General features: G+C 41.6%; 54 protein-coding genes (2 of these 54 running past the window's edge). 25 read left to right on the plus strand and 29 right to left on the minus strand.

Annotation, left to right across the window (positions count from 1 at the left end; translation table 11 throughout):
• From AAZR19_RS11625 to AAZR19_RS11640, 4 genes are all read right to left on the minus strand, one after another.
• A protein-coding gene (locus tag AAZR19_RS11625; protein ID WP_434703220.1) for an NRAMP family divalent metal transporter crosses the window boundary here: on the minus strand, positions 1-739 show its 5' portion. It extends 479 nt beyond the left edge of the window; 739 of the gene's 1,218 nt are visible here — the first part of the coding sequence; the start codon lies at positions 737-739; its stop codon lies beyond the left edge, outside the window.
• Between the two features lie 26 nt (positions 740-765).
• The gene (locus tag AAZR19_RS11630) at positions 766-1,524 is read right to left on the minus strand and encodes a LamB/YcsF family protein (RefSeq protein WP_087975260.1); all 759 of its coding nucleotides are present in this window, start codon (positions 1,522-1,524) and stop codon (positions 766-768) included.
• Between the two features lie 182 nt (positions 1,525-1,706).
• Complete coding sequence (locus tag AAZR19_RS11635; protein ID WP_041106513.1) at positions 1,707-2,462, minus strand: Cof-type HAD-IIB family hydrolase; 756 nt, start codon at positions 2,460-2,462, stop codon at positions 1,707-1,709.
• A gap of 127 nt (positions 2,463-2,589) precedes the next feature.
• Positions 2,590-2,859 carry an excalibur calcium-binding domain-containing protein gene (locus tag AAZR19_RS11640; protein WP_434703222.1) on the minus strand — a complete coding sequence of 90 codons (270 nt, stop codon included), beginning with the start codon at positions 2,857-2,859 and terminating at the stop codon, positions 2,590-2,592.
• A gap of 184 nt (positions 2,860-3,043) precedes the next feature.
• On the opposite strand from AAZR19_RS11640, the gene AAZR19_RS11645 reads away from it, so the two are divergent.
• Genes AAZR19_RS11645 through AAZR19_RS11655 form a run of 3 tightly spaced genes read left to right on the plus strand, consistent with a single transcriptional unit; the run spans position 3,044 to position 4,002 of the window.
• Entirely contained in the window at positions 3,044-3,421 is a 378-nt protein-coding gene (locus AAZR19_RS11645) for a VOC family protein (RefSeq protein ID WP_434703224.1), read from the plus strand.
• A gap of 25 nt (positions 3,422-3,446) precedes the next feature.
• Positions 3,447-3,740: a DUF5316 family protein gene (locus tag AAZR19_RS11650; RefSeq protein WP_434703226.1), complete on the plus strand. Its 294-nt coding sequence runs from the start codon at positions 3,447-3,449 to the stop codon at positions 3,738-3,740.
• Positions 3,741-3,765: 25 nt separating this feature from the next.
• Positions 3,766-4,002, plus strand: a complete 237-nt coding sequence (locus AAZR19_RS11655; protein ID WP_041106519.1) for a DUF2651 family protein — start codon at positions 3,766-3,768, stop codon at positions 4,000-4,002.
• A gap of 199 nt (positions 4,003-4,201) precedes the next feature.
• Here AAZR19_RS11655 and AAZR19_RS11660 read toward each other — a convergent pair whose 3' ends face one another.
• The 5 genes from AAZR19_RS11660 to AAZR19_RS11680 form a co-directional block, all read right to left on the minus strand.
• Positions 4,202-4,594: a RidA family protein gene (locus AAZR19_RS11660; protein WP_041106521.1), complete on the minus strand. Its 393-nt coding sequence runs from the start codon at positions 4,592-4,594 to the stop codon at positions 4,202-4,204.
• 226 nt (positions 4,595-4,820) lie between these two features.
• Positions 4,821-6,569, minus strand: a complete 1,749-nt coding sequence (locus AAZR19_RS11665; RefSeq protein ID WP_434703229.1) for a methyl-accepting chemotaxis protein — start codon at positions 6,567-6,569, stop codon at positions 4,821-4,823.
• 99 nt (positions 6,570-6,668) lie between these two features.
• Complete coding sequence (locus AAZR19_RS11670; RefSeq protein WP_434703231.1) at positions 6,669-7,790, minus strand: mannitol-1-phosphate 5-dehydrogenase; 1,122 nt, start codon at positions 7,788-7,790, stop codon at positions 6,669-6,671.
• A 1-nt stretch (position 7,791) separates the two neighbouring features.
• Positions 7,792-8,226 (minus strand): PTS sugar transporter subunit IIA, encoded by a 435-nt coding sequence (locus tag AAZR19_RS11675; RefSeq protein WP_041106527.1) that lies wholly within the window; start codon positions 8,224-8,226, stop codon positions 7,792-7,794.
• 95 nt (positions 8,227-8,321) lie between these two features.
• Positions 8,322-9,764 (minus strand): PTS mannitol transporter subunit IICB, encoded by a 1,443-nt coding sequence (locus AAZR19_RS11680; RefSeq protein WP_039176553.1) that lies wholly within the window; start codon positions 9,762-9,764, stop codon positions 8,322-8,324.
• Positions 9,765-10,271: 507 nt separating this feature from the next.
• Between AAZR19_RS11680 and AAZR19_RS11685 the strand changes: the two genes are divergently transcribed.
• The 3 genes from AAZR19_RS11685 (at position 10,272) to AAZR19_RS11695 (ending at position 13,291) form a co-directional block, all read left to right on the plus strand.
• The gene (locus AAZR19_RS11685; RefSeq protein ID WP_041106531.1) at positions 10,272-11,906 is read left to right on the plus strand and encodes a copper resistance CopC/CopD family protein; all 1,635 of its coding nucleotides are present in this window, start codon (positions 10,272-10,274) and stop codon (positions 11,904-11,906) included.
• 15 nt (positions 11,907-11,921) lie between these two features.
• Positions 11,922-12,536, plus strand: coding sequence for a YcnI family copper-binding membrane protein (locus tag AAZR19_RS11690; RefSeq protein ID WP_087975267.1), 615 nt, complete (start codon positions 11,922-11,924; stop codon positions 12,534-12,536).
• Positions 12,537-12,694: 158 nt separating this feature from the next.
• On the plus strand, positions 12,695-13,291 hold the full coding sequence (locus tag AAZR19_RS11695) for an NAD(P)H-dependent oxidoreductase (protein WP_041106534.1): 597 nt from the start codon (positions 12,695-12,697) through the stop codon (positions 13,289-13,291).
• 43 nt (positions 13,292-13,334) lie between these two features.
• Here the strand turns inward: AAZR19_RS11695 and AAZR19_RS11700 are convergent, their stop codons facing one another.
• From AAZR19_RS11700 to gabT, 3 genes are read right to left on the minus strand one after another with little or no spacing between them, the layout of a single operon-like run.
• Positions 13,335-14,729: an NAD-dependent succinate-semialdehyde dehydrogenase gene (locus tag AAZR19_RS11700; RefSeq protein WP_041106535.1), complete on the minus strand. Its 1,395-nt coding sequence runs from the start codon at positions 14,727-14,729 to the stop codon at positions 13,335-13,337.
• The gene (locus AAZR19_RS11705; RefSeq protein WP_041106537.1) at positions 14,704-16,092 is read right to left on the minus strand and encodes an APC family permease; all 1,389 of its coding nucleotides are present in this window, start codon (positions 16,090-16,092) and stop codon (positions 14,704-14,706) included. The genes AAZR19_RS11700 and AAZR19_RS11705 overlap by 26 nt, the downstream gene beginning before the upstream one ends.
• A 21-nt stretch (positions 16,093-16,113) precedes the next feature.
• On the minus strand, positions 16,114-17,430 hold the full coding sequence (gabT, locus tag AAZR19_RS11710) for a 4-aminobutyrate--2-oxoglutarate transaminase (RefSeq protein ID WP_434703236.1): 1,317 nt from the start codon (positions 17,428-17,430) through the stop codon (positions 16,114-16,116).
• Positions 17,431-17,539: 109 nt separating this feature from the next.
• On the opposite strand from gabT, the gene AAZR19_RS11715 reads away from it, so the two are divergent.
• A complete protein-coding gene (locus AAZR19_RS11715; protein WP_076840731.1) occupies positions 17,540-18,964 on the plus strand; it encodes a PLP-dependent aminotransferase family protein in 1,425 nt (474 codons plus the stop codon).
• A 31-nt stretch (positions 18,965-18,995) separates the two neighbouring features.
• Here the strand turns inward: AAZR19_RS11715 and AAZR19_RS11720 are convergent, their stop codons facing one another.
• Positions 18,996-19,307 carry an ArsR/SmtB family transcription factor gene (locus tag AAZR19_RS11720; RefSeq protein ID WP_041106543.1) on the minus strand — a complete coding sequence of 104 codons (312 nt, stop codon included), beginning with the start codon at positions 19,305-19,307 and terminating at the stop codon, positions 18,996-18,998.
• 322 nt (positions 19,308-19,629) lie between these two features.
• Between AAZR19_RS11720 and AAZR19_RS11725 the strand changes: the two genes are divergently transcribed.
• The 4 genes from AAZR19_RS11725 to AAZR19_RS11740 all read left to right on the plus strand — a co-directional run bounded on the left by AAZR19_RS11725 (position 19,630) and on the right by AAZR19_RS11740 (position 24,510).
• Entirely contained in the window at positions 19,630-20,496 is an 867-nt protein-coding gene (locus AAZR19_RS11725) for a TetR/AcrR family transcriptional regulator (protein ID WP_262090508.1), read from the plus strand.
• A gap of 16 nt (positions 20,497-20,512) precedes the next feature.
• A complete protein-coding gene (locus AAZR19_RS11730) occupies positions 20,513-21,949 on the plus strand; it encodes an MDR family MFS transporter (protein ID WP_087975272.1) in 1,437 nt (478 codons plus the stop codon).
• Between the two features lie 174 nt (positions 21,950-22,123).
• A complete protein-coding gene (locus AAZR19_RS11735) occupies positions 22,124-23,500 on the plus strand; it encodes an aspartate kinase (RefSeq protein WP_434703238.1) in 1,377 nt (458 codons plus the stop codon).
• Between the two features lie 164 nt (positions 23,501-23,664).
• The gene (locus tag AAZR19_RS11740) at positions 23,665-24,510 is read left to right on the plus strand and encodes a GAF domain-containing protein (protein ID WP_218676943.1); all 846 of its coding nucleotides are present in this window, start codon (positions 23,665-23,667) and stop codon (positions 24,508-24,510) included.
• Between the two features lie 38 nt (positions 24,511-24,548).
• Here the strand turns inward: AAZR19_RS11740 and AAZR19_RS11745 are convergent, their stop codons facing one another.
• The 10 genes from AAZR19_RS11745 to AAZR19_RS11790 all read right to left on the minus strand — a co-directional run bounded on the left by AAZR19_RS11745 (position 24,549) and on the right by AAZR19_RS11790 (position 35,633).
• The gene (locus tag AAZR19_RS11745) at positions 24,549-25,976 is read right to left on the minus strand and encodes a sensor histidine kinase (protein WP_218676944.1); all 1,428 of its coding nucleotides are present in this window, start codon (positions 25,974-25,976) and stop codon (positions 24,549-24,551) included.
• On the minus strand, positions 25,966-26,658 hold the full coding sequence (locus tag AAZR19_RS11750) for a winged helix-turn-helix domain-containing protein (protein WP_434703241.1): 693 nt from the start codon (positions 26,656-26,658) through the stop codon (positions 25,966-25,968). The genes AAZR19_RS11745 and AAZR19_RS11750 overlap by 11 nt, the downstream gene beginning before the upstream one ends.
• Positions 26,659-27,008: 350 nt before the next feature.
• A complete protein-coding gene (locus AAZR19_RS11755) occupies positions 27,009-28,343 on the minus strand; it encodes an MmgE/PrpD family protein (RefSeq protein ID WP_163114325.1) in 1,335 nt (444 codons plus the stop codon).
• Entirely contained in the window at positions 28,334-29,491 is a 1,158-nt protein-coding gene (locus AAZR19_RS11760) for an amidohydrolase (protein ID WP_041106557.1), read from the minus strand. The genes AAZR19_RS11755 and AAZR19_RS11760 overlap by 10 nt, the downstream gene beginning before the upstream one ends.
• A 34-nt stretch (positions 29,492-29,525) precedes the next feature.
• Positions 29,526-30,272, minus strand: coding sequence for an amino acid ABC transporter ATP-binding protein (locus AAZR19_RS11765; protein ID WP_025093644.1), 747 nt, complete (start codon positions 30,270-30,272; stop codon positions 29,526-29,528).
• A 12-nt stretch (positions 30,273-30,284) separates the two neighbouring features.
• Entirely contained in the window at positions 30,285-30,959 is a 675-nt protein-coding gene (locus AAZR19_RS11770) for an amino acid ABC transporter permease (RefSeq protein WP_034283777.1), read from the minus strand.
• 24 nt (positions 30,960-30,983) lie between these two features.
• Entirely contained in the window at positions 30,984-31,778 is a 795-nt protein-coding gene (locus AAZR19_RS11775; protein WP_024427304.1) for an amino acid ABC transporter substrate-binding protein, read from the minus strand.
• A 21-nt stretch (positions 31,779-31,799) separates the two neighbouring features.
• Positions 31,800-32,303 carry a GNAT family N-acetyltransferase gene (locus tag AAZR19_RS11780; protein ID WP_024425523.1) on the minus strand — a complete coding sequence of 168 codons (504 nt, stop codon included), beginning with the start codon at positions 32,301-32,303 and terminating at the stop codon, positions 31,800-31,802.
• 17 nt (positions 32,304-32,320) lie between these two features.
• On the minus strand, positions 32,321-33,646 hold the full coding sequence (locus tag AAZR19_RS11785; protein ID WP_041106559.1) for an LLM class flavin-dependent oxidoreductase: 1,326 nt from the start codon (positions 33,644-33,646) through the stop codon (positions 32,321-32,323).
• A gap of 199 nt (positions 33,647-33,845) precedes the next feature.
• A complete protein-coding gene (locus tag AAZR19_RS11790) occupies positions 33,846-35,633 on the minus strand; it encodes a right-handed parallel beta-helix repeat-containing protein (RefSeq protein WP_163114335.1) in 1,788 nt (595 codons plus the stop codon).
• 263 nt (positions 35,634-35,896) lie between these two features.
• Here AAZR19_RS11790 and AAZR19_RS11795 point away from each other — a divergent pair, with 263 nt between their 5' ends.
• Positions 35,897-37,390: a peptide MFS transporter gene (locus AAZR19_RS11795; protein WP_041106561.1), complete on the plus strand. Its 1,494-nt coding sequence runs from the start codon at positions 35,897-35,899 to the stop codon at positions 37,388-37,390.
• A gap of 86 nt (positions 37,391-37,476) precedes the next feature.
• On the opposite strand, the gene uxaC is transcribed toward AAZR19_RS11795, so the two are convergent.
• From uxaC to AAZR19_RS11810, 3 genes are all read right to left on the minus strand, one after another.
• On the minus strand, positions 37,477-38,913 hold the full coding sequence (uxaC, locus tag AAZR19_RS11800; RefSeq protein ID WP_041106563.1) for a glucuronate isomerase: 1,437 nt from the start codon (positions 38,911-38,913) through the stop codon (positions 37,477-37,479).
• A gap of 109 nt (positions 38,914-39,022) precedes the next feature.
• Positions 39,023-40,120, minus strand: coding sequence for a Gfo/Idh/MocA family protein (locus AAZR19_RS11805; protein ID WP_041106565.1), 1,098 nt, complete (start codon positions 40,118-40,120; stop codon positions 39,023-39,025).
• 63 nt (positions 40,121-40,183) lie between these two features.
• Positions 40,184-41,350, minus strand: a complete 1,167-nt coding sequence (locus AAZR19_RS11810; RefSeq protein WP_041106567.1) for a Gfo/Idh/MocA family protein — start codon at positions 41,348-41,350, stop codon at positions 40,184-40,186.
• A 349-nt stretch (positions 41,351-41,699) separates the two neighbouring features.
• Here AAZR19_RS11810 and AAZR19_RS11815 point away from each other — a divergent pair, with 349 nt between their 5' ends.
• The 4 genes from AAZR19_RS11815 to AAZR19_RS11830 all read left to right on the plus strand — a co-directional run bounded on the left by AAZR19_RS11815 (position 41,700) and on the right by AAZR19_RS11830 (position 45,977).
• Entirely contained in the window at positions 41,700-42,377 is a 678-nt protein-coding gene (locus AAZR19_RS11815; protein WP_163114343.1) for a GntR family transcriptional regulator, read from the plus strand.
• A gap of 18 nt (positions 42,378-42,395) precedes the next feature.
• Complete coding sequence (gene uxuA, locus AAZR19_RS11820) at positions 42,396-43,493, plus strand: mannonate dehydratase (RefSeq protein WP_248351466.1); 1,098 nt, start codon at positions 42,396-42,398, stop codon at positions 43,491-43,493.
• On the plus strand, positions 43,487-44,341 hold the full coding sequence (locus AAZR19_RS11825) for an SDR family oxidoreductase (protein ID WP_075622335.1): 855 nt from the start codon (positions 43,487-43,489) through the stop codon (positions 44,339-44,341). Before uxuA ends, AAZR19_RS11825 begins: the two co-directional genes overlap by 7 nt.
• Positions 44,342-44,423: 82 nt before the next feature.
• Positions 44,424-45,977, plus strand: coding sequence for an MFS transporter (locus tag AAZR19_RS11830; RefSeq protein ID WP_434703247.1), 1,554 nt, complete (start codon positions 44,424-44,426; stop codon positions 45,975-45,977).
• Positions 45,978-46,129: 152 nt separating this feature from the next.
• Here AAZR19_RS11830 and AAZR19_RS11835 read toward each other — a convergent pair whose 3' ends face one another.
• A complete protein-coding gene (locus AAZR19_RS11835) occupies positions 46,130-47,563 on the minus strand; it encodes an amino acid permease (protein ID WP_163114347.1) in 1,434 nt (477 codons plus the stop codon).
• Positions 47,564-47,877: 314 nt separating this feature from the next.
• Positions 47,878-48,492 (minus strand): dienelactone hydrolase family protein, encoded by a 615-nt coding sequence (locus AAZR19_RS11840; protein ID WP_041106580.1) that lies wholly within the window; start codon positions 48,490-48,492, stop codon positions 47,878-47,880.
• Positions 48,493-48,805: 313 nt separating this feature from the next.
• Between AAZR19_RS11840 and tcyA the strand changes: the two genes are divergently transcribed.
• The 5 genes from tcyA (at position 48,806) to AAZR19_RS11865 (ending at position 52,728) form a co-directional block, all read left to right on the plus strand.
• Complete coding sequence (tcyA, locus tag AAZR19_RS11845) at positions 48,806-49,621, plus strand: cystine ABC transporter substrate-binding lipoprotein TcyA (protein WP_046313883.1); 816 nt, start codon at positions 48,806-48,808, stop codon at positions 49,619-49,621.
• Complete coding sequence (locus AAZR19_RS11850) at positions 49,608-50,300, plus strand: amino acid ABC transporter permease (RefSeq protein WP_024424286.1); 693 nt, start codon at positions 49,608-49,610, stop codon at positions 50,298-50,300. The genes tcyA and AAZR19_RS11850 overlap by 14 nt, the downstream gene beginning before the upstream one ends.
• A 12-nt stretch (positions 50,301-50,312) precedes the next feature.
• Positions 50,313-51,056: an amino acid ABC transporter ATP-binding protein gene (locus AAZR19_RS11855; RefSeq protein WP_041106582.1), complete on the plus strand. Its 744-nt coding sequence runs from the start codon at positions 50,313-50,315 to the stop codon at positions 51,054-51,056.
• A gap of 144 nt (positions 51,057-51,200) precedes the next feature.
• Positions 51,201-51,845 (plus strand): YczE/YyaS/YitT family protein, encoded by a 645-nt coding sequence (locus tag AAZR19_RS11860; protein ID WP_039182975.1) that lies wholly within the window; start codon positions 51,201-51,203, stop codon positions 51,843-51,845.
• 190 nt (positions 51,846-52,035) lie between these two features.
• Entirely contained in the window at positions 52,036-52,728 is a 693-nt protein-coding gene (locus AAZR19_RS11865) for a 4'-phosphopantetheinyl transferase family protein (RefSeq protein ID WP_041106584.1), read from the plus strand.
• Here AAZR19_RS11865 and AAZR19_RS11870 read toward each other — a convergent pair.
• A complete protein-coding gene (locus AAZR19_RS11870) occupies positions 52,725-54,062 on the minus strand; it encodes a PLP-dependent aminotransferase family protein (protein ID WP_041106586.1) in 1,338 nt (445 codons plus the stop codon). The two genes, AAZR19_RS11865 and AAZR19_RS11870, sit on opposite strands and share 4 nt — an antisense overlap.
• A 130-nt stretch (positions 54,063-54,192) precedes the next feature.
• Here AAZR19_RS11870 and AAZR19_RS11875 point away from each other — a divergent pair, with 130 nt between their 5' ends.
• The 4 genes from AAZR19_RS11875 to AAZR19_RS11890 all read left to right on the plus strand — a co-directional run.
• Complete coding sequence (locus AAZR19_RS11875; RefSeq protein WP_087975286.1) at positions 54,193-55,107, plus strand: DMT family transporter; 915 nt, start codon at positions 54,193-54,195, stop codon at positions 55,105-55,107.
• Positions 55,108-55,433: 326 nt separating this feature from the next.
• Complete coding sequence (locus AAZR19_RS11880; RefSeq protein ID WP_024427284.1) at positions 55,434-55,733, plus strand: hypothetical protein; 300 nt, start codon at positions 55,434-55,436, stop codon at positions 55,731-55,733.
• Between the two features lie 64 nt (positions 55,734-55,797).
• Positions 55,798-57,222: a hypothetical protein gene (locus AAZR19_RS11885; protein WP_087975287.1), complete on the plus strand. Its 1,425-nt coding sequence runs from the start codon at positions 55,798-55,800 to the stop codon at positions 57,220-57,222.
• A gap of 8 nt (positions 57,223-57,230) precedes the next feature.
• Positions 57,231-57,671 carry the 5' portion of an ABC transporter ATP-binding protein gene (locus AAZR19_RS11890; RefSeq protein ID WP_087975288.1) on the plus strand. It continues 249 nt past the right edge of the window, so only the first 441 of its 690 coding nucleotides appear in the window; the start codon lies at positions 57,231-57,233; its stop codon lies off the right edge, out of view.

Raw genomic sequence — 57,671 nt, forward strand, 5'->3', positions numbered from 1 at the left:
GAAAGAGTGCTACACGCATGACAGATGTAATTAAAACACCGAAAATAGAGCTTTTCGTCACTTGCGGCAGTGCTTCCTTCCCCTTAATACCTGCATCCAGCAAGCGATGCCCGCCAGCAAAGACGATATAGCCGCCTACCGTTCCGCCCACAAGTGTCACAATGGATAAAATATCAATCGTCTCTGGGACAAATGTTCTCACGGCCGCTTCTCCAACTGGCGGCGCTGTTGAAATCGCCACATACAGCATCAGGCCAATCATGACAAAACCAGCTGCCTGTGTGAAACGGTCCATCGCTTTCCCAGCCTCTTTGATCACAAATATGAGAATGGCAATCACAGCACTGATCCCTGCGCCGATTCGCGGATCGACACCGAAGATCACCTGAAAACCGAGACCAGCTCCAGCAATATTTCCGATGTTAAAGGCAAGTCCTCCAATGACAATCAAAAAGGCCAGCACATAGCCGAGACCCGGGAGCACCATATTCGCTATATCCTGACCTCGTTTTTCTGACACAGCAATGATTCGCCATACATTTGTTTGTGCAAAAATATCTAATAAAATTGAGATCAAAATGACAAACCCAAAGCTAGCCGCAAGCTGCTGTGTGAAGACGGTTGTTTGTGTTAAAAATCCCGGTCCGATCGCGGACGTCGCCATTAAAAAGGCAGCGCCCATCAGCATAGACCGATTCCCCTTTGGTGCCTTCATTTGTTTGACTTTCTCTGTTTTCATGCTGTTTCCCCCTTTGATGACGATTTTTATTGAAAGGCCTTGAGATGGATGCCGGCTTCTTTTAGCTTCGCTGTAATGGTCTTCGCAAATTGAAGCGCATGGCTGCCGTCTCCATGAATGCAAACCGTATCTGCTTTGAGCTCGATATCTTCTCCTTGAACTGTACGAACCCTGCCTTCTCTCACCATACGAACAACCTGCTGGACGGCCCGTTCATCCTCTTTAATGAGTGCATGTGGTTCGCGGCGCGATGTCAGCGTCCCGTCTGTTTGATACGTCCGATCAGAAAAAACTTCATGTGCCACTTGTAGACCTATTCGTTCACCTGCTAACGCAAGTTCACTGCCTGACAGACCAAATAACACAAGGTTTGGGTCCACATCATATACAGCCTGCGCAATCGATTCAGATAATTCAGTATTTTTAGCTGCCATGTTGTAGAGGGCGCCGTGTGGTTTGACATGCTGCATCGTGCCGCCCTCGGCCTTGAGAAAGGCTGATAGAGCGCCAATTTGATAGATGACAAGATCATAGGCTTCCTCTGCGGAGATAGCCATTGGACGTCTGCCAAAGCCGGCCAAATCTTGCAAACCTGGATGTGCACCAATTTTAACCCCTTTATCCAGTGCCATTCTAACTGTCTTTCTCATGACCGTTGGATCTCCTGCATGAAAACCGCAAGCAATGTTGGCTGAGGTGACATATTCTAAGATTTGTTCATCTGCACCGATTGTGTATTGACCAAAGCTTTCTCCCAAATCACAGTTGATATCCACTTGATACATAGAATCCCTCCTTGTTGTTCCGAAATACGGAATATAAAGTCCGAATATTCGAATTTATATTGATTATACCAACTTTGGATAGACTGCACATGAAATTGGCAGAAAACATAACAATCGAACTAGGAGAAAACAAAAAAAGCGAGAGGCAAAATCCTCTCACTTTTTCTGTAATGATATGCACCTTATTTAGACAGCACCCAATGTTGGATGGCTTTTGCCACGCCGTGTTCTGTATTAGGCGCTGTAATCCAATCAGCGGCCTCTTTCACCACTTCCTGCGCATTTCCCATGGCAATGCCTAATCCGGCTTCTTGAATCATGGCTATATCATTGAGGCTGTCGCCAAGTGACATGACGTTGTCCATCGTACAGCCAATGCGTTCTGCTACTTTTGCAAGAGCTGCCGCTTTGTTAATGCCGGCTGCATTCACTTCGATATTCGTTGGACTTGAGTTTGTGATCTCTAGATGCTTATTTGTTTTCAATGTATTGAGGACTTCCTCACGAACGTCATCATCATGAATATCAAAGCCAAATTTCAGCCATTCATGGTCATGAATTCGTTCAGGGAATTCACCTCTCCACACCTTATCCACAGTCGAAGCCCAGTAATCGGTTTCGTACCTATTTTTTAAATCCCACATCATTTGGACGTGATCAGGATGCAGCAGATCTCGTTCGATCAGCTGGAAGTTTGAATCCCAGATTTCACTTCCGTTTGCTGTCACAAGGTAAGACGATAACTTGAGCGGCTCAACCAGCTCTCGGCATGTCATCAGTGTCCGCCCTGTGCTAATGACCACATGGACCCCTTTTGCTTCAGCCTCTTTAATGGCTTGTTTATTTTCCTCTGGAATGATGTGCTCACTGTTTAACAGCGTGCCATCCATATCAATGGCAATCAATCGGATGTCTTTCTTATGAGCTTGTGTTGACAAATTGAGTACCCCACTTTGTATCGATTTTTGAAACTATCTTTATTTTAATATAAAGATGAAGCTGGCACAAAGGGACGAGTTTGATCCCATAGAAAAAAGACCTTGTGACAGGTCTTTTCACATGTGCTTAGCGTTCACACGCAATGCCGTCTTTGTCGCGGTCAAGCCGCATATTTTTTTGATAAAGTGCTTTTGATACATATGGCTTGTACTTTGTTTTTCCGCCTTTGTTTTTCGTGTTTTTGCTTTTTGCTACGCCGCCTTTATATACCTTGTTCAGCGCTTTGCAGTTTTTGTAAGACTTGACCGTTTTTGCATCTGCTGTGTGGGTGTCGACTTGTGTAAAGCTTAGTAAAAGACCTAAAGACAAGACAGTCACCATGATTTTTTTCAACATGTAAGATCCCCCTATTTTTTCTATTTTTACATTTTTATCATATGTCACCACTTTTTGTTTTTCAAGACTATCGAGCTAATTATTTTGATTTTTTTGGCATGAAATACATCTTATATCCTATATGGTACAATGAGTGGGAAACCTTTCCGTTTTTTACACGTATATGAAGAGAGGAGCTTTTCACATGAAAATGAAATATACCATTCTATATGTAAACGATGTGGAGGCGAGTATTCATTTCTATCAACAAGTACTTGGTTTCCCAATAAAATTGAGGGTTGAATCCTATGTTGAGTTTGACACTGGAGACGTGACGTTATCGATTAATTCACGTGAGGATGTCAAAGAGGCACTCGGATTGCCTGTCCCTGAAGCAAATCAAGCGTCTCAAACGTTTGAGATTGGCTTTGTTGTGGATGATGTGGATCAAACGATTGCATCAATGAAGGAAAAAGGGGTTCCGATCATCAAAGAACCTGCCAAAAAACCATGGGGTCAAACGGTCGCTTATGTGTCTGATCCTGATGGTCATTTCATTGAAATATGTGATGCGGTCTCCTAATTGTCTTTGAAGGGAGTGAACCAGAATGAGAAAAAAACATGCCTTTGTCGCCGGTGTTTGCTCAATGATTGTGATTTGCAGTGCTGCTATCCTATTGCAGCACCTTGAATGGATTGCGTTTGTCAGCGGCGGGATTTCTATTATTGGGGTCGTGATGTCTGGGGTGCTAATGGGTGCTTGGACAAGTGGAGAAGAGACACGAGCAGCCTATCATTCTGAAACAAAAGAACACCGCATGTGGCGTCTTGATACGGCTTTTCTTGTGATGATTTTTGCACTTCCACACATGGCTGCTTCGGTCTTTTATGTTTTGATGTAAACACTTGTTAAAAGGAGTTCGCAATATGGCTGTTTTTATTCTATTCATTGTATTTGGCTTTCCTATTATCTCTGTGCTGATTGGCATTTTGGGCACGCTCTTTTTAAAGAATGTTTGGATGCCTACTTTGATTGTGCTGTTAGCGAGCATGATCTTCATGTTCACTTATATTGACGGGAATGAATCCTTTCTCATTTGGGTCATCGTCTATACCGTCTTTACGTTCCTTGCTGGATGGATTACAAAGCGGCTCAGCGTGTAGACAAACCCTCGCATTCTGTGTCAGGTCTGCGTGCCGGTGCTCACGAATGTCAAATTCGCTCCGCGCCGGTACTCGTCCTTCCTAGACTTCAAAGGTTTTCTATCACGCTGAAAAAAAGAAGACAAAGGGCTAAAATAAAGATCATTTTAGCCCTTTGTCAACAATTTGAAAGAACAGTTTTCACTGTTCTTTTTTTGAATCATATATCCGCACACCATAATTCAATTTCAATTTTCAGCTCCGGCCATCCTAAAGCTGATACATAAGCAACCGTCATTGATGGGTAAGCTGTTTTAAAGATCGTATCCCACTGAGGATATAGATGGTCCCAGTCGATTTCTTCTGTTGCCCATATATTGACCTTGATCACATGTTCTTCATTCAATCCTTCTGATTCAAGGATTTTTTTAATGTTTTCAAACGTATTCGTTACTTGGTCGTTTAAGCTTGATGGGATCTGCCCATCTATATCTGTCCCTACCTGACCCGATGTAACAAATAATCCCGCACCCTTTGGCACCCTTGTGATATGACTGTAGTGACCAACAGGTTTCGGCATACTTTCTGGGTTTTTTCTCGTGATTTTTTCCATGTTATATCCCTCACTCACGTTTATTTTTCTACTAGTTTCTTCATTTTGTAGACAGACTTCACCAATTTCTATCTATCCTAAAAGAAAACAGCAGTGGAGTATCCATAGCCACAAGGTAAGAACATCAATATCTTCTTTTTCATGACCGGAACACTCCTTTTGATTGCGTGAGCAAGGTTTTGATTAACTTCATCGTACCTGACAAGTGATACATCGTCAAAATGATTTATAGACGATAACGCGCAATGTCCTGATTCAATCGCATGCTAAGCTCATTAAGTCTTTCTGCTGCTTTTGCCACATTAGAAATGGCTGTCACTTGTTCGTCTGTGGATGCAGTGATTTCTTCGATCGCCGCAGCATTTTCTTGAGAAACATGTGCTGCGCCGTGCATGGCTTTTGTGATGAGGTCGTTTTGCTCCAGCAGTGTATTCAGCTCTTTTGCCATCGCGTTTGTTTCAACGATGGTTTGTGAAATCAACGTAGAGATGGCATTGAATTCATGTTCTGTTGCATGCACCGCTTCATCCAGCTCGGCAAAACGATCCATTGTGCTCGACATGATGCCCGCTGTTGCCGTCGTTTCTTCTTTAATGCCTTGAATCCTCTGCTGAATTTGGACGGCTGATTGTTTTGTCTGTTCAGCTAAATTCCGCACTTCACTCGCCACAACTGAGAAGCCTTTGCCATGCTCTCCCGCCCGTGCTGCCTCAATACTTGCATTCAGTGCCAGTAAATTCGTCTCATTTGAAATGCTTTCAATCGTATCTGTGATTTGAGAAATATCCTGTACTTTTGTACTTAACTGCTCGATTCCTGCTCTAATGCCTTGAGACGCCTGAATCGATTGTTCATTCGATTGTTTTAATTGCTGTACGATTTGCTGACCCTGCTGTGATGATTGACTCGATTGGTCAGAAATCCGTTTAATTTGATCACTCTGTTCTTTGACATTCTCAATAGATTGATTAAACTGGGTCATTTGTTGATTGGCTTCTTCAAGATCAGATGCTTGATGAAGTGTTCCAGTCGAAATGTCTCCGATGGCTCGTCCAATTTCTTCACTGCTGGCTGAGGTTTCTTCAGATATTGCCGATAAATCTGTCGCTGATTCAACAAGCTGACTGCTCGTTTCCTGTAAACCGCTCACCAGTGTTCTGAGCTCTCCTGACATATGGTTAAAGCCTTTTGCCAGCTGGCCGATTTCATCCGTTGTTTCCTTTAAGTTTGTGCGTTCAATATTCCCCGCCGCAATTTCCTTTGAAGCAGCAGTGACTTGCTTCAGCAGTCTGACTTTTCCTCGAGCAGCTAAATAAAAGACGCCTAGACTCAGAAGGGCGACACCTGCTGTAATGAGAATAATATAGAGCTTCATCTGCTCTAATTCTTTATAAAATTCGTCCTGGAAGACAGCGATACCTACACTCCAATTCCACGGCGTAAACTGGCTCATATAGGCGAGCTTTTCTTTTTCTTCGCCGGTTGCATCGTCCTTATCCATATAGGTCACATAGTGTGCATCCTCACCTTTTGCATTGGCGCCAGCGACCATTTTTTGACGATTGGTCGTGTTATCTGGAATGACGCCAATGTCGTTGACCGGATGGACCTGGGTTGAATAGTCAGTGCCATATGCGATCAGATAGCCTTTATTTTTATAGATAAAATCTGATTTTTGAGATTGGTATCCCTTCCCGTTGTCATTTTTGGGTCCACTCAAGTAAAGCCGGGCTTGTTCTTGCGCCTGCTCAAGCGTCAGTTCTTTTTTCTCCACACGGTCATTCAACTGTTCAAGTGTGGCCATTGCTCCGCTGACGATGTGCTTTAAATCTGCTTTCCCTGCATCAATTAATACGTGTTTCGCTAAAAAATAACCCGTTGTTCCAACAAGTCCGCCCGTTAAAATCGTGATCACGATAATGGCAGACATTAATTGAAAAAAGACACTTCTTGACGCAAACGCTTTCTTTTTCATGTACAAATTCCCCCTTACTTTATATATCGTCAAGCAGGAAAAAGTATTAAAAAAGTCATAGAAAAAATCCCTTTCGCACATTGGAAAGGGATTTTCTGATTAATGAGCTGCTTCTTTAAGAATGGCTTGATAAAGATCGTCTGCTGGCGAGAGTCCACATACCTCTTTCAGCACACCTTCAATGCCTTTTTCTTTTCGTAATGCCTGCAGACGAACAGCTTCTTCGTCTTCAGTAAAGTCGTAAGCTAAAGCTGCCACGATGCCTTTAATTAAATACTGTGGCTGTCTGATTTTTTTCGCTGGACCGATTAAACGGTCATTTGCTCCAAGCTTTCTAAGCGGGGAACGTGCGACGCGCGTGACTTCATCAGAGATAAAGGCATTTTCAAATCGTTTGATGATTTTTTGGATATACGCATCATGTTCTTCTTTTTGAAAACCATATGTGTCGATTAAATAACTGCCCGTTTCGTGAAGTGCACCTTCGACCACTTGACGAATCTCTGGTGTATCGACAGCTTCTTTAATCGTTTGCACGCCTTTCTCGTACCCGACATAAGCAGCTAGTGCATGTCCTGTGTTGACAGTAAAGAGCTTACGCTCAATATAAGGCGTTAAATCTTGTACAAAGGTCGCTCCATCGATCTGAGGAACGTCTCCAATAAAGCCTGTCTCATCAATGACCCACTCGAAAAATGGCTCGACTGATACTTTCAAAATGTCCTCATGGTGCTGAATGGGGACAATGCGGTCAACCGCAGCGTTTGGAAAACCAACTGTGTGTGACAGCGCTTCTTGTTCATCAGCTGTTAAATGAGAGAAAACGGCTTCCTTTAAATGAGAGCTGCCGCCAATCATATTTTCACACGCCACAATGTTGATGATATGATCAGATTTTTTCTGTTTTAAACCTTCAGCAATCGATGAAGCAATGATGTTCAAAACAGCTGGTCCAACAGCTGTTGTAATGAGGTCAGCTGTTGCAACTGCCTCAGTTAATGCGGCTGGATCTTTTGCGGAATTGATGGCTGACACAGGACCAACTACTTCTTGCTGCTGCCCTGGTGCTGCGAGTTCAACCGTGTATTCTCCTTTTTCATTCAGCTCGTTGATCACCGCTTCATTTACATCGGTAAAAACGAGCTCAAAGCCTGATGCTTTTAACAAAGATCCGATAAACCCTCTGCCAATATTTCCTGCTCCAAAATGAAGTGCCTTCATGTTAGTTCACCTCGTTAAAGATGGCAATCAGTTCATCCTGATCCTTTGCATGAATGATACGCTCTACGTTTTCTTCCTCTGAACAGACAATCGCAATTTGAGAAAGAATATCGAGATGTTCATTGTTTTTACCAGCGATACCAAATACAACTTTGACAATATTCCCCTCGCCATATTCAACGCCATCTGGAATTTGGATAATGGAAATTCCTGAATGAAGAACAGCCGCTTTCGCATCCTCTGTTCCATGAGGAATGGCAATTCCGTTGCCCATAAATGTAGAAGAAATGTTTTCTCTTTCAAACATTTTGTCCACATAATCACTCGTGACATAACCGTTTGCCACTAAGACTTCGCCCGCTTTTTTAATGGCTTCTTCTTTAGAGCCGGCTTGTTCGTTTAGAAAAATATTGTCTTTTGAAAGTACTTGTTTCATGAAAGATCACACACCTTTTTTAGAATGGAAAATCAGAAAACAACCAAAACGGGGAGTTCAATTAGGAAAAATTGGACTCAACCCGTTTCGTCATGTTATTTTTTCAATTTCTCAATCAGCTCATCGTATTTCGGGCTGTTTAAGAAATTATCAACTGAGATATGAACAGCTCCTGGCAGTTTTGCCTTGGCTCTATCTGTTAAATCTTTATGAGTAAAGACCACATCGGCATCATCTGGGATGTTGCTGATGGATGTATTTGTTACATCAATATCTAGCTCTGCCTTTTTGACTTTATTCTTTAAGACGGATGCGCCCATCGCACTTGAGCCCATTCCTGCATCACAGGCAAAGATGATTTTGTTCACGTCATCTGGATTGATTTCATCTGGAGATGCTGCTTGCTCGCTTGCTTCAGCACCTTCTTTTTGTGCTGTAAGAGCAGCTGCTGCTGCACTTTTCTTGCCTTTCATGTCTTGCATTTTTTCAGTTGCTGCTGTTAAGTCTTCGTCCACTGCTTTAGACGCTTTCAAAATGACAGAAGCGACAAGGAAAGATACGACCGCTGCCACGACAACACCTGCTAGAACGGCAAGGTGGCCGCCTTTTGGTGACATGAGCATAAGAGCGATGATACTTCCTGGTGACGGCACAGCCTTTAAGCCTGCATTTAACAGTGTAAAGGTCAGAACGCCGCTCGCTCCCCCTGCAATAACCGCCAAAATGAGCTTTGGCTTCATTAAAATGTATGGGAAGTAAATCTCATGGATTCCCCCTAAGAATTGAATGACAATCGCACCCGGTGCAGACTGCTTTGCCGTCCCTCTTCCAAAGAACATGTAAGCTAGAAGAACACCGAGACCTGGTCCAGGGTTTGTTTCAAGCAAGAACAGAACGGACTGGCCTGTCTTCGCCGCTTGCTCTACTCCTAATGGACCTAAAATCCCTTGGTTAATTGCATTGTTTAAGAACAATACTTTCGCTGGTTCAATGAAGATACTTGCCAGCGGAAGTAAATGTGCATTGACAATGATATCTACACCTGCCGCAAGGGCTTTATTCAGGCCTAGTACCACTGGACCGATGGCGTAGAAAGCAATGGCGACTAAAATGGCACCTAGTATACCTGCACTAAAATTATTAATCAGCATTTCAAAGCCTGATCTGATTCGGTCTTTAAACAGCTGGTCGATTTTCTTAATGAGATAACCGCCAAGCGGGCCCATGATCATTGCGCCTAGAAACATTGGGATGTCCGAACCGACAATAACCCCTATCGTAGCGGTTGCACCGAGTACCCCGCCTCGATGGTCATATACGAGCTTCCCGCCTGTGTAACCGATTAAGAGCGGCAGCAAGTAGTTGATCATTGGGCCAACTAGTGTATTTAATTGTTCATTTGGAAAATAACCACTTGGAATGAACAATGCTGTGATGAGTCCCCAAGCGATAAAAGCTCCAATATTCGGCATGATCATACCGCTTAAATAGCTTCCGAAGCGCTGTACCTTTACGCGAAATCCGCTTTTTTCCTGCATCTATGAAAACTCCTTTCTTCTCTCCCTTTATTTAGGGCTTTATAGGTCAAAAGATATAAGAACAAGATTCAATGAAGCCCTTATGCCTATCGTAAAACGCTTTCACGTTCTCTTCAATTGAAACTAAATGTCACTTTGTCACATAGTGTGTGACAAAATTGAAAAATGATGTGACATCACCTTCAGATCCTAATACAAAACGGGTGAAAAGGTTGATCTGCCGTTGTTTTGACGAAAAATTCATGGGAATTTCACAACTTTCAAATGGTCTCTTCTTGTTTCCTCTCCTTAAATCGAATAGGCTTATAATTGATCAAACCTATTCAATTAAGAAATGTCTGCGCAGACATGACACAGAAAAAGTGAACCATCTTGCTGTTTGTTTCGTTTACCTTTTAGAGTGGGCGGCACAATAGGAAGAGCGGTTTTTTCTGTGACTCACAGTTTACTGCCGCTTTCTTTCTGATACATGAGACATTTTCATAGGTAGAAAGGCGGTTATTCATCTTGTTTAAAAATAGTAAGTGGCTTCTGCTTCTTATGGTCATGTTCGCTTTTTTCATTCCAAAGGAAGCATTTGCTCACGCATACGTCGTGAGCTCGAACCCAGCGGCAAATGAAGAGCTGGATCAGCAGCCTCCTTCAGTCTCGATCACATTTAGTGAAGGGATTGAAAGCGGATTTCATGCCATTAAGGTGCTAAATGCAAAAGGTGATCGTGTGGATAAAGGAGATACAGTCATTAAAGATCAAAAGATCATGGAAGCGGCTTTAAAAAAGAATTTACCAAAAGGGATTTACACCATACAGTGGAATGCGGTATCAGCGGACGGACACTCTGTCTCTGGCATGATTCCGTTTAGTATTGGAAAAGCGGATGGCGGTTTTGACCAATTAGAGCAAGGTCAAACGGATGAATCCATTGATGTGGCCTCAACTATTGATAAAGCCTTTCTTTATACGTCATTCAGCTTATTCCTTGGGACCATTTTGTTTGGACTGCTTTGGTTTAAGACTGCGATTTCACCTGTATTGGCGAAACGAATGCAGCGGCTTTTGACATTGTCATTGATCATGATGGGCGGAGCACTTGTGTTCCAGCTGCCGATTCAGACAAAATCAGCGGCAGACGTGTCCTTTTGGGGGGCATTTCAGCCTTCGCTTTTACAAGAAACGATTGCGTCCACTTCTGGCGGTAGTCTGTGGATGATGCTTATGGCGTCATTTGTTCTTCTCACCATCTGGACGATTGTGGCGGTGAGAAAAGGGAACTTCTCTTCTTTTCGGGTTTGGCTGTTTCCACTGCTTCTATTCACAGTGCTCCTTTGGGTGAAAGCACAAATCGGACATCCAGCCGCAACAGACAATAAAATACTCACAACATCACTTGATTTCATCCATCTCGTCTCTGCTTCAATTTGGGTCGGTGGTTTAACAGCCATTGTCCTTCTATTGATGAAGAAACTGCCAAATGAAGATCAGCCGCTCATACGGAGTACGCTAGCAGCATTTCATCCTTGGGCACTGCTCTCTGTTGGACTCATTGTGTTTTCAGGATTTGTGAATGCCATCTTTATTTTGCAATCGTTTGACGCTCTTTTCCAATCAGCATACGGACGCACCTTTTTAATCAAGCTTGGTTTATTTATCATCATGGGCCTTCTTGGGCTGATGCATTACTTGATGCTGAGATGGGAAAAGAAGCAGAAACGCAGCGTTTCCTTACGAGCTGAATGGATGATCGGGATCGCCATTTTGTTATTAACGGCTGTCTTTACCAATATTCCGAGCCCTCCTCCGCCTGCACCTGAGCCCTTCTTTGGCGCAAATCAGGTCGAGCATCGTGACATTGTGTCCTTGAGCATTACCCCGAATGCCCCGGGGAAAAACTCATTCGAAGTGGCATTTACAAAGAAGAATGGCGAAACGATCACTGATATTCAATCTGTGACAGCCAAGATCCATAAGGTGGCATTATTCGGTGATGAGACACCGAGTGAATTTCAGCTGAAACGATTAAAAAATGGTCATTTCTCTGCTGAAAATCTCTTATTAAATGAAAAAGGCACATGGAAAATTGAAATCCATGCGTTAACTGGTTCTTTTAAGAATATCGATACCACATTTATTAGAAGAAACTAAAAGGAGTTATCACATATGAAAAAATACGTTAAAGCTTTACTACCAATGCTTCTCGCCTCATTTTTATTGGCAATTCCTGTGAGTGCGCACGTGACAGTCAAGCCTGATACATCTGCGACAAATGCTTGGGAGACCTATACATTAAAGGTTCCTTCTGAGAGTGACAGTCCGACGACTAAAGTTGTCGTCACAATGCCTAAAGGCGTAGAATTCCAGCAATATGAGCCAGTACCTGGCTGGAAAACATCAACTGAAGAGAAAGATGGCAAGGTAACAAGAGTGACTTGGGAAGCAACAGGTAAAGGTGTGCTTGCTGGACAATTCCAGCAATTTGTTTTTGTAGCGAAAAACCCTGAAAAAGCAGGTGAAGCTGCTTGGGATGCGTATCAATATTATAAGGATGGAACGGTCGTTGAATGGACTGGTGATAAAGATGCTGATAAACCTCATTCCATTACAAATATTGTGGCATCTAATACTGTAACGGATTCACATGGCCAGGAAAAACCAAAAGAAGAAAAGGCCTCTGAAACAGCCACTGCTTCTTCCTCACCACTTGTCCTTGGTCTGTCCATTGCTGCTCTAGTCGTGGCACTGATTGCACTTGGACTTGCTTTTAGAAAAAAATAAAGGCTGTATGAGCGATCGTTTTCTGAGAAACGATCGCTTTTTCTTTTATGCCGAATCAATTATTTTCCATTTTCCCAACTTGTTATTACCAATATAGGATTGAATAGGATAAAGCCGCGTGACATAATGAGACAGATGACCACATAGGAGGCTATGAGATGAACCATGTAATCATATTTGCTCATCCCCAGCAAAGCTTAAATCAAACCTTATTAGATCTTGTTGTGAGCACTCTATTGAACAATGGTCATAAAGTGACTGTTCGTGATGTCTATGCCCTAGGTTTTTCACCAGAGCTCACCATTGCAGAAAAGGCTGCCATCAAATGCGGGGATGTCCCGATTGCCATTCAAAGAGAGCAGACACTGATTCAGCAAGCGGATGTGTTGACGTTTATTTTTCCAATATGGTGGACCGGCTTGCCGGCCATGCTAAAAGGATATGTAGAGCGCGTCTTTTCTGAAGGTTTTGCTTATCAAACCAATGAGGATGGAGAAATTGAAAATCTGCTTCGGCACAAAAAAGGTGTCATTATCAACACACACGATGCCCCGAGGACTTTTCTTGATTCAAATTTGAGCTTCACCTCCTCTCATCACATGACCACAGATACTGAAGTCTTCAATTTTATTGGCGTTCAGCCTGTCGAACGGCTTTTGTTCAGCAGCATGGAGCAGGCATCTGCAGATTACATACATGAAATTTTGAAAGAAACGAAAGAAACGGTGGATCAGCTTTTCCCGCCGGCTGTTTAATAAAAAAAGACTGCCGAGATTCCTCTGACAGTCTTTTTCACGTTTATTCGTCTAAACCAATCGATACATATTTTGTTTCTAAATAAGGTTCGATCCCTTCGATGCCGCCTTCTCGGCCAATTCCGCTCTCTTTCATACCGCCAAAAGGTGCTTGAACAGCCGATGGACCGCCATCATTCCAGCCAATAATCCCATAGTCGAGATGTTCTGAAATGTAGAGTCCGTTCCGATAATTTTCTGTAAAGAAATAAGCTGCAAGGCCAAAAGGTGTAGCGTTGGCTAATTCAATTGCCTCGTCTAACGTTTTGAATGTCGTAATTGGTGCCACTGGACCAAAGGTCTCTTCATGCATGATGTTCATCGAAGGATCCACATGTGTAAGAACCGTTGGCTGGACAAAATAATACGACTTGTCATCGTCGAAATGCGTATCGCCGCCGACAAGAACTTTCGCCCCTTTATCCACTGCATCTTGAATTTGACCGACAATTTTATCAAAGCCGCGCTTGTTGATAATTGGTCCAATAGATGTGCCTTCTTCAAAGCCATTTCCTACTTTCAGCTTTTCTACTTCTTTACTGAAGCTTTGCGCAAATGCTTCATGAATGTCTTCATGCACAATTAAGCGGTTGGCACAGACACAGGTTTGTCCTGCATTCCGGAACTTAGATGCCACTGCCTGTTTGACAGCTAGTTCAAGATTCGCATCCTTGTCTACGATGAGCGGAGCATGACCGCCAAGCTCCATTGATACGTGTTTGACTGTGCTGGCACTGTTTTTGATCAAATGCTTTCCGACGGGCGTTGAGCCTGTAAACGTGATTTTTCGAATCAATGGACTACCTGTGAAGATTTCACCCACTTCTTTGCCGTCTCCCACAACCCATTGCAGTGCATCCTCTGGAATGCCAGCTTCATGACCTAATTTTACTAGTTCAATGGCTGTCAGCGGTGTGTCTTCAGCAGGTTTTACAATAAACGTACAGCCTGCTGCAAGCGCAGGAGCTGCCTTTCTCGTAATCATCGCCGCAGGGAAATTCCACGGAGTAATGGCAGCAACCGGACCAACTGGCTGTTTTGTGACGAAAAGGCGTTTGTTCGTCGTATGTGACGGGATGGTTCTGCCGTAGATTCGCTTTGCTTCTTCTGCGTACCATTCAATATAACCAGCCGCATAGACGATTTCCCCTAATGCTTCTTGATATGGCTTTCCGTTTTCTTCTGTGATGATTTTCGCAAGTCTTTCTTTATGTTCAATCATCAGATCAAACCACTTGCGAATGATATTGGCACGTTCATGCGCTGACGTTTTCGCCCATGATTTAAATGCTTTGTGTGAGCGGGAAATGGCGTCTTCGATCTGTTCTTTTGTATGCTGAGCAACTGAAGCAATTTCTTCTCCTGTTGCAGGATTATATACTTTGAGTTCGTTTGTCATGCTCTACCGTCTCCTTCGTTCTTGGATTCATTACATATAGTATATACCCAATGAGTACCCAACCTAAAAGCAATATCCATTCAGCTGGCCACGATAAGGAAGCCGGCATTCCTGGAAAGTAAAATGAAAGGAAAAGAAGACTCAGTCCGATGGCTAAAACACCTGTCGTCCGCCAATATTTAATGCTGTATGGACGCTCCAGCTCAGGTTCTGTTTTGCGAAGTCTCATAAAGGCAATGGACACGATTAAGTAACCGACGATGATTCCGACACCGCCCGCATTGACAATCCATACGAGGGCAGGACGCCCTAATAATGGAGCGAAAAAAGCTAAAGCTCCAAGAAATAAAATGGCATTTGTCGGTGTTTTATACTTTGGATGAATATACGCAAACCATTTGGAAATCATACCTCTTTCCGCCATAGCATATAGAATACGGCTTGCACCGATAATAAAAGCATTCCAGCTCGTCACAATCCCTGCTACACCGCCAATAACCAGCACTGTTCCAAACGCTTGATGACCGAGAAGCTGTACCATCGCATCTGCTGTCGCTAATGAAGAGGCTTCAAGCTGTCCTTTTGACAGCCCAGCTGCTACCCCAAAGACAATAAGCAGATAAAAAATGACCGCGCTCACGATGGAGATAATCAAGATTCTCCCAATGATTTTTTTTGGTGCGTTAATCTCCGCCGCTACTTGCGGAATGACATCAAACCCAACGAATAAAAAGGGAATCATGACTAACACCGCCATAAGACCGCCAACCCCGCCTTGAAACATCGGCTCAAGGTTTGCAAAATCTCCATTGAATGTTGCGCCGCCTAAAAGGAGAAAACCTGTCAGAATAATCGCCACTGTGAACACGGACTGAAAAATGGCAGCAGGCTTCGCTCCAATGTAATTCAGCGCTGTTAAAAACAATGCCCCGCCAGATCCAATCAATACCCATGTGAAATAAACGTCCCATCCTCCTATATTCCATAAAAAGCCAGCATGCTGTGTTGGAATCACATAATCAATGACGGTCGGCAAGGCGACAGCTTCAAACGTAATCACAGACACATAACCAAATAATACGCCCCATGCTGAGACGAACGCTGCTTTCATCCCAAATGCGCGCTGGACAAAGACGAGCCCTCCGCCTGTCTCTGGAATTGCAGATGAAAGCTCGGCATACGTAAGTCCAATAAAGATGACGAGAATACCGCCTATAACGAAAGCAATCACACTGCCTAAAAATCCAGCTGTTAAAATCCAATCTCCCGAAAGTACAACCCAGCCCCAGCCAAGCATTGCACCAATGGACAAAAACAGTACGTCAGACTGCGACATGGTTTTTGCCATTTGTTGATTTTGCATACAACCATCCCCCTTTGTTGTTTAGCGTGCTTTGAAGGCGTCCTCGATGATCCCTAGTCCTTCGTGAAGCAGCTCATCTGTGATGACAAGTGGTGTTAAGAAGCGAATGATATTCCCATTAATCCCTGCCGTTAATAAGAGCAGTCCGTGCTCGTTTGCATATGCTGCAATCGCTGCGGCTGTTTTTTTATCTGGTGTACGCGTTGTTTGATCTTCCACAATTTCAATCGCCGCCATTGCCCCTAACCGGCGGACTTCCCCAATGAATGGATACGCCTTTCTCCATTCATTTGCTTTGTCCTCAATGACTTGTCCAATGTGCTCAGATCGTTGATTCAGTTGTTCTGTTTCAATGATATCAAGAACAGCCAGTGCTGCCACACAGCCTAACGGACTTCCTGCATATGTACCCCCGAGCTCCCCTGGATCTGCCGCATCAAGCAGTTCTTTTCTGCCAACGACACCGCTGAGCGGTAAGCCAGCTGCAAGAGATTTTGACACAGTGATTAAGTCCGGCACCACATCAAAGTGTTCAATCGCAAAGTATTTCCCTGTTCTCGCAAAACCGGTTTGAATTTCATCTGCAACAAAGACAATCCCATGCTGCTGACAGAAGGAAGCGACATGCTGAACGAAACGCTTCGATGGCACAATGAACCCGCCCTCCCCTTGGACTGGTTCCATGACCACACAAGCAACGGTTTCTGGTGCAACGGCTGCGACGAAGAATTGATTGAATTGATCAATGATGTACTCGTCGTAAGCAGCATCGCTTAATCCTTCAGGTTTTTGATAGTAATAAGGGTACGGTGCTTGGTACACCTCAGATGCGAATGGCCCGAACCCAAATTTATATGGCTTGACCTTGCTTGTCATGCTCATTGTCATATTCGTTCTGCCGTGAAAACCTCTTGTAAACGACACAACGGCCTGTCTTTTCGTATATTTACGTGCAATTTTCACCGCATTTTCAACAGCTTCTGCACCTGAATTAAGAAAAATGGCTTTCTTATCATGATCCCCTGGTGTGAGATGGCACAGCTTCTCTGCCAATTCGATATACGATTCGTACATCATCACGTTGAATCCTGGGTGAATCAGGCTATCTGCCTGTGCTTTGACCGCTTCCACGACCTTTGGATGTGAATGTCCTACGTTTAATGTGCCAATGGCGCCTGCAAAATCGATAAATCGTTTCCCATCAATATCGAACAGCTCGGCTCCTTTCCCCTTCGCTGCAAGATGACGGTTGCCATTACTCACGCCTCTTGCGACGTATTGATTTCTTTTCCCCTGCCATTCTTCGGTTGAAAAACGGTTTGTTGTCGTTTGACTCATTGTCATCCATCCCCTTTATATCCTTTTTTATTATTCTGAATATTTTTTGGTATGATAGAAAGTACCAATATCATTTTTTTCATGGTACCAGAGAGGATGGAATGGTGAGATGCTGACAATTCAACTAGATCAAACAGGGCAAAACGGATATATTTATCATCAAATTTATATGAAAATTAAAGAAGAAATCTTAAATCGCAACCTGCAGCCGCATGATCAATTACCATCTAAACGAGAGTTAGCCGATACATTAAACGTCAGCGTTAATTCAGTGAATGGCGCCTATCAGCAGCTGCTTGCTGAGGGATATTTATATTCGGTTGAACGCAAAGGATTTTTCGTGGAATCACTAGAAACATTTCATGAATCTGGTCAGCTGAAACCCTCTTCTCTTCCTGTAGATTTAAAGGAAGAACCGATTGCACGAGACGACTGGTATTCCTTTTCACATATCTCCGTCGATACAGCGAACTTTCCATTTAAAAGCTGGCTGAAAAGTGAACAAAAGGCGATCCATCTCCACCAAGAAGCCTTTGGTGAGCTTCCGCATCCACAAGGTGTGTATGAACTCCGGGAAACGATTGCCCGGCTGATCGGACTTGCACGAGGGGTCAAATGCTATCCGGAACAGCTCATTTTAAGTGCAGGCACACAGTCACTGATTCATTCGTTATCAAGCATTCTTCCGGCCGATCAAATATATGGGTTAGAAAACCCTGGCTACCGCCGGCTCTATCAAATGCTGAAAAACAATCATCACCAAATTGAAACGATTGGCATTGACCAAAAAGGTGTGCGGATGAGCGACATTCATAAGAAACAGCCAAATGTGTTGATCATTACCCCTTCACATCAATTTCCAACAGGGGTGATTATGCCGATTTCCCGGCGTATTCAACTGTTAAACTGGGCAGCTGATCAGCCAGACCGTTATATCATTGAGGATGATTATGACAGTGAATTTAAATATGGCACAGACAGCATTCCGGCGCTTCAAAGTCTTGACCGATATGACAAAGTCATTTATATGGGCACCTTTTCAAAATCATTGCTGCCAGGCTTGCGGCTAAGCTATATGGTGCTGCCTCAGCATTTATTGAGACGCTATAAGGAGGAACAGCATTTTTTCATTCAAACAGCTAATCTTTTTACACAATACACCCTTCTTCATTTTATAAAAGATGGGGCGTATCAACGGCATATTAAAAGAATGAATGGCTTATATGAGGAAAAACGGAAGCAGCTCATTGAAGAGCTCAATACGATTTTTGCTGACAATGTGCGGATTATTGGAGAAAATGCCGGTCTTCATTTTATTGCAGAGTTCCGCTCAAATCGAACGCAGCATGAGATTTTACAGCGAGCGAAAGAAAGAAGGCTGAAAATGTACGGAATGGATCGTTTTACCCTTGATGAGCAATTGCCGGGGCATCAGCCAGGCTTTGTTCCGCTCGTCCTCGGCTTCTCACATATGAAGCAAGAGGATATTCAGCCGGCAGTGAAACGGCTGTATGACGCCATTTTGGGGAAATAAAACAGCCAGCTGCTCTTCACAGACAGCTGGCTTACCACCGCTTTTTATCTACTCTTAAAATAGATGACACAAGCCCAGGAAAAGCGGTCTCGATGTCTTCTTTTCTTAAAGAATAGTAACGGTGCTTCCCGTCAATTCTCACTTTCACGACGCCTGCCTCCCTCAGCACTTTAAAGTGATGGGAAAGCGTGGATTTGGCAATATTCATCTCATACGTGCCGCATGTCCTCTCCCCCGCTTCCGCTAAGCAGCGGACAATTTCTAACCGGATTGGATCAGCCAATGCGTGCAGCACAGAAATCAGTCTCATATCTTCTTTGTTTGGATGGTTTGGATTCGTCATACGATAAATGTATCGTATTTTGTGCTTACATACAATCTCATTCACCTGGAGCTGACTAGTCAAGTAACGATATGACTTCACAAACGTCCGTCCATTATTCATGAGACTGTCTGAAGGAACCCATTTTGATCGCCGAACTTCACGGCAAAACAAAAATATATATACCGCACATGCGGAAGGATAAAATACTTGTCACAGACGGGTATTTTTTTAAGTTCATTTTCTTGTCATGGGTCATTGGTTTTGTTATCATAGCAAAAGTGACCACTCGGTTTCCATTGTGACCATATGGTTTTGCCGATTCGGAAGGGACTTATTGAAGATGAACGAAAAGCAAGAAGAGATTTTGCGGGTTTCAAAGAAATTATTTTCTCAAAAAGGCTATATGAGTGTCTCTATGCAGTCAATTGCCGATGCCTGCAAAATATCAAAAGCGTCTATTTATAAACTGTTTGATTCAAAGGAAGCTCTTCTATTAGAACTGATTAAATACAATCAGTGCAAAATGAGAGAGATTTCTCAGATCATTCATTCAGAAACGACGCTGTCCAAAAAGGAAAAATTCACAAAGAAGATCAAGCTTGAGCTTGAAGAGTTTAAAGAGAATCATAAATTTTTGAACATGCTGTCCTTTGAAGCTTTTTCTCAGCATTCGCCTATTGTCATTAAACACTTACGCGAGACACGCTCCATTATCATGCAGCGGCACAGAGACATTATTTTGAGCACATATGGTGAATCCGTCGCTCCTTATGTCTGGGATCTCGTGATTGTTCTCAATGGATTAATGAGAGAATTCATCTTAATGCTGGCGATTGAGCACAAGAACATCAAATTAGAAAATGCTGCCGAGATGATTATCGGTGTGATGGACCGTGTATCGAAAAAGCCTTGCTCAATTGAGCCTGTGTTAACAGATCAGCTCATGAACTCTTATTTATTTTCCTCACAGGACGGATATGATGAAGAAAAACTTGTCATCTCGTACTTAACGAAGATCAAACAAGAGCTTCACGCACTGTCAAACGGAGAAGAAAAGGACGATCTCCTCTCTGCGTATGAGCTGCTCAATCAAGAATTATCAAAGGATGAACCGAGAACCTTTTTAGTCAGCTCACTGCTCGATTATTTAGGCAAAAACAGCGTTTTATCACAAAACGTGTCACAGCTGAAAAACATCATTTTATAGATAAAGAAGGGATAACATGAATCAATCTACAACATCGTATAATCGATCTGTGATTGTTGGGATTTTCCTCGTTGGGGCATTCGTTGCGATTTTAAACCAAACGCTTCTCATTCCAGCGATCCCGCATATCATGGAAGATTTCAATATTGAGGTCAGCAAAGGACAGTGGCTTACAACAGCCTTTATGCTGACAAACGGGATTCTCATCCCTATTACGGCTTTCCTCATTGAGAAATTTTCAAGCCGTTCTTTAGTTTTAACGGCACTTAGCATCTTTACAGCCGGTACAATTCTTGCTTCATTTGCAACGAATTTCCCGGTGTTACTTGCAGCGCGTATCGTACAGGCAGCCGGCGCAGGGATTTTAATGCCGCTGATGCAAACGATCTTTTTAACCATTTTCCCTAAAGAAAAACGCGGGCAGGCAATGGGCATGGTCGGACTTGTCATCTCGTTCGCACCTGCGCTCGGGCCAACACTTGGCGGCTGGATTGTCGATTCCTTCAGCTGGAAGTTCTTGTTCTATATTGTTATGCCAATCGGTATCATTGATCTCATTCTTGCTTTCTTCTTAATGAAAAATGTGACGCAGCAAAGAGAGACACGTATTGATGTCTTATCTGTCATCTTGTCGTCCTTCGGTTTCGGCGGATTGCTTTACGGATTTTCTAGTGTCGGCACCTACGGCTGGACGAGTGCGACTGTCCTCATTTCGCTGATTGTCGGCGCCGTGAGCTTGTTCTTCTTTATCCTGCGCCAGTCGAACTTAACAAGACCGATGCTTGAGTTTGGCGTATTTAAATTTGCGATCTTTAGCTTAACAACCTTCCTCGGGATGCTTGTCTTTGCTTTATTAATTGGTACAGAGACGATTCTGCCGCTTTATACGCAGAATGTCAGAGGGCTGTCTGCACTTGATACAGGGCTTATCTTATTGCCAGGTGCTCTCTTCATGGGACTCCTGTCACCGATTATCGGACGGATTTTTGATAAAGTCGGCGGAAAAGGGCTGGCATTAGGCGGATTTACGATACTCACCGTTACCACCCTCCCATTTATGCTGCTCACCCTTGATTCATCGATCGCCCTCATTACGGTCGCCTACACGCTTCGGTTAATTGGGGTTGGGATGATCATGATGCCGCTGACAACCGCAGGTATTAACTCTTTACCGCCTCATTTGATCCCTCATGGGACAGCGATGAATAACACGATGAGACAAGTGGGAGGGTCTATTGGGACGGCCGTGCTTGTCTCCATCATGAGCAGCTCTGCTGCAAATGCAGAATTGGCCAATCCATTAAAATCGGCCGTTCATGGAATGAATACGTCATTCTTCATTTCTGGTCTGATTGCGGTCATTGGACTCGTCCTCTCCTTTTTCTTAAAGGAAAAAAAACGTGAGAATAAAGTAATGAAGCAGGAGCTATCTTCCTCCTCTTCTTCTTCATAAGAAAAAGAGCTCGGCATATGGCCGGCTCTTTTTTCATATACTCACACAATATTGTCCTCTCTATAAAAACATTTGTATTTATAGTGAAGAAAAACCTTGATAATTTAAGGAAAAGAGTTGATAATAGGAACTATTCAATTTGTGAGAAAATTTTTACTATAGGAGATGTATGCATTGAAGGTCGTTAAATTTGGTGGCAGTTCACTTGCCTCTGGCAAGCAGCTGCAAAAGGTATTTGACATTGTAACAGCAGATCCAGCTCGAAAAGCAGTCGTTGTTTCCGCACCAGGAAAACGGCATTCAACGGATACAAAGGTCACCGATCTATTAATTAGCTGCGGTGAACAATATTTACGTTTAGGCGAAGCACATGATTTAAAGGAAGCAGTCATTGAGAGGTATGCCTCAATAGCGGATGAACTCGGATTAGGTCAAGCCATTATCGATACCATCAGGCAAGATCTAGACACATTATTACAGGCTGATTCATCCCGCCCTGAGTGCTATCTTGATGCCATTAAAGCAAGCGGTGAAGACAATAACGCTAAGCTCATTGCCGCCTATTTCCGCCACCAAGGTGTGGAAGCTCATTATGTGAATCCAAAGGAAGCTGGTTTGTTTGTGAGCGATGAGCCTGGCCAAGCGCAAGTTCTGCCGGAGTCTTATGATCATTTGTACAAATTAAGAGAGCGCTCTGGCATTATTATATTCCCTGGCTTTTTTGGCTTTAGTCTCGCGGGAGACATCGTCACCTTTTCGCGAAGCGGCTCCGATATTACCGGCTCCATTTTGGCGAACGGTTTGAAGGCAGATGTATATGAAAACTTTACAGATGTCGATGCTGTCTATGCCGTCAATCCAACGATCGTTCATGAACCAAAAGAGATTACAGAGCTGACATACCGGGAAATGCGCGAGCTGTCCTATGCTGGTTTTTCTGTGTTCCATGATGAAGCACTTATTCCTGCCTTCCGTGCAGGCATTCCGGTTCAGATTAAAAACACCAACAACCCGTCGGCAAAAGGGACAAAAATCGTAAATCAGCGGGACCATACAAATGGACCTGTTGTTGGAATCGCCTCAGACAATGGATTTTGCAGTATTTACATTAGTAAATATTTGATGAACAGAGAAGTCGGTTTTGGACGAAAGGTGCTGCAAACACTAGAAGAGTATGGGCTTACGTATGAGCATGTTCCTTCTGGCATTGATGATATGACCATTATTTTACGGCAGGATCAGCTGGAGGAGCAGCATATTGAAGAGGAGCTGCTAGACCGCTTGAAGCTCGTGCTTGATGCAGATGAGGTCATTTTAGAGCGAAATCTTTCGCTGATTATGGTTGTAGGAGAAGCGATGCGTCATAATGTTGGTACAACAGCAAGAGCGGCAAAGGCGCTGTCAAAAGCGAAGGTCAATATTGAAATGATCAATCAAGGCTCTTCAGAGGTCAGCATGATGTTTGGCGTCAAAGCGGCTCAAGAAAAAGAAGCTGTTCAAGCCTTGTATGAGGAATTTTTCTCTATGTCTACTGTCCCTGTCTCTCTTTAATCAGAAGGCTGCCAGATCTTTGGATCGGCAGTCTTTTTTCATCTCGACGATCAGAGTGTTTTTGCGCATTAAAGTGTATCTATTTCTTGTTTGATTTTGTATGATAGAGACAAATCAACTATCCGTTCCGGCCTATGATCGGAGCTACAAGGAGTCCTAAAACAATGCCTCTTCAACAACTATTAAAACAGTTTCGCAATTTTCATGATGCTTCTACTAGTATTTTAAACATGATGAGTCAATTCATTGATGTGAATACACTGTTTATTGCTAAAAATGATCAAAACACCAATCAAATTGTAAAGGTGCTAAATCATGACGAGCAGCTTCTTGAAGAAGGAGAAGAACTTCCTTACGAAAAGACATTTTGCAAGCTTGTGGTCGATCATCGGGATACACTTGTGATTCCTGACATTTCGAAGGATGACCGTTTTAAATACTTAGAGGTTACGAAAAATCTTCAAGGCGGCTCGTTTATTGGAGTTCCCATTAATTTCACAGATGGGACGAACTACGGAACGATTTGCGGACTTGATTTGAGGCCGAAGCAGTTCACAGAAGAGCATGTATATATGTTTGAAACGATGGCTTCATTATTAAGCTATGTCCTCGAACTAGACCGTGCCAACCGGCAAATTCGGCAATTGTCTGTACCGATCGTACCAGTTGTTGACGGTGTCGCTGTGCTTCCTCTGCTTGGTGACATCGAAGAGACACGTGCTCAGCATATTTTGGAAACCATTTTACAGGAAAGCTACAGGCTGTCGCTCTCTCATTTGGTCATTGATGTATCGGGAACAAAAAGCCTGAATGAACAAAGCATTCAATATTTGGTCAGCTACGCACAAACGCTGAGACTTTTAGGGATTTCGGCAGTTTTAACAGGTATTAAGCAAGACCTTGCTTTAAGTGCGATTCATTCCAATATATCGTTTAAAGACATCACTATCCGGAAAGACTTGCCGCAGGCACTTGCTCATATTGGGTTGACGTTTACCAAAAATGAATAAGTGGTGATTCACCAAAAAGGGCTAAAATGAACTTCATTTTAGCCCTTTTCTTCTGGAAACGGCAGTCGTATGGTAAATGTCGTTCCATTGTTTTTTTCACTTTTCATATCAATATGCCCTTCATGCAGGTCCACAAGCTGCTTCACGATAGACAAGCCCAATCCGTATTCTCCATACGGTGTATTCGTTCTTGAGATATCCGCTTTATAAAAACGTTCCCATATGTGTTTGACTTCGTCTGGCGCAATGCCAATTCCTGTGTCTTCCACTTCGATGATCGTCTCTTGATTTTCTTGTTTTCCTCTTAAGTAAATACGGCCGTCTTCTGTGAATTGAATGGCGTTCTTTGTAATATTGACAAGTATTTGAATAAGCCTGTCATAATCTGCATAAACCTTTAGCTCGGGATCAACGTCCACGATCAGCTGATTGTTTTTCTCTTCGGCGATTCGGCTCAGCTGCTCTTTCATCACTTCAAATGTGTCAATGAGTGGATAATGAAATTTCTGAAGGGTAATTTGATTCGATCTAATTTTCTCATAATCCATATTTTCATTGACGAGGCGCAGCATACGTTTTGTCTCGTCAGTGATTAAGGCATAGCATTTCTCTTTCTCTTCTGCTGACACATCCGCAGTGTTCAGCCATTCCACCAGTCCTCGAATGGTGGTCAGCGGTGTTTTCAATTCGTGAGACACATCTGCGATGAATTGGCGTCTGCGCTTTTCGAGCCGATCAATTTCCTCTCTTGATTGCTGAAGACGCTTGGCCATCATATTAAAATCCTCACCAAGTGTGCCAATTTCATCAAGGTGTTTGTTTTCAAGCTTGATGTTGTAATCACCTTGCGCAATCTTTTCAGTCGCCTCTCTCAGCTTTTTGATACGGTTCACATGAAATTTAGACAGGAACAGGCTGAGAATAAAGGTGATCGTCAGCGCCACAAATACGATGATATACAGATAACGATTCATTTGGGCGATGAGCTGTTCAGCGCCTTGAATCGGGGCAATAAGGACAACTCCGCCCTTTAGCTTTCCATCCTCCATGACAGGGAGCGCCACAAGTGATGCCTCTTGATCAAGGCGGCGTGAATCACTTCGCTTCACAATGATTTGCTCTCCTTTTGAGAGTTTGGCCCATAAATCCTTTGTCAATAATACTTCATGCGGCGGCATCACTTGCTGCTGAGACAGAATATCTCCTTTTTCATCAAACACGAAAAAACGAATTTGCCTCGTCGAAAGAATATCTTCAAATGGCCGCAGACGAAAGGTCATCTCGCTTTTAGGGAGTCGTTTATAATCTTGCAAGATTTCATTCCCATAGGAGCTCATTTCATTCACTCTGTTTTGATAGGCAATATCTTTCACAAAATGAGATAAAAGGGTGCTGATAATGACAATGGCGATGAGCAATAACCCAAGGTGGCTGATCAGCAGCTGATAAAAATATTTAATCTTCATCGAACTTATACCCTACGCCCCATACTGTATACAAGAAGGGCTTAGGCCCGTCCCCAATTTTTTGGCGCAGCCGTTTAATATGAACATCTACCGTTCGTTCATCTCCATAAAATTGGTATCCCCAAATTTGCTCAAGCAATTGTTCTCGTGAAAATACTTGCCGAGGATGCTGAATAAAAAAGCACAGCAGATCGTATTCTTTCGGTGTGAGGTTCTCTATTCGCTCTCCATCCAGGAAAACTTCCCTCGTTTTCTTATCCAACTGAAAATGTGCTGTCTCCAGCCGTTCGCCCTCATTCACCTTTTCTTGAGTCTTTGTATGAGCAAAGCGTCGTTTCACCGCTTTAATTCTTGCCATCAAGGTTAGTGGACTAAAGGGCTTGGTCACATAATCATCTGCCCCAAGATCAAAACCAAGTACCTGATCAGATTCGGTTTCCTTGGCTGTCAGCATGATAATCGGAATGTCACTGATCTGGCGCACCTTTTGACAAATGGTCAGACCATCCATCGAAGGAAGCATGACATCTAAAATGAGTAGATCCCAATTCTCCTCTTGCTTAAAATGATTCAATCCTTCTAATCCATCATGAACGAATTCCGCTTGAAATCCCTCTCGTTGAAAAAACATTTCCGTCATTGTACAAACGCTCTGATTATCTTCAATCATTAATATTTTCATGATCAGCCTCCGCTGCTACCATTGTTTTTCTTTATTTTACATGTTCCCTTTCAAATCTCAATTGGATTCCACTGTTTTTATGAACTTATCATCGTTTGGTCATCTTTTATTCATACTTTTTGAAAGAACTAATACTGCGGTGAATCACATGAGGTTTTTTATATGATGGCATTGCAGAAGATGGTAAGATGTTAGTTGAAGATATGATTCAACATGACGTGACAAAATATCAAGAGAAGGACAGTGTCATTTATGGTTTTTAAACTCATGTGTCACGCATCCTGACAGTTAAAAGATGGATTAAAAAAGCTCATCTTTTGGGGTCAGTCCCCTATCGATGAGCTTTTTTATCATGCCAGCAACTTCAAATAAGCAGTGTCGTTTTCCTCTTCAACCGCCTGTAAAATCTGCTGTGCCTGTGATGCGCTTGTGACGCTGCTTAACTTTTGTATGATGTCTTCTTTCGATAACGCACAGCCTGGTGCTCCCTGCGGAATATCAACCCGCTTGCTAATGGTGGTGCCGTCAGATAAGGTGAGTTTCACAATCGTAAAGCGTCCTTTTGGAACAGCATCGGGATGGGGTTCTGTCGTTTGATCATATCCTCTGCTTACCCGCTTCATCCATGTCCGCATGTCTGATGGAATGGTTTTTTTCGTAAAGGCATCCAGCGTAAGCGTCTGTCCAAACACTGCAAGTGCGATGACGTATTCGACACTGAATCGTCCTTCTTCCCCGGTTAAAGGTGTCCGCTCAATAAGCGCTGCATCTCCGCCTGGCGGGAATATGACATCGACCTGTTTTACCTGCTCCGGCAAGAAAGACCGCTCTTTCATTAAGGATTGGATCGCATCTGCTGCATGGTGGGCTGCTGAGCAAAATGGATATACTTTGAACCACAGCCCCGGCGAAACGATACGCCATGTAGAACCATAGCCCTCTAGCAAACGGCTTTTCGCAAGTTCCAGATCTCCATAGAGTGAAAAGAAACCAAGCGCGCCATCAAGAACCGAATCATTCCCGCCAAAACCTGAACAAGCTAAATCCATAGACCAAACGGCTGTTTTAGCAGCTAAGCCGGCTTGTAATGGTTTCATATCAGAGCCAAATTGCTTTCGCATTCCGGCTGATTGCGCTCCGGCAAAGCCGATTGCTTTCGTCAGTTCTTCCTGCGAGACTTGTTTCAAATAGCCAATCGCACACACTGCCGCAATGGCTCCGAGTGTTCCTGTATTATGCCAGCCCCGCTCATAATGCGCCTTGCCGATGGATTCGCCAAGTCTTGCCATCACTTCAACACCTGTGATGTAGGCAGCTAAAAACCGCTCGCCATACCCTTTGCCGTCTGTCAGCTGTGATAGCAGCGCTGGAATGATGACCGCGCTCGGATGTCCTCTCACATCTGAGTGCACATCATCATAATCCAGGGCATGGATGAGGTAGCCGTTCAGCATGGCTGCAGATTGGCGGCTCACCTTCTTTCCTTGTCCAATGACAGGAATCTGAGCGGCTCCGCCTTCCTGTTCAACAAGCTGCATCAGCTTCTGAATCCCTTCATCCTCTTTCGCAGCAAACGCTGATGCCGCAGCGTCTAACAGGCCATTGCTAGCCATTTGAATGGCCCGCTCATCTAGCAGTGGATCAGCAGAAAGCACTGCTTCTGCCAGATGTTTTGTTAATTCCATGATCGAGACTCCAATGCCCGAACGGCAAGCTCAGCAAAGAAGGCAGCGGCAGCTGGAAGTGCGTCTTCATTTAATGTAAACGCAGGGTGATGCCACTCCTTTGTACCACTAGTCCCCATCCATACAAAAAAGCCTGGAATGCGTTCTTGATAAAGGGCAAAATCTTCTCCGCCCGGTGACTGCTCTGCCTGCACGACATGTAAGTCAAGCGAGCCAGCCGTTTCTTCTACCACCTTTGTCAGACGCTCATCATTCATGACAGAAGGCAAATAAGGATGCCATCTCACTTCAGCCTCTGCTCCAAATCCTTCAGCAATCCCGCTGACGATTTGTTTCATAAGCTCTGGAATCATCGCTCTTACTTCAGGCTCAAACGTCCGAACGGTTCCTTCCATCTCAACACGGTCGGGAATCACATTCCATGATGTACCGCCTTGGATGCGTGTGATACTGACAACTGCATGATGCAAGGAGCTGATGCGGCGGCTGACGATTTGCTGAAGGGCGCTTGTGATCTGCCCGCTGATGGCAATCGGGTCTACCGTGTGATTTGGAATACCGGCGTGGCCACCCGTTCCTTTAATATCGATTTCAAAACGGTCCACACTCGCCATCAATGCTTTTTCTCTAATGCCAATCGTGCCAACTGGCAGGTCAGGCTTGTTGTGCATACCGAAAATCGCATCGACTCCATCTAAAACGCCTGCCTCTATGACGTGTTTCGCCCCTTGAGCAACTTCCTCAGCCGGCTGGAACAAAATACGGACCGTTCCTTTGATCTCATGTTTCCGCTCCTTTAATAAAAGAGCCGCACCAAAAATAGAAGCTGTATGGAAATCGTGACCGCACGCATGCATTTTACCCGGTACCTTCGAAGAAAATGGTTCGCCAGATGCCTCTTCAATCGGAAGTGCATCAATATCGGCTCTCAAAGCAATTGTCGGCCCCTTTTGTTCTCCTTTGATTTCACAGACAACGCCTGTTTGAAGGGCTGGGATATCAAGTACAGTGATCCCTTCCTCTTCTAACCAGTGGCGCAGTTTCTTTGTCGTTTCAAATTCTTCAAACGCCAGCTCTGGATGCTCATGAAGCGCTCGGCGAATGTTGATCAAACGTTTGTTTAAAGCTTCATTTCCTATTGATTTCACTAGACACTCACCCCTCTAAAGAATAAAAAGCAGCTTATGCTTCTTCAGCCGCTGCTTCTTTTTGGATAAATCGTTTCGTCCGTTCATTCTTCGTTTCATCAAATAGCTCAGTTGGCGTCCCCTGCTCGATAATATGACCATCCGCCATGAAAATCACATGGTCTGCCACTTCTCTTGCAAACGCCATTTCATGTGTGACGATGATCATCGTTGTTTCTTGAATCGCAATGGATTTAATGACTTGAAGCACACCTGAGACAAGCTCTGGATCAAGCGCTGACGTTGGTTCATCCAGTAAAATCGCATGTGGATCAACCGCTAACGCGCGGGCAATCCCAATCCGCTGCTGCTGTCCACCAGATAACGTGACTGGATAGCTGTCAGCCTTTTGCTCTAACCCTACCTGCTTCAGCAGTTTCATACCGATTTCATTCGCCTGCTGCTTCGTCATTTTTTTCGTCACAAGCAGTGATTCTGTTATGTTTTGCAGTGCTGTCTTGTTTTTAAATAAATTATAGTTTTGAAACACCATGGCCGTTTGTTGACGCAGGTGATGGGCTTCTTTACGTGAATATTTGGACGCATCGAGCCTCGCATCGCCAATTTCAATTGTCCCTTCATCAGGTGTTTCTAATAAATTTAAACAGCGCAGCAAGGTGGATTTACCGGAGCCAGAAGGTCCGATAATGGCCACAACCTGCCCTTTTTTCACGTCGAGATTGATTCCGTCTAAGACGACAAGATCGCCGAATGATTTCTTCAAATTGGTGAGCTTGATCATGTCCACACCTCCTTAATTCCGGTAAGGTTTGCTGATTTTTCGTTCAAATAGGTCTTGCAGGAAGCTATAAATAATCGTCATCACCCAATACACGATCCCTACGGCTAAATAGGTTTCAAAGTATTTATAGTTCGCCGATGCAATCATCTTCCCTTGTGCAAACATTTCTGCCACACCAATCGTAAAGGCAAGAGATGTTTCTTTTAAAAGACCGATAAAGGTATTCCCCGTCGCTGGAATTGCATTTCTAATGGCCTGCGGGAAAATAATTCTGATGTAAGACTGCCATCTTGTCATGCCAACAGATAAGCATGCCTCAAGCTGCCCTTCATCAACTGAGTTCAGAGCCGCTCTGAAAATTTCTGCTAAGTATGCTGAGTTTTTAATACTTAATCCGATAATGACCGCTGTTAAAGCATCCATTGAGGTCATCGCAGGGAATAGCTGCGGGAGACCAAAATAAATGAGAAAGAGCTGAACCAAGGTTGGAACCGCTCTGAAGAAAGAAATATACAGCTTGGCAAATTGGTATAAAACAGGTATCCGGTTTTTCGTAATGAGAGCGAATACCACACCAATGATAATGGCAAATACCATGGAGACAATCGCCATGAAGATCGTTATCGGCAAGTATTGAAGCAATGTCGGAAACACCGTCACCATATACTGCCAATCAATTTTGTTCATGTCTGCTCTTCACCGCCGCTGTCGTTATTTTTTAATTGGCACTGTCACATCGTCTTTGAAATATTTCTCAGACAATTTCTTAAGTGTCCCGTCTTCTCTCAATTCTTTGATGGCTTTGTTAAATTCTTCTCTTAGTTTGTCATGCTTTTTATCTTTCGCAAATGGGTAGCCTACTTCTTCATATACAATTGGGTTGCCTACGATTTTCAGCGGCAGACCTGTTTTTTCAATTTGAGCAAGTAATACACTGCGTCCGTTGACATATGCATCTACGCGGCCATTTGCCACTTCATTTAATACGCCGTCTTGCGTTTCATATGTTTTAATCTTAATTTTCTTGTCAGGGTCTTTGCTCTCTAAGTTTTTAGCATGGTTAGAGCCAAGAACCGCCGCCACTGTTTTTCCTTTTAAATCGTCAAGACCTTTGATGTCGTTGTTGTCTTTTTTCACGATGATTTGTGTTCCTGCGTAAGCGTACGTATCTGTAAAGTTAAATGTTTGTTTACGCTCGTCTGTGATGGCGACTTGGTTTGACACTGTATCGAGCTTACCAGACGTTAGCTGTCCCATCAGTCCGCTGAATTCACTCAGCTGCCAGTCTAGTTTGTAGCCAAGCTTTTTCGCAATAGCTTCTGTTACTTCAACATCGAATCCTACAAGCTTGCCATTGTCTTTATAAGCAAACGGATAGCTTTGTCCTGTAGCGCCTACTTTTAACACTTTTTCGTCTTTGCCTTCACTCTGATTGTTGCCGCCGCAAGCTGCTAAAACTGCCAGCATTGCTGCAAATAGAACGACTAGCCACTTTTTGTTTTTCATGTTTGTAAACCCTTCTTCCTCTTATGGTTGTGTGATATCTGATCTTAATTGTTTTTTGAAATAAACCGTGATATGACCTTTGCCTAAATCTTTTTCACCTGCTCTGACATAGCCTTTACGCTCATACATCTCTATCAGCCATGGATGCTTATCAGCTGTACCGAGCGACACGTACGGCACCTTCAGTGTATCCCTTAGCACTTCAGTTTCCACCCATTCCAGCAAGGCTGAGCCTGTGCCTTTTTTGGCGGCTGGTTCTGAGGCAAACCACCAGATATGAGGGACGCCGAACGGTCCTGGCTGCTCTCCCCAAGGCATACGGAGTGATAAGGTGGATAGAAGCTCTCCGTTTTCTTCCATCACATAGCAAAGATTCTTTTGTACATTATTCTGAACGAGAGCGAAATCAGCATGTGCTGCTTGAAACTGGATGCCGAGCTCACGAATTGGCTCGTAGGCTCTTGTTGTCAGTTCAAGCAGCGCCTCTATATCTGCCTCTGTTGCCAGACGAAACGTGTATCCCAACGTTAGTCACCTCACCCTTATGTCGTGTAGCGATTTTTTGGCTCTGTTAATCCGAGATTTTCTCGCAAGGTTTGTCCTGTGTAATCGGTTTTGAATAAGCCTCGTTCCTGAAGGATTGGGACGACGCGGTCTACGAACACATCCAGCCCTTCTGGCAAGAGCGGCGGCATGACATTAAAGCCGTCTGCTGCTTCTTCACGAAGCCATGTTTCCATCACATCTGCCAGCTGCTGCGGCGTTCCAATGAAAATATTATGACCGCGTGAGCCGGCAACCGATTGATAGAGCTGGCGAATGGTCAGGTTATCCTTTCTCGCCATATTCATCACGAGATCAAAACGGCTTTTCACCGCATTTGTTGTGCTTGGATCAATCTCTGGAAGCGGTCCGTCTAAAGGATACTGAGACAGATCAATTCCGCCTAAGTAATTTTGCAGAATGCTCAGTCCAATCTCAGGAACAATCAGCTCCTGTAATTCTTCATATTTCGCTTGGGCTTCTTCCTCTGTATCAGCAATGATCGGGAAGATACCCGGCATGATACTGACGTCCTCTCTAGCACGGCCAGCAGCCTCTACTTTCCCCTTCAAGCTTTGATAAAATTCCTTCGCTTTATCGAGATCGTTTTGTGCTGTGAAAATGAGCTCTGCTGTTTTTGCTGCAAGCTTTTGGCCATCTTCGGAAGATCCTGCTTGAATGATCACGGGCTGCCCTTGCGGCGTACGTGATACGTTGAGAGGCCCCCTGACTGAGAAGAACTCACCTTTGTGCTGGAGCTCATGAAGCTTACTAGATTCGAAGAATTCTCCTGTTTCCTTGTTTCGGACCAGAGCGTCTTCCTCCCAAGAATCCCAGAGACCTTTGACGACCTCGACGAACTCTTCTGCCCGCTCATATCGTTTATGGTGTGCTAAATGCTCTTCTCCGCTAAAATTTTTCGCTGTTTCTTCAATAGAAGATGTGACCACATTCCATGCCGCTCTTCCTCCTGATAAATGATCAAGGGAAGCAAACTGCCTTGCAATATGGAAAGGCTCACTGTATGTAGTGGAAGCTGTTGCTGCTAAACCAATGGTTGAGGTAGACTCAGCAATAGATGAAAGCAGCGTGAGCGGTTCAAATCTCGTTAATACGTTCGGATGAGAGGTTTGATTAATGGATAAACTGTCGGCTAAAAAGAGCAAATCCAGCTTTCCTTCCTCTGCCTTTTTCGCTAATTGTTTAAAATAATTTAGGTTCATGGCTGCATCTGGTACTGCATTCGGATGTCTCCAAGAGGCAACGTGATGTCCAGTTCCTGCGATGAATACGCCTAGCTTGAGCTTCCTTTTCGGCTGTGACACTTGTTCTTCATCCTTTCTATATCCTAAATGTATCAAACCGAAGTCCTTAGAAGATACATTTTTCTGATTGAATTAATCGGTTTTATTAATAAAAAAAAGGGCAAATGTTGCGAAAAATGAAAAATAATTATTACTATATGCCCTTTTTACAGGATTGTCAACCGCCTTCTGAACCTCCAAAATAAGGGATTTCAAACGCTCATGACGGTGTATCAATCTCAATATTTCCGATGAGCCGGTCTGTGGTATGTGTCACCAATTGACTACGCTCCAGCATGTTGTGAGCGATCACAGAATGAGTGGAATTTGCGGTGCGGACGGCAATCGCTTTTTGAGGAGATCTATTGATGATGTTATTACGCAGCACACGGGCTGAGGCAGTCTGGTCAATAAAGATCGCCGTCGGCTGTCCGATCGATCGATTTAAATAGAAGCGGTTATCTCCAATTTGTGGTGAACCATTTTTAATATACATCACGACATATAAGGATGTTTCTTCAAAGGAATTATCTTTAATTTCCAATGCCCCCGTCGTGCTGCTGTATACAGCGTAGTTTTGATAGTGCTTAAAGCGATTCTGCCAGATGAAAGCCTTTGCATTTCCAGTGACACTGATCGTATACGAAGAATCTAGCTCCGGGTGTCCTTCTTGAATAAAGTGGTTGCCGTTGATTCCTGCTTCCCCTTCCTGCACCCAGATTCCTCTGCTGAATTCTTTGAATTGATTGTGCTGGATGAGAATATTCGTTCCTCTCACCACGGCCGCATCGATAACAGAGTAGACCGTATTGTTTGAAAAAACGACACTATCCGATTGATAGATACGCAGCGAGGCGCTTCTTTTTCCGGTATTCGTTCCTGATTCAATATGGTTTCCTTCTATTAGAATACGATTCGCCATATAAACGGACACAGCCGCATCTTCAAAAAGACTAATCTTATTGCCTGTAATGTGAACGCTGTCTCCTCTCACATCAATTCCTTTTTCAAACCCCTCAATCATATTGCCAATAATCATCACATTGTTTTCCGTTTGGCCAAGTGAGACGCCTAAACTCGTAATCCCTGCTTTTGTAACACCTCCTCCTACTGCACGAATCAAATTGTTGGCAATGATCGTTTCGGTGGAGAAGCCATAGGAGATACTGCTATCTGTATGATTGCCTTCAATGATCACACCATAGCCGTTAAAGTTATAGATGGAGCTTGCTGCACCTCCTCTGACGATGTTGTTGCGAATCTGAATATTCAAAGGCTCCTCCATATTAACAGCATTTTCTCCATAGCCTTCAATATCAATGCCCATTCTTGGCTCGACCCCATTTACTCCTGCTCTTTCCAAGAGACAGTCCTCCACAATAACCCCATCACAGCCTGTAATCGAAATATTGTTGCGTCTCGAATCTGTGATGGTGCAGCCAGAAATATCAATAGATGCAGCAGGCGAGTATGGTTCACCCTCTGTCAACAAACCGTGGGGACTAACAATGATGCCGTCTCCCGTACAATTTTTTATTTGGACATGATTGACCTCTACATGGGAGGCACCTTCAATACATATCCCAAAGCCCCATTCATGGGTTCTTCGTTCAGCGGGGAGCGGCTTGTATACATGCTCATGACGATCCCCTTCAATACGCCCGCCTCGAATGGTCACATGCTCAACCTTTCCTATATAAAAAGCTGAATATCCCCATGAATCATTTGGTTTTACCTTTATTACAGCGTCTGACGCCATCTCAATACATATATGACTTGGCACCCGTATACCTGCACCTCGGAAAGGAAAAAATGGATCACCTCTGTACACCGCATCTATTAAATACGTGCCGCTCGGTAGCCAGACATGGGAATACCCTTGTGCTTTTGTCCACTCTAAACATTCATTGAGCTTGGCTGTGCAATCCGTTTTCCCGTCAGCAATTACACCAAAATCTAGTACATTGACAACAGGTTTTCTTAGATCAGCTTCATTCAATTCCCCCAACCTAAATCACTCCTTTTCACACATGTCCTCTCGTCATCCTATGCATGTGTAAAAGGTTTGCTTGTACATTGCTTCAAATTTTAAATAAATTCTTTCGGAATAACTTTCCGATAATTTTCACTTCAATGAATTTTTCATTTTTTTGAGTCTTTACGCCTATTGAACTAACATTTTCCTGTTTTAGAATAGTTTTATATTGACACAAGAACTATACAAGAATATCATTTTTCTCATATCTCTTTTTTTAAGAAAGGATCTATGCCATGTCTACAATTGATCACGATAAAATTGTTAAAAGTGTTCCTCAAAAAGGGTTTTTTGGACATCCTAAAGGACTTTACACACTGTTTTTCACTGAATTTTGGGAGCGTTTCTCCTATTATGGCATGCGTGCACTGCTTATTTATTATATGTACACAGAGGTGACAAAAGGCGGTCTAGGTTTTGACCAGACGACAGCCAATTCGATCATGTCCGTCTACGGTGCGCTTGTCTATATGTCAGGAGTTATTGGCGGATGGCTCGCCGACCGGGTATTTGGATCATCCAGTACGGTCTTTTATGGCGGAGTTTTCATTATGCTTGGCCACGTGATTTTGGCTTTGCCAAGCGGAGCAACAGCGCTCTTTATTAGTATGGGACTGATTATTATCGGGACAGGTCTACTCAAGCCAAACGTTTCAAACATTGTTGGTGACCTGTATACAAAAACAGACCCGCGCAGGGACTCTGGATTTAGTATTTTCTACATGGGGATCAACATGGGTGGCTTTATCTCCCCTTTAATTGTCGGAACACTCGGTCAAAAAGTGAATTTCCACCTCGGGTTCTCACTCGCTGCCGTTGGGATGCTTGTTGGACTTATTACATTTGTGGTCACAAAAAAACCGAACCTTGGTCTTGCCGGCACGTATGTGACCAATCCATTATCAGCTGCCGAACGTAAGAACTTCAAAATTTACGGTTCATTGGTTGTGATTTTGCTCGCGGTTTTTGCTGTCATTGGCATTCAAACAGGCGCCCTCACAATTAATCTATTCACTTGGTTTGTCAGTGCACTTGGTGTACTCATTCCGATTGTTTATTTCATTGTCATGTATTTCAGTAAAAAGACGAGCGCAGTGGAGCAATCCAGGGTTCTCGCTTATATTCCATTGTTCCTTGCTGCCGTGATGTTCTGGGCGATTCAAGAACAGGGCTCAAACATTTTAGCGACATATGCAGATCAACGAACAAACTTGAATTTCCTTGGGATGACACTAGCGTCTTCATGGTTCCAATCATTGAACCCAATCTTTATTGTGCTGCTGTCTCCAGTGTTTGCTTGGTTATGGGTCAGACTTGGGAAGAAACAGCCGTCTACCCCGATTAAATTCTCACTCGGCCTTCTGTTTGCAGGGTTATCCTTCATCATCATGATCATTCCTGCATACATGTCTGGTCCGAACACACTTGTGAGCCCATTATGGCTCGTTCTGAGCTTCTTCCTCGTCGTGATCGGAGAGCTCTGCTTATCACCAGTTGGACTGTCAGCGACAACAAAGCTGGCACCTGCTGCCTTCTCAGCGCAAACGATGAGCCTTTGGTTCCTTTCAAATGCGATGGCACAGGCGATCAATGCGCAAGTAGTCAAACTGTTTGATAAAGTGCCAGAAACCGTCTATTTCGGTATCATCGGATTCCTTGCCATCGTTTTATGCGGTGTGATGCTATTACTTACACCAGTGATTAAGAAAGCGATGAAAGGCGTTCATTAATAAAAAACTGGACATGAGTACCTCATGTCCAGTTTTTTACTTTATTGATGATCAGTCTTCATATAGAAATTTTATATCTTACTGTATTATTCATTCGTTTTCATTGGTACTGTCTCATTTATTTCAATGTTAAAATAATTCACAGCATTGTGATAACAAATATCTTTGACTATTTTTCCTATAAATTCGTAATCCCTTGGAAGCTCACCATTTTCTATCCAAGTCCCAAATAAATGACATAAAATTCTTCTGAAATATTCATGGCGAGGGAACGATAAAAAGCTTCTTGAGTCTGTAAGCATACCTACGAAAGTGCTAAGCAAACCTATATTAGATAATGTTTTCATTTGATCTAGCATGCCGTCTTTTTGATCATTAAACCACCACCCGGATCCAAATTGAATTTTTGCTCTGGCATCAGAAGACTGAAAATTCCCTATAGTAGAGGCCACAATCGCATTATGAGCGGGATTTAAATTATAGATAATTGTTTTAGGTAAAAGGTTGTCTTTGTCTAATTCATTCAAAAAACCATTTAAATGTCTTGCTAGGTGGAAGTCAGACATAGAGTCGTACCCACTATCTTTCCCCGTTAACTTGAACATTCGTGTGTTATTATTCCTTAAAGCACCTATGTGTAATTGCATGGTCCAATGAAGAGAATGATATTTTTTACTCAGGTGAATAAGAGTGTTTGTTTTAAATTTATTGATATCCTCTAGGGATAGTGTTTTTCCTTGCAAAGCACGTACAAATATAGAAGACACTTCTTGTTCAGTAGCTGGTGAAAATGGAAATATTTCAAAACCATGATCAGAAATTCTGCATCCATTCGCGTGAAAATAATCAATTCGTGAATGTAATGAAGCGATAAAGTTTTCATATGTTAAAACAGCGCCGTTGATTGAATCACCTAATTTTTCTATATAGTTCACAAAATTTGATTGTTCAATATTTAAAGCATGATCCGGTCTAAATGTAGGTAGGACCCTGGTTTTAATTCCTACATCTTTACGTATGATTTGATGAATTTCTAAAGTATCGATTGGATCATCAGTCGTACATACAACTTTTACATTAAATTTTTCTAAAATTCCATTTGTGGACATGTTACTTTCATTTAATCTCTCATTACATATATCCCAAACTTGATGTGCATTTTTTTCTGAGAACAACTCATTTATATTGAAATAACGGCTTAATTCTAAATGTGACCAATGATAAAGAGGGTTTCCTATTGTATATGGAACAGTTTGGGCCCAAGCTAAGAATTTTTCCTTGTCACTTGCATTCCCCGTGATCAATCTTTCTTCTACGCCTAACCATCGCATAGCCCTCCATTTATAGTGATCTCCATTAAGCCAAATATCAGTCATATTTTCATATTTTTTGTTAGCAGCAATGTCATCAGCCATTAAATGCGTATGAAAATCATAGATTGGCATATTTTTCGCATAATCATGATAAAGAACTTTTGAACTTTCGTGATGAAGCATCATATCTTCGCTTAGGAATGTAGACAATATCGTCACCTCTATACATTTTATCGTTTCTTTATCCTTCAAACTTATGTTAAGAAAATCTCAATTAAATGAAATAAGGTGTTATTAACAAAAATAACACCTCACTTTTTTAGATCTTACTTAATTCACACTCCGTATTTACGTAGATTGCGTCTCGTTGTGCAATTAAGCAAAGTTCTGCGGCTTTAAAAGTATGTTCTTGAGTCATAGCATTTTCAGTACCGTTTAAACAATCTAAAATAAGTTCACCAAAGTAAGGGAATCCTACTTCTCCATTTAGAGAAAAATGCTGCTCTGTATGTTGATTTACTAAGTATAAATGGTCTCCTATTTTATCCCTTGCTATGTCTACGTATTTGCGAATTTCAATATACCCATCTGTTCCAAGAATGAATGTGCGCCCATCTCCCCAAGTGCTAAGGCCATCAGGAGTCAGCCAGTCTACTCTAAAGTAGTTTGTAGCCCCATTATCAGCAATCAAAGTAGCATCACCAAAGTCTTCTAATTCTGGATATTGATGATGCTTATAATTGCCCACTTTACTATGTACAACTTTTGCATCTTTTGCGCCAGAATAGAAAAGGAATTGTTCAATTTGGTGACTGCCAATATCACATAGAATACCTCCATAATATTCCTTTTCAAAAAACCAGCTTGGTCTGCTTTCTACATTACTACGATGTGGGCCAGTTCCAAGAACTTGTACCACTTTTCCAATTGCTCCTTGTTCAATCAATTGACCAGCAAATACGGCACTCTCCACGTGCAAACGTTCACTATAATAAACAGCCCATTTAAGCCCCGTTTCAGTTGTTTTTTTACGAGCAAGCTCCAATTGTTCTAACGTTGTAAAAGGTGATTTATCGGTAAAGTAATGCTTACCATGATCTAAAACACGCAGCCCTAAATCACAGCGTTTAGATGTAATGGCTGCGCCTGCCACGAGCCTTACATCTGGATCTTCGAGAATTTCTTTCTCACTTTTGGCTGCCTGTACCTCCGGATAAGCTTTACAAAATTCTTGTACTTTTTTCTGATCATGATCATAAACCCATTTTAATGTAGCCCCAGCCTCAGTTAATCCATTGCACATTGCATAGATGTGTCCATGATCAAGACCTATAGCCGCCATGACGAATTGTCCTTCTGTAACAACAGGGGCACTTTTTCCCTTAGGAGCATAATTCATTCCATCACTTTTCTGCATGATTGTTCCTCCTCAAGTAGCTTACAGTTTATTTTGAATACTTATAACTTAATACCGTTAGACTTATATTTCCTCGTAATTTCCTCCAACGGTTATCGTATCGTCTGAAAAATTTTCTACACTGCTTTGTTTTTCATAAAAATGCTTAACGTTCGCAAGCATTCCTTCACGTGTATAAAAAGGATCGTCTGCTGAAAGAGGAAGCTTCACATGAACACCTAGGTTGGCAGATTTATAGATAGCTGTAATGAGTTCTAGTGTTTTTCTTCCTTCCGTTCCATCAATTAGAAGCTTCTGGTTACCCTTGATAGCCATTAAAAAATTATTTATTTGTCCTTTATGCCCTTCAAATAGTAATTCCGGGTATTGATGAAAAGCTTCCTGAATACGATTTTCTAAATCCTCATCATTTTTCTCTTGAGGAAACCCATTTTCTTTAGCTATTTGAGCATTTACTTTCCATGGGACAGATACTCTAGCTTTTTCACCTTGAAAAATCAGTTGTTGTTCTTCTCCATGATGAACAACAGAACTGGTTACTTGTGCTAAGCTGCCATTTCCATAGCGAAGTACAGCAATAGAAAGGTCTTCAACCTCTGCATTATCATGCAAGGTATTACTAGTTGCTGCAAAAATGTCAGCCGGCAATCCTAACATCCATTGCAACATATCAATATGATGGACAGCATGATTAAGTGTACAACCTCCACCTTCTTTTTCCCATGTACCGCGCCACCATAAATCATAATAACTATGACCACGCCACCAAAAAGAATCAACTTGAGTATGAGCGATTTTTCCAATGAGGTTTTGATCAAGGACATGTTTTAATCTCATAATGGGCGTCATAAACCTGTTTTGAGCAACAACAGATAAAAGCTTCTGGCTTTCAATAGATGCTTTTATCATTTCGTCACATTCTTTTAGAGAAGAAGCCATAGGTTTTTCTACTAAGACATGTTTGCCTGCTTTAAGAAAATCGATGGCAATGGTTGCGTGCATATAAGGAGGTGTACAAATGGAAACGGCATCAATCGTAGGATCATTCAATAACTCTTGGTAGTTAGCGACAACTCGTGCTTCCAAGTTATATTTTGTTGCTGCAGACATTGCTTTTTCAGGATAAATATCAGCTAAAGCTACAATTTTACTCATTTCAGGCATTGCAAGATAAGCCTCGATATGGGCAGTTGCAATAGATCCAGTTCCTATAATGGCGATGTTAGACATATCAATCTTTCCCTTCTGCAAGAAGATAAATTTTCACTTCCAATAATGAGATAGCGCTTTCAAAAAACTGAATGATTCACCTAACTGATAGATCAGAGTACCGTTCATTTTGTTAATATTCTAGTTATACTAGTATGGTAGATCAAAAACATTATAACTCAATCTTTTTGAATTTTGTATAGTTTTTTGAATTTTCTTTTTAATATCCCACACTTTTATGATTGATCATGGCTTACATAGTGGAATCATCAAGAGATGCTCACAGTACAAGTATTCAGAAAAATGAAATGAATGTCTACCATTCTAATCTACTTGTATGGTAGTATGTTAGAGAAAGGAGATTAGAATAATGAATATTGATTTTAAAAACCAAAACCTCTCTACGAGGGAACAAGTTTACAATATGCTAAAAGATCAAATATTAAGCCTGAAGCTTCCACCTGGGACAAATATTTCTGAAAAGGAAATATCCGTTCAATTTAATGTGAGTCGAACTCCTGTAAGAGAAAGCTTTTTAAAATTATCTCAAGAAGGATTATTAAGTATCTATCCTCAACGAGGTACATTTGTTTCTTTAATTGATTTGAACCTTGTGGAGGAAGCACGGTTTATGCGAGAACATCTCGAGAAGGCAGTGATTAGACTAGCCTGTCAGGAATTTTCGGAAGAGCTGATGAATGATTTAGATATGAATTTAAGTATGCAAAAAATTTGCGTTAAGAAAAAAGACTATAAAAAAATGTTTGAATTAGATGAGGAGTTTCATAGAACTATTTTCAAACGGTGTAAAAAAGAAAAAACATGGTTAGTTATTCAACAGATGAATGTACACTTTAATAGGAGTCGCATGTTAAGGCTAGTAACAGATTATAATTGGGATAATATTCTTTCTCAACATGTAAATATCTTCAAAGCTATACAAGATCAAGATGCTGATAAAGCTGAAAAAATCATGGAAGAGCATTTGAAAATTGCACTTGTTGATAAAGAATTATTGAAGAAAGAATATCCAAATTATTTTCAATAAAATTAGGGGTGATGGTAGATGAGGATGACATTCAGATGGTTTGGAGAAGGAAACGACACGATCACACTGGAACAAATAAAGCAGATTCCAGGAGTGGAAGGAATTGTTTGGGCACTGCATGATGTGCCCGTAGGAGAAGAGTGGCCAATAGAAAGAATGTTAGAAATGAAAAAATTAGCCGATAAACATAACCTTCATATTGAAGTGGTTGAAAGCGTGAATGTTCATGAAGACATTAAGCTCGGACTTCCAACTAGAGATCGATACATAGAAAATTATAAGAAAACAATTCAGAAGCTAGCAAAGGTGGGTGTTAAAGTCATATGTTATAACTTTATGCCTGTCTTTGATTGGATCCGTACAGACTTAAATAAAACACTTTCTGATGGATCTACAGCTCTATTTTATGAACATAGTCGAATTAAAGATATTGATCCGAAAGAATTAGTAAATAAAATTAGTGAAAACTCCAGTTTAACCATGCCAGGTTGGGAACCAGAGAGGTTAAATCACCTCCACCAACTTTTTGAAGCCTACAAAAATATAACAGAAGAGGATTTATGGGCCCACTTGAAATATTTTTTAGATCAGATTATTCCAATTGCAGAACTTCATGATATTAAAATGGCTATTCATCCTGACGATCCACCTTGGCCTGTCTTTGGTCTACCGCGAATAGTAACTAACCAAAAAAACATCAGAAAAATTTTACAACTAAATAGCAGCCCATATCATTGTATAACGCTCTGTACAGGATCTTTAGGAGCAAACTTAGAGAATGATTTAGTTTCTATGATTCACGAATTTATTGATAGAATACCATTTACTCATATAAGAAATGTACGCGTATATGATAACGGGGACTTTGTTGAAACATCGCATCGATCAAAAGATGGATCAGTAGACGTTTCAGCCATTATACATGCTTATTATGAAAGCGGATTCAAAGGTTATTGTAGACCCGATCATGGAAGACACATTTGGGATGAACAATGCAGGCCTGGATATGGTCTTTATGATAGAGCACTTGGAATTATGTATTTGTGGGGAGCTTGGGATGCTTTAAAAAATAAACAGTCTGTACGAAAAGAAGCAAAGGAGGAAGCTACATGGTAAACATACAAGAAAATAAAAATTTAGCTGGTAAAGTAGCTGTCATAACAGGAGGAAGTGGCGTACTTTGCAGCGCCATGGCAAAGGAACTTGCTAGACATGGCGTGTCTGTGGCTATTTTAAATAGAACAGTCGAAAAGGGTGAAAAGGTAGCCGAAGAAATTAACCTTATGGGTGGGAAAGCGATTGCGATTAAATGTGATGTGATGAATAAAGATAGTGTGGAACAAGCCGAGAAGATTGTAACAGAGGAATTAGGCAATTGTACAATATTGATAAATGGAGCTGGTGGTAACCACTCCAGTGCAAATACAACCAACGAAATATTTCAAACAGAAGACCTTACTAATCCTAAGGTAAATACTTTTTTTCATTTAAGTACAGATAGTGTACAAAATGTATTTGATTTAAATTTTATGGGGACTTTCATTCCTACACAAATTTTCACTAAACATATGGTTCATCAAAAGGGAGCAGTTGTCATCAACATGTCATCTATGAGTGCCCCTTCTCCAATGACCAAAGTGCCTGCTTATAGCGCGGCAAAAGCAGCAATTGAAAATTTCACCAAATGGTTAGCTGTTCATATGGCTGAGGCAGGAATTAGAGTAAATGCTATTGCACCGGGCTTCTTTTTAACCTCACAAAATAAAAACCTTCTCCTAAATGAAGATGGAGATTATACAGAGAGGTCACATAAGATTATTTCGAATACACCAATGAGAAGGTTTGGTACGCCAGAAGATCTTCTTGGTACCCTATTATGGCTTGTTGATGATCATATGTCAGCATTTGTTACCGGCGTGACAATTCCTGTTGATGGAGGTTTTATGGCGTATTCAGGTGTTTAATATTTTTATTTTTTCCTTGTCATACATCTTTATTTTATCTGTTTTTTAAATTTATAAGTAGGCTTGGAAAGGAGACATAAGAATGCAGACTGAGAACAGGAAACTAACACTCAAAAATTATATTGGTTATGGAACAATGGATATATTTGGAGGGGGAGCATTCGCTATAATAGGCGCATGGATGTTATATTTTTTCATTACATACTGCGGTCTTACCCCTGTTGAAGCAGGATCTATTATTGCAATTGCACGTATTATTGATGCGATAGCAAGCCCAATTATGGGCCATATCACTGATAATTTTGGTCGTACAAAACTTGGGAAAAAATTTGGAAGACGCAGGTTCTTTTTGCTAGTTGGAAGCCCTTTAATGGTTATTTATTCTCTTCTTTGGATTTCTGATATGAATTACTGGTACTATTTAACGGTTTATATTTTGTTAGAATTCCTTGCAGCAATGGTATTAATTCCATTTGAAACACTTGGAGCTGAAATGACGAATGATTTTAATGCTCGGACCAAGCTCTCAACAATCAGATTAATCTATTCAGGACTAGGAACATTTTTAGCTACCTTTATTCCAGGCAGATTATTCGAAATATTCGGAAAAGATTCACCTCAAGTTTTTCTTTACAATGGGATTATCTTCACCTTTATTTTTATGGCCGCATTATTAATTACACATAGAACAACATGGGAACGTAAAATAGAAGAAGACATGATAGAACCTGATGGTGTAGAAAAAGTACCTGCTATAGAATCCATAAAAAAAGTCATCATTGACTTAACATCTACTTTTAGAATAAGAAGTTTCCGTCAGCACCTCACGATGTATATTTGTTCGTTTACGGCCATGGATATTTTAAACGCTGTCTTTGTCTACTTTGTTGTGTTTTCTTTAAATAAAGATGCAGTGCTGGCAGCCGATTTATTATCTATTGGTTCATTACTTCAAATGGTATGTACAATATTGTTTGGTTGGCTCGTGATTAAAATAGGTCCTGCGCCATCTTTGAAAATATCTTATATTGCTATTATTACATGTATCAGCGGTTATATATTTTTATACTTCACACAACCAGCTTATATGATTATAGCGTTGTATGCGTTCTCTGTTATCTTAGGCATCGGAAAGAGTGGATTATATTATATACCATGGAATATTTACACTTTCATTCCTGATGTAGATGAAATGGTCACTCGTAAAAGAAGAGAAGGAATATTTGCAGGTATTATGACTTTTACACGCAAAAGTACTACAGCTTTAGCCACATTTTTGGTAGGAGTTATTTTACAGGAAAGTGGATTCGTTGCAAGCGCGACGACACAGTCTACGACAGCAATAAATGGGATTGTAGGTATTCTGTTTTTCGGAACTGTAGGGCTAGTCGGTATTAGTTTAGTTATTTCATTTAGATTTAAATTATCTAAGAAAACCCATTCCATTATGATTAATGAAATTAATAGGTTAAAGAATAATGGTTCAATGGAACAGGCTGATGATGAAACAAGAAGTGTTTTGAAAGCGCTAACAGGATGGGATTACGAGAAGCTTTGGGGTAATAATAACGTAGGATATCAGAATAAGCGCCAACATTTTGAACAACAAGATTTTAAACAGCAGGATATGAACTAACTTTTGTTGTTAGTTGAGAACTACAGCTCAGTTAAATAGTCCTTCTATTGATATGAGAGGTTCCAGAATCACTTCAAGAAAAAAACACCTTCAGATTGATATCAGAGGTGTTTTAAAATATCTTATATTCTTACATTTAGTGTTTTTTGATTTTAAAACCGGATCTCATCATCTCCGCGGATCTGCAGCTTCAGCGGTTCACTTTTCGCCTGATGCTTTTTCACATAGCGGTGATAGACAACATATCCAATGATCATAAGCGGTACGCCGACATATAGCCCGATGCGCTGCTCTTGATCAAAGGCAAGACTGACCAATACGATGGTATTCAGTGTAATTGCAATGATCGGCAGCACCGGATAAAGAGGCGTTTTAAATTTTAAGTTTTCCAGCTTTCCGCCTGCTTTCAAGTATTTTCTACGGAAAAGCAGCTGTGATAATGTAATCGTGATCCAGCCTGTCTGGGCACTCATGCCGGCAATGGATACGATCCAGGCAAATACCGTTTTCTCTGCAAAGAAGCCGGATAACAGCGAAATCCCTGTAAATAGGAAGGTGAGCAGTAAGGCATTCATCGGAATACCGCGCTGATTGACGCGTCTAAACGCTTTTCCTGCCATTCCTTCCTTCGATAAGGAATACAGCATTCTCGTTGATGCATACAAGCCAGAGTTCGCAACAGATAATAAAGCAATGATAATGACAAAGTTCATGATGTCTGCCGCAAAAGGAATGCCCGTTCTCTCAAACACAGTAACAAATGGGCTTTGCAGCACACTAGCTTCCTTCCAAGGCACCATACCCGCTAAGACAAAAATAGATAAGACGAAAAAGACGAGTGTACGCCATACGGTCTGATGGATCGAGCGGGGAACGGTTTTCTCAGGGTTTTCACTTTCACCTGCCGCAATCCCGATCAGCTCTGTTCCTTGAAACGAAAAATTTACTGTTATCATCGTAACCACAACAGCGAGCAGGCCATTTGGAAACAGCCCGTCACTCACAAAATGGCTGAAGTATGGGGCGGGTTCACCGCTCGTTGTTTCAATAAACCCAAACATCGCCGCTCCGCCTACGCCAATAAAGAGTAAAATCGCAATAATCTTAATGGTAGAAAAGAAAAACTCCGACTCCCCGAACGCTTTCGCTGACCGGGCATTTAATATGAAAAGACAGAGTCCGAATATGAGACACCAAATCCACACATCCACTTGCGGCAGCCAGCGCCTCATCAGCTGTCCTGCTGATAAGAACTCAAGGGCGACCGTAGCCGCCCAGCCGAGCCAATAAATCCAGCCGACAGCAAAACCTGCTGCAGGGCTGACAAATTTCGTCGCATACGTATGAAACGAGCCCGACACAGGAAGTGCAACAGACAGCTCCCCAAGACACAGCATGGTTAAATACATGATCAATCCGCCCACAATATATGAAAGAACGGCTCCGACCGGCCCTGCTTGTCCAATCGTATAGCCCGTTCCTAAGAAAAAGCCTGTCCCAATGACACCGCCAAGTGAAATCATAAATAAATGGCGGGAGGTCATCGCCCTTTTCAATTGTTCAGGCTGATTTTGTCCAACATCCACAATGATGCCCTCCTTCTTCTAAGGTGCTCTGTTATCAAAACATGTCTCCATGTGATTCATTCCATTTTCAAAACAACCTACTAATTATACATCTTTTATAATAAATATGCTTCCTTCTATGGTCATTGTCTCAAAGTCTTTATTTTAGTAATGTTCGCACAAATATGTGGTGGATCAAACCATTTGATAGGATGCCATATATCTAAAATATTGCACAAAAAAACCAGCATGAAACTTTATCGTTGCACACTGGTTTCGTTTCATTCTTTTCGAGTCTCATTTTAGACAGTTCTTATGATCACTTTTGTCACAAGTCATTCTGCTTTTAGCAAACACACTTTGATAAATTCATCTATTTCCTGAAAGCAGCGATTTTTAGATTCAGCGTGAAAAGCCGCAGAATAAGGATTGGCGAATCCATGCTCTCCCTCTACTATTGTCACGCAAAGCTTTTTCTTTTTCTCCAAAACACTCGCAATCTCCCTGGGATGAAAGGATGCTTCGATCTCCGGGAAAAATAACAGCGTTTTGCAGGCGGGCGCAAGATCGACGTCATCTCTGATCCTTGAACCATAAAATCCAATAACTCCGGTAAACAGCTGATCATTTTGGCTGCATCGCCAGGCAATTGTTGCCCCCACACTAAAACCTAGCAGAAATATGTCTATCGCGGCATTCTTCGTTTTTAACTCTTTTGCCAGATTCAGTACACTCTTTACCGGCTTATCAAAACCAACTTTATTCATAAAGTAGTCGTAAGCCTCATTTTCACTGACATAAGGGAAGTGCTTCGCCTGTCCCAATAAATGAGGACAATAAACCTCAAATCCAGCTTTGTCGAAATAATGGATCATACTCTTCATATGATCATTTATTCCGTATATTTCGTGTATTAAGATCATGACAGGTTTTTGTTTCGATGTATGCAAATGTTCACACTTCCCTTTTGTTTCTTAGAAGTCAATTGAATCGATTGGAAAATTTCGTTGGGATGATCATAGCATATTTTACCCGAATCGTTTATCTAACGTTCCACCAATCAAATCATCTTAATCATCTTGAACTTGTGTATGGTTTTATTCACCTTTTAACTTGGGTATAGTTCTATCGTTTGTCCGTTCGACCGTTTGAGGGCATAAAGTTGGTGAGATTCGCTCAAGCTAGTTTCAAATGCTTTACTTTTAGGTTGCTTCTCTGTAAGATCATATGTTGTAAATACCAACAAGAAAAGTGGGGAATAAAATGAAAAAAATGTTCTTTGCCATTATGTTAGGCGCTTGTGTTGCATTGATCACGGCATGTGGATCTGGTGCAAGCGACAACGCGAATAAACAATCTGGGTCTAAGGAATCAGGAGACCTTTGGAAATCCATTCAGGATAAAGGTGTATTAACCATCGGAACAGAGGGTACTTATGCTCCTTTCACATTCCATGACAAAAAGACAGATAAATTAACTGGCTACGATGTAGAAGTCATCACTGAAGTAGCAAAACGTCTTGACTTAAAACCTGAATTCAAAGAAACACAATGGGACAGTATGTTTGCTGGACTGAACGCAAAACGTTTTGACGTGGTAGCGAACCAAGTGGGGAAAACTGGACGTGAAAATCAATACGATTTCTCTGATAAATACACGACATCTCAAGCCATTGTTGTAACAAAATCAGATAACAACGACATCAAGAAACTATCTGATGTCAAAGGCAAAAAAGCAGCACAATCGTTAACAAGTAACTACAATAAACTAGCAACAGATGCTGGCGCTAAGATCGAAGGCGTTGAAGGTCTTGCACAATCCATTCAATTGATTCAGCAAGGACGTGCTGATCTGACGTTCAATGACAAATTGGCTGTATTGAATTACTTGAAAACAAGCGGTAACAAAAACCTAAAAGTTGCATTTGAAACAGGAGATCCTCAAGAAACGTATTTCGCATTCAGAAAAGGCAGCGGCGAAGTCGTTGACAAAGTGAATGGCGCACTAAAAGAAATGAAAAAAGACGGTACACTCGCTAAGATTTCTAAGAAATGGTTTGGTGAAGATGTTACAAAATAACATCCTAGGAGTCGTCATTCCTTGGGATCTTCTTCAGCAATCTTTTTGGCCAATGGTGATGCAGGGGATTTATTATACAATTCCCCTCGCCATCATTGCCTTTATTATTGGTATTTTTATCGCGCTTGTGACAGCTCTTGCTAGAATGTCTAAAATTAAAGCCCTCAGATGGATTTTCTCCATCTATGTGTCGGCCGTTCGTGGAACGCCGCTTTTTGTGCAATTGTTTATTATTTTCTATTTCTTTCCGACATTTAATATCACACTGGATCCATATCCAAGTGCCATTATCGCTTTTTCTTTAAACGTAGGTGCGTATGCGTCGGAAATTATCCGTGCATCTGTCCTGTCTGTTCCAAAAGGACAATGGGAAGCAGGTTATTCCATTGGGATGACACATCGCAAAACGCTCGTCCGCGTGATTTTACCGCAGGCTGTGCGTGTATCGATTCCACCGCTGTCTAATTCATTCATTAGTTTGGTGAAGGATACATCCCTCGCCTCCCAAATTCTCGTGGCAGAGATGTTCCGTAAATCACAGGAAATTGCTGCGGCGAACTTGGATCAAATCTTGTTTATTTATATGGAAGCAGCCCTGATCTATTGGGTATTCTGCTTCATTCTATCGCTCGTTCAGCATCAAATTGAAAAACGACTTGATCGATATGTCGCAAGGTAAGGAGGGAACGACATGCTAACAGTCAAAGGCTTAAAGAAATCCTTTGGGGAAAATGAGATTTTAAAGTCGATTGATTTTTCGATCAACAAAGGGCAGGTTGTGGCTATTCTCGGTCCATCTGGTTCAGGAAAAACAACGATGCTTCGCTGTTTAAATGCACTTGAAATACCAAATGGCGGCTCCTTTACCTTCGATGATTTCTCGATTGATTTTTCAAAAAAAAATAAATCAGCTGATCTGCTGAAGCTTCGCCGGAAATCAGGAATGGTGTTTCAGGATTATCACCTGTTTCCTCACCGCACAGTGCTTGAAAATGTGATGGAAGGTCCTGTTCAGGTGCAGCGCCGTCCAAAGGAAATGGTTCGAAAAGAAGCCATTCAGCTCTTGCAAAAGGTCGGTCTGGAAGATAAAAAAGACCTGTATCCATTCCAGCTGTCAGGCGGTCAAAAGCAGCGTGTCGGGATTGCCCGTGCACTTGCCATTCAGCCAGAGCTTATGCTTTTTGATGAACCTACCTCTGCGCTTGACCCTGAGCTTGTCGGGGAAGTCTTAAAGGTCATGAAGGATCTAGCGAAGGAAGGCTGGACCATGGCAGTTGTCACACATGAAATCAAGTTTGCTCAGGAAGTAGCAGACGAAGTGATTTTTATTGATGGCGGCGTCATTGTCGAACAAGGTCCCCCGGAAGAAATCTTCAAACAACCAAAGGAAGAACGAACAAAACAATTCTTAAACCGGATTTTGAATCCAGTATGATGAAAAAAGGCTGTTCTCACGTGGTGAGGACAGCCTTTTTTCATCTTTTTAAAAGTAAGCGATTACAATTGAGCAAAGCCATTTAAAGGGGTGTGAGAGTATGTTACGATGGAAATCGAGTGTTTAAGAAAGAAGGGAATGCTTTTGAAGCGGGAACATCTTTTACGTTGGTTTTTTTATTTTGTTGGATTGATCGTACTAGCTTTTGGACTATCGCTGACAGTGAAAGGGAAGATCCTTGGGATTGGTCCTTGGGACGCTTTCCACTACGGACTGTTTCAGCATTTTGGACTTACAATTGGACAATGGTCCATTATTATTGGTGCACTGATTGTGACACTGACTTCTGTTTTCACGAAATCATTTCCAAAGATCGGCGCCCTGCTCAATATGGTGCTGATTGGCGTGTTTATTGATTTCTTTAATGCGATATTACCTGCGCCACATGGGTATTTACCGGCTTTATATGTATTTATTACAGGTGTTGTAGTTTCTGGATACGGTGTTGGCATTTATGTTTCAGCTAATCTTGGCGCTGGGCCACGGGACTCATTAATGCTGCTCATCTCAGCGAAAACGGGACTGAACGTACAGTGGGTTCGAAATGGCATTGAGTTAACAGTGCTTTTATTTGCATGGATGCTCGGTGGACCGATTGGCATTGGAACGATTTTGACTGCGATCTTCACAGGTCTTGTCCTTCGTTTCTCCTTGCCGCAATCAACACGGCTCCTGCAGCTGCTTATTACTAAAACAGCCGAAAAACCTGTTCAAACACTGACTAGATGAGAACAAGCCATTCTATAATCAGAATGGCTTTTCTTGTGGTTAAAAAAATAAACAGACTTTTCTATTAATTATAAGAGGAAATCAGCCTGCATCTTCCTCTCCTTTTGGGCATTCACTGTAAGGAGGCCTCTTTCCCTTTTACGCGGCGCTCTCCAATGGTACAATCAATGTAAAAAATTAGAGGTTCGTTATGAAAATATATGCTATCCAATTACAACACTTAGATGAAATTGATGCACGACAACAAATAGAGCGGCTGAAACCCTTTGTGTCATCTGAAAAGCGTGCTGCGGCTGAACGCTTTCGTTTTTTGATCGATGCAAGAAGAACCTTGTTAGGTGAGGTGCTGGTTCGTCAAACGATCCATGATATGTACGATCTGCCTATGGATCAGATCGTTTTTGAAACTGAGGGCAATGGCAAGCCTGTTGTCCGGCAGCTTCCTTCTTTTCATTTTAATCTATCTCATTCTGGCGATTGGGTCGTTTGCGCAGTAGATGATGCACCTGTTGGCATTGATATTGAGGAAATCAAGCCTATCGATCTGGCGATTGCCAAGCGATTTTTTTCAGCGGATGAGTATCAGGATTTACTCTCACAGCCGGCAGAACGGCAGGAAGCCTATTTCTTTCATCTTTGGTCAATGAAGGAGGCCTTTATCAAGCTGACTGGAAAAGGCTTATCCTATGGGCTTTCGTCCTTTACAGCCCGTCTGTCAGAGGATGGACAAGCTGCGTTGACATTACCTGATCATGAAGCGCCTTGCTTTGTTCAAACATATTCACTTGACCCTGCCTATCAAATGGCGGTATGCTCACGAAAGTCTGCTGCGGCTGAAAGCGTTGAGAGACTCACTTGCAGCGATATACTGCCCCGCCTTTAATAACGCGTGCTTTTCTGAAATACTGTCTTTAATAGATCAACTCCGCGTGTGATCTGCTCTTCTTTCACCTGCCAAATGTTCAGCTGAAGAATGGGTTCCTTTTGATAGTCCGACAGGTAATAACGGTCAATTGGCTGAATGGAAACAGATGCCTTTTTCAGCTGCTGAATGAGCTGGTTCATGGGAATCGACCGGTCGACACGTACATGTGTATGGGTAGCCGGCTCCTGTTCTCCCAGCTGATAAGCGCTCTGATCATTTTTTAAACTTGCTACGAGCTGCTTGGAGCGGTTTCGATACGTCGCCCGCATTCTGTCTCTATGCCGCTCAAACATCCCGCTTTTTAAATAGATTTCTAAGGCTGCCTGGGACAGCATGGAGCTGTCGATATCAATGAGCCGTTTGTGTTCGCTAAAAGGAGTAATCAGTTCTTCAGGTAAGACGACCGCTCCTGTTCGCAGCCCTGGAAAGATGATTTTCGAAAAGCTTTTCAAATAAATAACCTTTCCTGCCTGATCATATGAATAGATCGGGTCTCTTTTTGTATCGAATTCTAAATCTGCTATATAATCATCCTCAACAATGTAGACATCATATTTCTCAGCAAGGGCTGCAATCGCTCTTTTTTCTTGCTTTGATAAACTCGTTCCAAGCGGGTTTTGAAATCTTGGCATCGTATAGAAAAAACGAATCTCCTCTTCTCGAAAGATACGTTCTAATTCGATAAGATCGATCCCTTTTTCCGTCCGCTGAATTCCGCGCACAGGCAATTGGTTTTTCTCTAAATATTGGAGATATAAGTGATACCCCGGCTGTTCGACTAGGATGGTTTGTTTTCCATTCGGAAAAGGGATGGTGCTTAAAATGGATAAAGCGAGCTGAATACCAGAGGTCATGACAATCTGTTCTGGATGAGCAAACACTTGATAATCCATTAATCGCTTTGAAATGACTGGCAACAGCGATGGCAAGCCGTTGGCTGTGCCGTAAATAAATAAGTCATTTTGATACAAATCGATCGCTTGGTTGATGCAGTGCTGGAAATCGACATATGGAAACACAACGGGATCAGGTGCAGATGAAGCAAAATCAATCCATGTGCCGTCCTGCTTGCCTGCTCGCTGCTTCGTTTTCACGACATAATAGCCGCTTCTTTCTACAGAATACAGCAGATGTCCACGCTCCAATGTATCCAGCGCCTTGATGACAGTGCTTTTGCTCACTGCATATTGAGCTGCTAAGTGGCGAATGGATGGAATTTTCATCCCAGCACTGTACTCACCAGAATCCATTTTTCTTTTTAAACTCAAAACAAGCTGATCATATTTCCTCACACCTTTTCCTCCTTGTACCGGTACAGATATCATGTTCTCTTATTGTACACGTTAGATGATCCGATTACGATAGAAGAACAGAACCGGTCAATTCATTTGAAGCATGCATGCTCATGTAAGGAGTCACGTTATGAATATGTCAAAACAAAAAGCGTATGCTGCCGCGATCGCATACGCCTCTATCATTGGTTTTTCCTTTTTGTTTGTCAAAATAGCATTAGAATCAGCAAATCCAATAGATTTATTGGCACACCGCTTTACCATTTCTTTTGCAGCCGCTCTATTGCTGTATCCGTTTCTACGAAAAAAGTATCGCATATCCATTCAATGGCGTGATCTCATTTATATCGTACCGTTTTCCTTGCTTTATCCTGTTTTGTTCTTTGCTTTTCAAGTGTGGGGATTGATGTATACATCTTCTTCAGAGGCTGGCATCATTCAAGCGACGATTCCCATTTTGACGATGCTGCTGGCAGCCTGGTTTTTAAAGGAACGTGCGACATGGATACAAGTGCTGTTTACCTTTCTTTCTGTGTGCGGGGTGATGCTTCTCTTTGTCATGAAGGGAATTGATGTCCAGCATTCTCACTTCATCGGCTATGTGCTGATTTTACTTTCAGCCTTGTCATCCAGTGCATATAGTGTGTTTGCCAGAGTGATTACAAAACGATTCCATGTGATCGAACTCACCTTTGTGATGACCTTCTTTGGCTTTGTCTTTTTCAATGCCGCTGCGCTTATCCGGCATTCGATCAATGGCTCATTGCCGGAGTTTTTCAGCCCATTTACAGAAGCGTCCTTTGTATGGTCGATGCTCTTTTTAGGTATTCTTTCATCGCTTCTCACGGCGTATTTATCAAACTATGCACTCTCGCAGCTAGAAGCGGCAAAGGTCAGCATCTTTAATAATTTATCCGCGTTTATCACAGTCGCCGCCGGGGTTCTCATTTTACACGAAACGATTGATTGGTATCATTTCCTCGGAGGGGTGCTGGTCATTGGCGGGGTGATTGGCGGGAATGTGGTGAAGAAACAGCATTCATAAGAAAAAGCGGCCACTATAAAGAGGGCCGCTTTTCTTATGTCTTATTAATTGTTGATTGTCTTGTATAAGCTTCTTTTTCGCCCAAATTTAGTGATTTCACCTTGTATTTTATTGCTAGTTACTGAAGTAATGTCATTAACAATATAAAAAATACAATTTAGGAGCTATTAATTCTCGAGTAATTTTACTACCCTTTCTCATATTCCATCAAAATACTACTAAATCTTTCGTTACAGAGAAATAAAAATACAGTATAAAAAACCCATTTATTTAATATCCTTTTTTTGTATAATATGGGCATATAAGCAAGAGAGGGGGTGTTAATTATGGAATTGAGTTTAAAAAATAGATTTTTTGCAATTGTAGGCTTGAGTCTTATTTTCACTCTAACTTTAACAACTATGATTTTATTGACTCTTGAACCAGTTACACCTTTTGCAAATCTAGTAGCAAACTATCCTCAAATACCTGGCTGGGCTATAACTTCTGTTAGTGCAATTCTAAATGCTGCAGGTACAGTGGGTGCTGTTGCTGCTGTCTTAGGTACTTTTGGACTTGGTGCTATTGCTTCTCTGGTCATTAGTTATGCTAGAAAATACGGAGTGAAATACGCTATTTCTTTCTAAAAAAGATTTAATAGAGAAGGTGTAACAGCCTTCTCTATACACCTTTAAAATGGAAGTGTTGTAAATGCATAAATATTTAACATATACAAAAATCTTGTTAATCAATGATTTAAGAAGACATCATCGAAAAAATGCTCTCATTTTTGTATTTTTTGCTTTTTTATACATAATAACACCACTATTACTAGGTATATTAACTCCTTTTTTCGTTAAGGATTTATCAATAATTTATTTATCGCTGTTTATATTTATGTTTACAGTTAATATTGATAAGAGTTTGATGAGAATACTTTTCTCCTCTGATAAAAAACAGATGGCTATTTTAAAAGTTCATCTTGATCAATACATTTTCGGCAAAGATATGAGTAAGTTTTTCAGCACTATTGTGGGTGTATTATTCTTCATATTAGGGTCCTACTTAGCAAACTTAATTATAAATGGGTATGAGGGAGCTTTTACAATAGCTGCTCTGGCCGCCACTTCTTTTATTTTAGGTTACTTACTTAGATTACACGTCTTGTTGCTACTTTCTAATCCAAAGTTTTTCTCAATTTCATCGAGCATTGGTTATATAACTACAGGCCTCATTGCTCTATGGGTATTCACTGTATTTAGATTCAATTTATTAACAAATTCTTTATCTAGTTATTCAATATATTTTATTTTAACCTTCACATTCATTAGTTTATTGTTATTGATGAATTGGAAGAAAAATGTTCGTAATGTACCAATTTTTAATTCCCAAAAAGAATTAAAAGAAAAACGAAAAAGAACATCTAGAGAGTTTAATCATATTTTGTTTTATGAAATTACGCTTCTCATGAGAAATCCCCCTATTCAATGGTCAGTATTATTATTCATATTAACCTTATCTGGGGGGTTATTTGGTCTAATTCTTTATGGTGTCAATACAAATCAGCTTGAAACATTGAATATAGAAAATGATTTTTTGTTTATTTTTAGTGTGATTTTTCCAATGATTATTATATCGAATGCAATACAACCATATGTCTCTTTTGATATTGATGGACCCATTCTTCCTTTAAAACAGAATCTACCTAACTTAGTGAAAAATAAAATTAAAAATAAGATAATTTTATCTATTATATTACACTTGTTTTTTTGTATTTTATATATCATTTTTTCAAGCTTTGTATTAAAACTAGATCAGCCTTTTTACGTGATGATTACTTTAATAAACACTTGCATTCTCGTCGGTATTTGTACTGTCGGTTCTACTGTTGTATTTCCTTATTTTAATTGGGAATTTGTTTATCAAGTTCCAAGTTCTCTTAGTAAATTGACTTTAAATATTTGTTATGGTTTCATTCTAGCTTTATCAGTGATTTCCTCATACAGCACAGTATATTTCATTTTAACAAATTCTGTTATGGCTGCTTGTTCATTCATCATTTTATTTTTAATGATTAAATTTTGGGATAGAACAATCAACAAAAACTACAAATCATTTAAAACATTATTTGAGTGAGGGATTGTATGTTATCAATTCATGGTCTAATTAAAGAGTACAAAGAGTCTAACTTTAAAGTTATGATCCCTGAGATGCATTTCCAAGAGGGTAGAATTATCGGACTATTGGGTAAAAATGGTGCTGGAAAAACGACTATTTTAGAAATGGTAGCTGGATTGATAAATCCTGATGAAGGTCAAATATTAATAAATCATAGTAAGCAAAATTTTTCTTCTGTCGGATATATGGAAGACGATCCAACTCTATTTGAAAACTTAACCTGTTTTGAACTTGTAAAATATCAATCTTTGCTTGTAGAACAACCTTTAGAAAATGAACAAATCAAGGATTTATTGAGCAAATATGGATTAGAAGAACAAATTCACCGCCGTTCCTCTGCTCTTTCAAGAGGTATGAGACAAAGAATGTCTTTTATTTTAACCATATTACATCATCCAAATATTATT

The organism is Bacillus sp. Je.9.29.b, assembly GCF_051129925.1.
Classification (GTDB): Bacteria; Bacillota; Bacilli; order Bacillales; family Bacillaceae; genus Bacillus; species Bacillus safensis.

Excerpts from the sequence above, each read along its gene's own strand:
- AAZR19_RS11885 (WP_087975287.1), top strand. The coding sequence starts at position 55,798 with ATGCATAAATATTTAACATATACAAAAATCTTGTTAATCAATGATTTA.
- AAZR19_RS11670 (WP_434703231.1), bottom strand. The coding sequence starts at position 7,790 with ATGAAGGCACTTCATTTTGGAGCAGGAAATATTGGCAGAGGGTTTATC.
- AAZR19_RS11680 (WP_039176553.1), bottom strand. The coding sequence starts at position 9,764 with ATGCAGGAAAAAAGCGGATTTCGCGTAAAGGTACAGCGCTTCGGAAGC.
- AAZR19_RS11805 (WP_041106565.1), bottom strand. The coding sequence starts at position 40,120 with ATGCAGAAAAGTGATGGAATGAATTATGCTCCTAAGGGAAAAAGTGCC.
- AAZR19_RS11725 (WP_262090508.1), top strand. The coding sequence starts at position 19,630 with ATGAACGAAAAGCAAGAAGAGATTTTGCGGGTTTCAAAGAAATTATTT.
- AAZR19_RS11695 (WP_041106534.1), top strand. The coding sequence starts at position 12,695 with ATGAACCATGTAATCATATTTGCTCATCCCCAGCAAAGCTTAAATCAA.
- AAZR19_RS11825 (WP_075622335.1), top strand. The coding sequence starts at position 43,487 with ATGGTAAACATACAAGAAAATAAAAATTTAGCTGGTAAAGTAGCTGTC.
- AAZR19_RS11750 (WP_434703241.1), bottom strand. The coding sequence starts at position 26,658 with ATGAAAATATTAATGATTGAAGATAATCAGAGCGTTTGTACAATGACG.
- AAZR19_RS11770 (WP_034283777.1), bottom strand. The coding sequence starts at position 30,959 with ATGAACAAAATTGATTGGCAGTATATGGTGACGGTGTTTCCGACATTG.
- uxuA (WP_248351466.1), top strand. The coding sequence starts at position 42,396 with ATGAGGATGACATTCAGATGGTTTGGAGAAGGAAACGACACGATCACA.
- AAZR19_RS11865 (WP_041106584.1), top strand. The coding sequence starts at position 52,036 with ATGAAAATATATGCTATCCAATTACAACACTTAGATGAAATTGATGCA.
- AAZR19_RS11855 (WP_041106582.1), top strand. The coding sequence starts at position 50,313 with ATGCTAACAGTCAAAGGCTTAAAGAAATCCTTTGGGGAAAATGAGATT.
- AAZR19_RS11700 (WP_041106535.1), bottom strand. The coding sequence starts at position 14,729 with ATGACAAACGAACTCAAAGTATATAATCCTGCAACAGGAGAAGAAATT.
- AAZR19_RS11815 (WP_163114343.1), top strand. The coding sequence starts at position 41,700 with ATGAATATTGATTTTAAAAACCAAAACCTCTCTACGAGGGAACAAGTT.
- AAZR19_RS11775 (WP_024427304.1), bottom strand. The coding sequence starts at position 31,778 with ATGAAAAACAAAAAGTGGCTAGTCGTTCTATTTGCAGCAATGCTGGCA.
- AAZR19_RS11715 (WP_076840731.1), top strand. The coding sequence starts at position 17,540 with ATGCTGACAATTCAACTAGATCAAACAGGGCAAAACGGATATATTTAT.
- AAZR19_RS11650 (WP_434703226.1), top strand. The coding sequence starts at position 3,447 with ATGAGAAAAAAACATGCCTTTGTCGCCGGTGTTTGCTCAATGATTGTG.
- AAZR19_RS11705 (WP_041106537.1), bottom strand. The coding sequence starts at position 16,092 with ATGCAAAATCAACAAATGGCAAAAACCATGTCGCAGTCTGACGTACTG.
- AAZR19_RS11640 (WP_434703222.1), bottom strand. The coding sequence starts at position 2,859 with ATGTTGAAAAAAATCATGGTGACTGTCTTGTCTTTAGGTCTTTTACTA.
- AAZR19_RS11880 (WP_024427284.1), top strand. The coding sequence starts at position 55,434 with ATGGAATTGAGTTTAAAAAATAGATTTTTTGCAATTGTAGGCTTGAGT.
- AAZR19_RS11730 (WP_087975272.1), top strand. The coding sequence starts at position 20,513 with ATGAATCAATCTACAACATCGTATAATCGATCTGTGATTGTTGGGATT.
- AAZR19_RS11675 (WP_041106527.1), bottom strand. The coding sequence starts at position 8,226 with ATGAAACAAGTACTTTCAAAAGACAATATTTTTCTAAACGAACAAGCC.
- AAZR19_RS11690 (WP_087975267.1), top strand. The coding sequence starts at position 11,922 with ATGAAAAAATACGTTAAAGCTTTACTACCAATGCTTCTCGCCTCATTT.
- AAZR19_RS11850 (WP_024424286.1), top strand. The coding sequence starts at position 49,608 with ATGTTACAAAATAACATCCTAGGAGTCGTCATTCCTTGGGATCTTCTT.
- AAZR19_RS11830 (WP_434703247.1), top strand. The coding sequence starts at position 44,424 with ATGCAGACTGAGAACAGGAAACTAACACTCAAAAATTATATTGGTTAT.
- AAZR19_RS11875 (WP_087975286.1), top strand. The coding sequence starts at position 54,193 with ATGAATATGTCAAAACAAAAAGCGTATGCTGCCGCGATCGCATACGCC.
- AAZR19_RS11795 (WP_041106561.1), top strand. The coding sequence starts at position 35,897 with ATGTCTACAATTGATCACGATAAAATTGTTAAAAGTGTTCCTCAAAAA.
- AAZR19_RS11655 (WP_041106519.1), top strand. The coding sequence starts at position 3,766 with ATGGCTGTTTTTATTCTATTCATTGTATTTGGCTTTCCTATTATCTCT.
- AAZR19_RS11645 (WP_434703224.1), top strand. The coding sequence starts at position 3,044 with ATGAAAATGAAATATACCATTCTATATGTAAACGATGTGGAGGCGAGT.
- AAZR19_RS11765 (WP_025093644.1), bottom strand. The coding sequence starts at position 30,272 with ATGATCAAGCTCACCAATTTGAAGAAATCATTCGGCGATCTTGTCGTC.
- AAZR19_RS11720 (WP_041106543.1), bottom strand. The coding sequence starts at position 19,307 with ATGACGAATCCAAACCATCCAAACAAAGAAGATATGAGACTGATTTCT.
- AAZR19_RS11740 (WP_218676943.1), top strand. The coding sequence starts at position 23,665 with ATGCCTCTTCAACAACTATTAAAACAGTTTCGCAATTTTCATGATGCT.
- AAZR19_RS11630 (WP_087975260.1), bottom strand. The coding sequence starts at position 1,524 with ATGTATCAAGTGGATATCAACTGTGATTTGGGAGAAAGCTTTGGTCAA.
- AAZR19_RS11660 (WP_041106521.1), bottom strand. The coding sequence starts at position 4,594 with ATGGAAAAAATCACGAGAAAAAACCCAGAAAGTATGCCGAAACCTGTT.
- AAZR19_RS11665 (WP_434703229.1), bottom strand. The coding sequence starts at position 6,569 with ATGAAAAAGAAAGCGTTTGCGTCAAGAAGTGTCTTTTTTCAATTAATG.
- AAZR19_RS11755 (WP_163114325.1), bottom strand. The coding sequence starts at position 28,343 with ATGGAATTAACAAAACATCTGGCAGAAGCAGTGCTTTCTGCTGATCCA.
- AAZR19_RS11745 (WP_218676944.1), bottom strand. The coding sequence starts at position 25,976 with ATGAAGATTAAATATTTTTATCAGCTGCTGATCAGCCACCTTGGGTTA.
- tcyA (WP_046313883.1), top strand. The coding sequence starts at position 48,806 with ATGAAAAAAATGTTCTTTGCCATTATGTTAGGCGCTTGTGTTGCATTG.
- gabT (WP_434703236.1), bottom strand. The coding sequence starts at position 17,430 with ATGAGTCAAACGACAACAAACCGTTTTTCAACCGAAGAATGGCAGGGG.
- AAZR19_RS11810 (WP_041106567.1), bottom strand. The coding sequence starts at position 41,350 with ATGTCTAACATCGCCATTATAGGAACTGGATCTATTGCAACTGCCCAT.